This window comes from Mycobacterium kiyosense (genome assembly GCA_021654635.1).
GTDB classification, from domain to species: Bacteria; Actinomycetota; Actinomycetes; order Mycobacteriales; family Mycobacteriaceae; genus Mycobacterium; species Mycobacterium kiyosense.
Window position 1 is genome coordinate 173,015 of sequence record AP025179.1, and the last position, 56,821, is coordinate 229,835.

Annotated in this window: 50 protein-coding genes, 1 tRNA gene and 4 pseudogenes (2 of these 55 cut by a window edge); 24 read left to right on the top strand and 31 right to left on the bottom strand. The window is 67.4% G+C overall.

What is annotated here, in order from left to right; translation table 11 throughout:
- The 3 genes from L6444_RS00845 to L6444_RS00855 form a co-directional block, all read left to right on the top strand.
- Window positions 1-441, top strand: the final stretch of a protein-coding gene (locus L6444_RS00845; protein WP_236979629.1) for a 2-hydroxyacid dehydrogenase. It extends 525 nt beyond the left edge of the window; only the last 441 of its 966 coding nucleotides appear in the window; its start codon lies off the left edge, out of view; it ends in the stop codon at window positions 439-441.
- A 64-nt stretch (window positions 442-505) separates the two neighbouring features.
- Window positions 506-1,495 carry a methylenetetrahydrofolate reductase C-terminal domain-containing protein gene (locus L6444_RS00850; protein ID WP_255731132.1) on the top strand — a complete coding sequence of 330 codons (990 nt, stop codon included), beginning with the start codon at window positions 506-508 and terminating at the stop codon, window positions 1,493-1,495.
- Window positions 1,492-2,247: a class I SAM-dependent methyltransferase gene (locus L6444_RS00855; protein ID WP_236979638.1), complete on the top strand. Its 756-nt coding sequence runs from the start codon at window positions 1,492-1,494 to the stop codon at window positions 2,245-2,247. The genes L6444_RS00850 and L6444_RS00855 overlap by 4 nt, the downstream gene beginning before the upstream one ends.
- 3 nt (window positions 2,248-2,250) lie before the next feature.
- Here L6444_RS00855 and L6444_RS00860 read toward each other — a convergent pair whose 3' ends face one another.
- The gene (locus tag L6444_RS00860) at window positions 2,251-2,454 is read right to left on the bottom strand and encodes an SHOCT domain-containing protein (RefSeq protein ID WP_236979640.1); all 204 of its coding nucleotides are present in this window, start codon (window positions 2,452-2,454) and stop codon (window positions 2,251-2,253) included.
- Window positions 2,455-2,660: 206 nt separating this feature from the next.
- Here L6444_RS00860 and L6444_RS00865 point away from each other — a divergent pair, with 206 nt between their 5' ends.
- The gene (locus tag L6444_RS00865) at window positions 2,661-3,119 is read left to right on the top strand and encodes a hypothetical protein (protein WP_236979642.1); all 459 of its coding nucleotides are present in this window, start codon (window positions 2,661-2,663) and stop codon (window positions 3,117-3,119) included.
- A 41-nt stretch (window positions 3,120-3,160) separates the two neighbouring features.
- On the opposite strand, the gene L6444_RS00870 is transcribed toward L6444_RS00865, so the two are convergent.
- Window positions 3,161-4,372 carry a thiolase family protein gene (locus tag L6444_RS00870; protein WP_236979644.1) on the bottom strand — a complete coding sequence of 404 codons (1,212 nt, stop codon included), beginning with the start codon at window positions 4,370-4,372 and terminating at the stop codon, window positions 3,161-3,163.
- 27 nt (window positions 4,373-4,399) lie between these two features.
- Window positions 4,400-4,795: a Zn-ribbon domain-containing OB-fold protein gene (locus tag L6444_RS00875; protein WP_236979652.1), complete on the bottom strand. Its 396-nt coding sequence runs from the start codon at window positions 4,793-4,795 to the stop codon at window positions 4,400-4,402.
- 233 nt (window positions 4,796-5,028) lie between these two features.
- On the opposite strand from L6444_RS00875, the gene L6444_RS00880 reads away from it, so the two are divergent.
- Window positions 5,029-5,730, top strand: a complete 702-nt coding sequence (locus tag L6444_RS00880; RefSeq protein WP_236979654.1) for a Crp/Fnr family transcriptional regulator — start codon at window positions 5,029-5,031, stop codon at window positions 5,728-5,730.
- Between the two features lie 20 nt (window positions 5,731-5,750).
- Here the strand turns inward: L6444_RS00880 and L6444_RS00885 are convergent, their stop codons facing one another.
- Complete coding sequence (locus tag L6444_RS00885; protein WP_236979656.1) at window positions 5,751-6,650, bottom strand: class I SAM-dependent methyltransferase; 900 nt, start codon at window positions 6,648-6,650, stop codon at window positions 5,751-5,753.
- Window positions 6,651-6,785: 135 nt separating this feature from the next.
- On the opposite strand from L6444_RS00885, the gene L6444_RS00890 reads away from it, so the two are divergent.
- From L6444_RS00890 to L6444_RS00900, 3 genes and pseudogenes are all read left to right on the top strand, one after another.
- Window positions 6,786-8,582 (top strand): acyl-CoA dehydrogenase, encoded by a 1,797-nt coding sequence (locus tag L6444_RS00890; RefSeq protein ID WP_236979657.1) that lies wholly within the window; start codon window positions 6,786-6,788, stop codon window positions 8,580-8,582.
- A 25-nt stretch (window positions 8,583-8,607) separates the two neighbouring features.
- Window positions 8,608-9,852: pseudogene (locus L6444_RS00895) on the top strand (DNA polymerase); the annotation flags it as partial.
- Between the two features lie 109 nt (window positions 9,853-9,961).
- Window positions 9,962-11,448 (top strand): annotated as a pseudogene (locus L6444_RS00900) (FAD-dependent monooxygenase).
- Here the strand turns inward: L6444_RS00900 and L6444_RS00905 are convergent.
- From L6444_RS00905 to L6444_RS00935, 7 genes are all read right to left on the bottom strand, one after another.
- Window positions 11,445-13,640 carry a molybdopterin-containing oxidoreductase family protein gene (locus L6444_RS00905; protein ID WP_236979661.1) on the bottom strand — a complete coding sequence of 732 codons (2,196 nt, stop codon included), beginning with the start codon at window positions 13,638-13,640 and terminating at the stop codon, window positions 11,445-11,447. The pseudogene L6444_RS00900 and the gene L6444_RS00905 overlap by 4 nt on opposite strands.
- Before the next feature lie 22 nt (window positions 13,641-13,662).
- The gene (locus L6444_RS00910) at window positions 13,663-14,163 is read right to left on the bottom strand and encodes a MarR family winged helix-turn-helix transcriptional regulator (protein ID WP_236979663.1); all 501 of its coding nucleotides are present in this window, start codon (window positions 14,161-14,163) and stop codon (window positions 13,663-13,665) included.
- Between the two features lie 20 nt (window positions 14,164-14,183).
- Entirely contained in the window at window positions 14,184-14,600 is a 417-nt protein-coding gene (locus L6444_RS00915; protein ID WP_236979665.1) for a DUF5313 domain-containing protein, read from the bottom strand.
- An 86-nt stretch (window positions 14,601-14,686) separates the two neighbouring features.
- The gene (locus L6444_RS00920; protein ID WP_236979666.1) at window positions 14,687-16,309 is read right to left on the bottom strand and encodes a diflavin oxidoreductase; all 1,623 of its coding nucleotides are present in this window, start codon (window positions 16,307-16,309) and stop codon (window positions 14,687-14,689) included.
- A 44-nt stretch (window positions 16,310-16,353) separates the two neighbouring features.
- Window positions 16,354-17,211, bottom strand: a complete 858-nt coding sequence (locus L6444_RS00925; RefSeq protein ID WP_236979668.1) for an LLM class F420-dependent oxidoreductase — start codon at window positions 17,209-17,211, stop codon at window positions 16,354-16,356.
- A gap of 64 nt (window positions 17,212-17,275) precedes the next feature.
- A complete protein-coding gene (locus tag L6444_RS00930) occupies window positions 17,276-18,511 on the bottom strand; it encodes an FAD-dependent oxidoreductase (RefSeq protein WP_236979675.1) in 1,236 nt (411 codons plus the stop codon).
- On the bottom strand, window positions 18,508-19,305 hold the full coding sequence (locus L6444_RS00935; protein WP_370653135.1) for a TetR/AcrR family transcriptional regulator: 798 nt from the start codon (window positions 19,303-19,305) through the stop codon (window positions 18,508-18,510). Before L6444_RS00935 ends, L6444_RS00930 begins: the two co-directional genes overlap by 4 nt.
- 137 nt (window positions 19,306-19,442) lie before the next feature.
- Between L6444_RS00935 and L6444_RS00940 the strand changes: the two genes are divergently transcribed.
- On the top strand, window positions 19,443-20,159 hold the full coding sequence (locus L6444_RS00940; RefSeq protein WP_236979679.1) for an NUDIX hydrolase: 717 nt from the start codon (window positions 19,443-19,445) through the stop codon (window positions 20,157-20,159).
- Between the two features lie 212 nt (window positions 20,160-20,371).
- Here the strand turns inward: L6444_RS00940 and L6444_RS30960 are convergent.
- A pseudogene (locus tag L6444_RS30960) lies at window positions 20,372-20,533 on the bottom strand (hypothetical protein); the annotation flags it as partial.
- A gap of 366 nt (window positions 20,534-20,899) precedes the next feature.
- Between L6444_RS30960 and L6444_RS00950 the strand changes: the two are divergent.
- Window positions 20,900-21,649 (top strand): thioesterase family protein, encoded by a 750-nt coding sequence (locus tag L6444_RS00950; protein WP_236984548.1) that lies wholly within the window; start codon window positions 20,900-20,902, stop codon window positions 21,647-21,649.
- Window positions 21,650-21,676: 27 nt separating this feature from the next.
- Here L6444_RS00950 and L6444_RS00955 read toward each other — a convergent pair whose 3' ends face one another.
- From L6444_RS00955 to L6444_RS00965, 3 genes are all read right to left on the bottom strand, one after another.
- Complete coding sequence (locus L6444_RS00955) at window positions 21,677-22,801, bottom strand: MFS transporter (protein WP_236979681.1); 1,125 nt, start codon at window positions 22,799-22,801, stop codon at window positions 21,677-21,679.
- Between the two features lie 189 nt (window positions 22,802-22,990).
- Window positions 22,991-23,557 (bottom strand): DUF998 domain-containing protein, encoded by a 567-nt coding sequence (locus tag L6444_RS00960; RefSeq protein WP_236979683.1) that lies wholly within the window; start codon window positions 23,555-23,557, stop codon window positions 22,991-22,993.
- A gap of 50 nt (window positions 23,558-23,607) precedes the next feature.
- Entirely contained in the window at window positions 23,608-24,027 is a 420-nt protein-coding gene (locus tag L6444_RS00965; protein ID WP_236979685.1) for a hypothetical protein, read from the bottom strand.
- A gap of 122 nt (window positions 24,028-24,149) precedes the next feature.
- Here L6444_RS00965 and L6444_RS00970 point away from each other — a divergent pair, with 122 nt between their 5' ends.
- Complete coding sequence (locus L6444_RS00970; RefSeq protein WP_236979687.1) at window positions 24,150-24,902, top strand: hypothetical protein; 753 nt, start codon at window positions 24,150-24,152, stop codon at window positions 24,900-24,902.
- Between the two features lie 6 nt (window positions 24,903-24,908).
- Here L6444_RS00970 and L6444_RS00975 read toward each other — a convergent pair whose 3' ends face one another.
- From L6444_RS00975 to L6444_RS00990, 4 genes are all read right to left on the bottom strand, one after another.
- Window positions 24,909-26,117: an acyl-CoA dehydrogenase family protein gene (locus L6444_RS00975; RefSeq protein ID WP_236979689.1), complete on the bottom strand. Its 1,209-nt coding sequence runs from the start codon at window positions 26,115-26,117 to the stop codon at window positions 24,909-24,911.
- Window positions 26,114-26,764 carry a TetR/AcrR family transcriptional regulator gene (locus L6444_RS00980; protein WP_236979691.1) on the bottom strand — a complete coding sequence of 217 codons (651 nt, stop codon included), beginning with the start codon at window positions 26,762-26,764 and terminating at the stop codon, window positions 26,114-26,116. Before L6444_RS00980 ends, L6444_RS00975 begins: the two co-directional genes overlap by 4 nt.
- Before the next feature lie 104 nt (window positions 26,765-26,868).
- Window positions 26,869-27,816 carry an NAD(P)/FAD-dependent oxidoreductase gene (locus L6444_RS00985; protein WP_236979693.1) on the bottom strand — a complete coding sequence of 316 codons (948 nt, stop codon included), beginning with the start codon at window positions 27,814-27,816 and terminating at the stop codon, window positions 26,869-26,871.
- 2 nt (window positions 27,817-27,818) lie between these two features.
- On the bottom strand, window positions 27,819-29,033 hold the full coding sequence (locus tag L6444_RS00990) for a GNAT family N-acetyltransferase (protein WP_236979694.1): 1,215 nt from the start codon (window positions 29,031-29,033) through the stop codon (window positions 27,819-27,821).
- Window positions 29,034-29,199: 166 nt separating this feature from the next.
- Between L6444_RS00990 and L6444_RS00995 the strand changes: the two genes are divergently transcribed.
- A complete protein-coding gene (locus L6444_RS00995) occupies window positions 29,200-30,600 on the top strand; it encodes an MFS transporter (RefSeq protein WP_236984549.1) in 1,401 nt (466 codons plus the stop codon).
- Between the two features lie 187 nt (window positions 30,601-30,787).
- On the opposite strand, the gene L6444_RS01000 is transcribed toward L6444_RS00995, so the two are convergent.
- Together L6444_RS01000 and L6444_RS01005 are read right to left on the bottom strand one after the other, a co-directional pair.
- Window positions 30,788-32,242, bottom strand: a complete 1,455-nt coding sequence (locus L6444_RS01000; RefSeq protein WP_236979696.1) for a flavin-containing monooxygenase — start codon at window positions 32,240-32,242, stop codon at window positions 30,788-30,790.
- Window positions 32,239-32,805, bottom strand: coding sequence for a PadR family transcriptional regulator (locus L6444_RS01005; protein WP_236979698.1), 567 nt, complete (start codon window positions 32,803-32,805; stop codon window positions 32,239-32,241). Before L6444_RS01005 ends, L6444_RS01000 begins: the two co-directional genes overlap by 4 nt.
- A 120-nt stretch (window positions 32,806-32,925) precedes the next feature.
- On the opposite strand from L6444_RS01005, the gene L6444_RS01010 reads away from it, so the two are divergent.
- Entirely contained in the window at window positions 32,926-33,354 is a 429-nt protein-coding gene (locus tag L6444_RS01010) for a nuclear transport factor 2 family protein (RefSeq protein WP_236979700.1), read from the top strand.
- Between the two features lie 2 nt (window positions 33,355-33,356).
- Window positions 33,357-34,397, top strand: a complete 1,041-nt coding sequence (locus tag L6444_RS01015; RefSeq protein ID WP_236979702.1) for an LLM class F420-dependent oxidoreductase — start codon at window positions 33,357-33,359, stop codon at window positions 34,395-34,397.
- A 13-nt stretch (window positions 34,398-34,410) separates the two neighbouring features.
- Here L6444_RS01015 and L6444_RS01020 read toward each other — a convergent pair whose 3' ends face one another.
- Window positions 34,411-34,962 (bottom strand): TetR/AcrR family transcriptional regulator, encoded by a 552-nt coding sequence (locus L6444_RS01020; RefSeq protein WP_236984550.1) that lies wholly within the window; start codon window positions 34,960-34,962, stop codon window positions 34,411-34,413.
- Between the two features lie 202 nt (window positions 34,963-35,164).
- Here L6444_RS01020 and L6444_RS01025 point away from each other — a divergent pair, with 202 nt between their 5' ends.
- Entirely contained in the window at window positions 35,165-36,379 is a 1,215-nt protein-coding gene (locus L6444_RS01025) for a cytochrome P450 (protein ID WP_236979704.1), read from the top strand.
- A 2-nt stretch (window positions 36,380-36,381) separates the two neighbouring features.
- On the opposite strand, the gene L6444_RS01030 is transcribed toward L6444_RS01025, so the two are convergent.
- The 3 genes from L6444_RS01030 to L6444_RS01040 are packed head-to-tail and all read right to left on the bottom strand — an operon-like array spanning window position 36,382 to window position 39,658.
- Entirely contained in the window at window positions 36,382-37,596 is a 1,215-nt protein-coding gene (locus L6444_RS01030) for a sulfotransferase family protein (RefSeq protein WP_236979706.1), read from the bottom strand.
- A complete protein-coding gene (locus tag L6444_RS01035) occupies window positions 37,593-38,666 on the bottom strand; it encodes a DUF1214 domain-containing protein (RefSeq protein ID WP_236979708.1) in 1,074 nt (357 codons plus the stop codon). Before L6444_RS01035 ends, L6444_RS01030 begins: the two co-directional genes overlap by 4 nt.
- Window positions 38,663-39,658 (bottom strand): hypothetical protein, encoded by a 996-nt coding sequence (locus tag L6444_RS01040; protein WP_236979710.1) that lies wholly within the window; start codon window positions 39,656-39,658, stop codon window positions 38,663-38,665. The genes L6444_RS01035 and L6444_RS01040 overlap by 4 nt, the downstream gene beginning before the upstream one ends.
- An 89-nt stretch (window positions 39,659-39,747) precedes the next feature.
- On the opposite strand from L6444_RS01040, the gene fdh reads away from it, so the two are divergent.
- The 3 genes from fdh to nrfD all read left to right on the top strand — a co-directional run bounded on the left by fdh (window position 39,748) and on the right by nrfD (window position 45,062).
- Window positions 39,748-43,017 carry a formate dehydrogenase gene (fdh, locus tag L6444_RS01045; RefSeq protein ID WP_236979712.1) on the top strand — a complete coding sequence of 1,090 codons (3,270 nt, stop codon included), beginning with the start codon at window positions 39,748-39,750 and terminating at the stop codon, window positions 43,015-43,017.
- Entirely contained in the window at window positions 43,017-43,994 is a 978-nt protein-coding gene (locus tag L6444_RS01050) for a 4Fe-4S dicluster domain-containing protein (protein WP_236979714.1), read from the top strand. The genes fdh and L6444_RS01050 overlap by 1 nt, the downstream gene beginning before the upstream one ends.
- A 96-nt stretch (window positions 43,995-44,090) precedes the next feature.
- Window positions 44,091-45,062 carry an NrfD/PsrC family molybdoenzyme membrane anchor subunit gene (gene nrfD, locus L6444_RS01055; protein WP_459561268.1) on the top strand — a complete coding sequence of 324 codons (972 nt, stop codon included), beginning with the start codon at window positions 44,091-44,093 and terminating at the stop codon, window positions 45,060-45,062.
- Window positions 45,063-45,079: 17 nt separating this feature from the next.
- On the opposite strand, the pseudogene selD reads toward nrfD, so the two are convergent.
- Window positions 45,080-46,052, bottom strand: a pseudogene (gene selD, locus L6444_RS01060) (selenide, water dikinase SelD).
- 116 nt (window positions 46,053-46,168) lie between these two features.
- On the opposite strand from selD, the gene L6444_RS01065 reads away from it, so the two are divergent.
- The 3 genes from L6444_RS01065 to selB all read left to right on the top strand — a co-directional run bounded on the left by L6444_RS01065 (window position 46,169) and on the right by selB (window position 49,387).
- Window positions 46,169-46,261 (top strand) — tRNA-Sec (locus L6444_RS01065).
- Between the two features lie 31 nt (window positions 46,262-46,292).
- Window positions 46,293-47,600, top strand: a complete 1,308-nt coding sequence (gene selA / locus L6444_RS01070) for an L-seryl-tRNA(Sec) selenium transferase (protein ID WP_236979716.1) — start codon at window positions 46,293-46,295, stop codon at window positions 47,598-47,600.
- A gap of 8 nt (window positions 47,601-47,608) precedes the next feature.
- Window positions 47,609-49,387, top strand: a complete 1,779-nt coding sequence (gene selB, locus L6444_RS01075; protein ID WP_236979718.1) for a selenocysteine-specific translation elongation factor — start codon at window positions 47,609-47,611, stop codon at window positions 49,385-49,387.
- A gap of 197 nt (window positions 49,388-49,584) precedes the next feature.
- On the opposite strand, the gene L6444_RS01080 is transcribed toward selB, so the two are convergent.
- The 3 genes from L6444_RS01080 to L6444_RS01090 form a co-directional block, all read right to left on the bottom strand.
- Window positions 49,585-50,625: a phosphotransferase family protein gene (locus L6444_RS01080; protein ID WP_236979720.1), complete on the bottom strand. Its 1,041-nt coding sequence runs from the start codon at window positions 50,623-50,625 to the stop codon at window positions 49,585-49,587.
- A complete protein-coding gene (locus tag L6444_RS01085) occupies window positions 50,618-51,835 on the bottom strand; it encodes an acyl-CoA dehydrogenase family protein (RefSeq protein WP_236984551.1) in 1,218 nt (405 codons plus the stop codon). The genes L6444_RS01080 and L6444_RS01085 overlap by 8 nt, the downstream gene beginning before the upstream one ends.
- Before the next feature lie 142 nt (window positions 51,836-51,977).
- Complete coding sequence (locus L6444_RS01090; protein WP_236979722.1) at window positions 51,978-53,084, bottom strand: NDMA-dependent alcohol dehydrogenase; 1,107 nt, start codon at window positions 53,082-53,084, stop codon at window positions 51,978-51,980.
- A 306-nt stretch (window positions 53,085-53,390) separates the two neighbouring features.
- Here L6444_RS01090 and L6444_RS01095 point away from each other — a divergent pair, with 306 nt between their 5' ends.
- Window positions 53,391-53,831 (top strand): RidA family protein, encoded by a 441-nt coding sequence (locus tag L6444_RS01095; RefSeq protein WP_236979724.1) that lies wholly within the window; start codon window positions 53,391-53,393, stop codon window positions 53,829-53,831.
- Between the two features lie 11 nt (window positions 53,832-53,842).
- Here the strand turns inward: L6444_RS01095 and L6444_RS01100 are convergent, their stop codons facing one another.
- Window positions 53,843-54,493, bottom strand: a complete 651-nt coding sequence (locus L6444_RS01100) for a TetR/AcrR family transcriptional regulator (RefSeq protein WP_236979726.1) — start codon at window positions 54,491-54,493, stop codon at window positions 53,843-53,845.
- A 53-nt stretch (window positions 54,494-54,546) separates the two neighbouring features.
- On the opposite strand from L6444_RS01100, the gene L6444_RS01105 reads away from it, so the two are divergent.
- A complete protein-coding gene (locus L6444_RS01105) occupies window positions 54,547-55,236 on the top strand; it encodes a DUF998 domain-containing protein (protein ID WP_236979728.1) in 690 nt (229 codons plus the stop codon).
- A complete protein-coding gene (locus tag L6444_RS01110) occupies window positions 55,233-56,708 on the top strand; it encodes a PPE domain-containing protein (RefSeq protein WP_236979730.1) in 1,476 nt (491 codons plus the stop codon). Before L6444_RS01105 ends, L6444_RS01110 begins: the two co-directional genes overlap by 4 nt.
- 36 nt (window positions 56,709-56,744) lie before the next feature.
- Here the strand turns inward: L6444_RS01110 and dmpG are convergent, their stop codons facing one another.
- On the bottom strand, window positions 56,745-56,821 hold the 3' portion of the coding sequence (gene dmpG / locus L6444_RS01115) for a 4-hydroxy-2-oxovalerate aldolase (RefSeq protein ID WP_236979736.1). The gene runs 931 nt beyond the window's last position; the window shows 77 of its 1,008 coding nt (coding positions 932-1,008); its start codon lies beyond the right edge, outside the window — the gene reads right to left on this strand; the stop codon is at window positions 56,745-56,747.

Genomic DNA, 56,821 nt, shown 5'->3' on the forward strand with positions numbered 1-56,821 from the left:
TATCACAATCGCCATCGGATCGACGGGTCGGCGTACCGGTATGCCGATTCCCCGGCGCAGTTGGCGCAGTGGGCCGACGTGCTGGTGGTTGCCACCACCGGCGGTCACGGCAACCGCAACCTGGTGGACCGCGCCGTCCTGGACGCGTTGGGCCCCGAGGGCTACCTGGTCAACATCGCCCGCGGCAGCGTCGTCGACGAGGACGCGTTGGTGGAACGGCTGACCAGCGGCCGACTGGCCGGCGCCGGACTCGACGTCTTCGCCGACGAACCCAACGTGCCGCCCGAATTGCTCGACTTGGACAACGTGGTGCTGTTTCCGCACATCGGTAGCGCCACCGCAGAGACCCGGAAAGCGATGGCACTGCTGGCAATCCGCAACCTGGACAGCTACCTGGAAACCGGTGAGCTGGTGACGCCGGTGCTACCGCCACGTCGGTGAGCACGCTTGCCCGAGCCCATCTATGGGTACCCGCCGGGCGAGAACGGATTCGCGGAGGGACGAGATGTCGATATCGGCGGACTGTCCGAAGCGAATGACATTCGGACCCTGCGGCGGCGTGCGACCCGACGGCCAATGCGAAATGCGGGCTGGCGACTGCGCATTCGAGGACGTGGTGCCGTGGACGGGCCCGGTGCCGCGCGCCCGACGCCGTGCGGACGCGGTGCGTGCCCCGTTGATTCTCACCGATTTCAGTTGCACCCCGTTCGATCGCGACGACATCGCCGCGACCGCCGCGCTGCTGGCGCCCGCGTGCGACGCGGTGCTGGTCGGGGAGCATCAGAACAAACCGGATTTTCCGCCGACCCTGATGGGCTCTTTGCTGCTCGACGCCGGCGTGTCTCCGTGGATCACTTTGTCCTGCCGCGATCGCAACCGAGTGGTCCTCGAGCAGGAGCTGAAAGGGTTGCGCAGCATCGGGGTTGACACGGTGCTGTGCGTGACCGGCGACGGACGCGGCTACGACGTACGACCGGACGTCACCCAGACATTCGATCTCGACGGGCCGCGGTTGGTTGCGCTGGCCGCCTCGGTCGGCATGATCGCCGCGGTGCCCGAGACGCCGACGGCTCCGCCCGTTCCGCAGCGACCGGCCCGGCTGGTGCACAAGCAGCGGGCCGGAGCCGACGTGGCGGTGCTCAACCATGTTCCGTACCCGGACATGATCGCCGAGTTCATGAAGTCGGCCCGCTCGGCGGGGCTGTCGATTCCAGTGATCGCGGCCGTGGCGGTGTTCACCGACAGCGTTTCAGCGGCCGTGTTGGAAGGCCTGCCCGGCCTGCGGCTCGACCAATCGGTGACCAGGCAGGTGCTCAACGCCGCCGATCCGGTGGCCGCGGGAATCGCCGCCGCGGTCGAGGAGGCGCGGGCACTGTTGGCCATCGAGGGTGTCGAGGGCGTCAACGTTTCCGGGTTGGCGTCGTCGTCGGGTGCCCGGGTGGGCGCCGAGATCAAGGCGGAGGTCGGCAGGCGAATCAGGGAGGAGGTGGCGTGACCGAGGCGATGGCGGCCGAGTTCGACACGGTCGCGGAATGGACAGCGCAGGTGGCGGTGGATCTCGGACCCGACCACTACGTGCCCGCGGGTTGCCGGGGAAGCGGGAGTCCCGCCGCACTAAATTGGCTGCTCGAGCACATGCGGCTGCCTGCGGACGGGATGCTGCTGGACTCCGGCGCGGGGGTGGGAGGACCCGCGGCCTACGCCGCGCGTGCCCGCTCGCTGCGCCCCGTGCTCGTCGAACCGGAAGCCGGAGCCTGCCGCGCGGCCAAGCGGCTGTTCGGCTACCCGGTGGTGCGCGCCTCCGGATCGGCGCTGCCGATGGCCGACTCGAGCGTGGATGCCGCCTGGTCGCTGGGGGTGCTGTGTACGACGGCCGATCAACTCGATTTCCTCGTCGAGTTGCGCCGCGTGGTCCGGCCGGCCGGGCCGATTGGATTGCTCACCTTCGTCGCCCGCCGGGAATTGCCGGATGGGCAACTCGACGGCAACTACTTTCCGACCGCAGACCGGCTGCGCGAACTCGCCGACAACGCTTCGCTGCGCATCGAGCAATGGCTGACCACGGCGGACCTGCCCGCCATTCCCGACGGCTGGAACGACCGCGTCGACACCGTCACCAGTGTGCTCGGCGAGCGGTACGGGCATACCGAAGCGTGGCAGCTCGCCGAGCGGCAGAGCTCGGCGATCGGCGGGCTGCTCGAAGACGGGTCCCTGACCGGCGAACTGCTGGTGCTGCGTCGCCGGTGAGTGTCACAGCCGACCGAGCAGTTCGGCTTTCTTCGCGGCGAACTCCTCGTCGGACAGGATTCCCCGTTGGTGCAGCCCGGCGAGGGATTCGATCGCCGCGACGATGGCGCCGGGATCGGTGCCCGACGCGGTCGCGGGGACTGCTGCGGTGGCGCGGTTTGGGGCGCCGGGGCGGGGGGGCGTGCCGGGGAGCCGCCGGGGCGGCATGGGCCGCCTGGGCGGCGGGGGCAGCGGGGGCAGCCGTCGGCGTCTCGGCCACCTGCTGCGCACCGAGTTCACGCAGACTCGACACGTCGAAGGTGCCGAATTGGCTGGTGAACTGCACCGTGCCGGTGCCACGCCCCTGCTGTTGTTGCACACCGGTGATCTGGTGGTCACCAGTGTCGAAAACCCTTACCGCGCCGTTGATTTGGATGGCCAGACGCCTGGTGTTCGGGAACACCGCGTACCTGGTGTCGTTCTGCCCGCCGGCCGAACTGGGCACGCCCAGGTCCGCCGGCCACCAGTTCGACGAGGTGAACCCGGCCTGGGCGCCCGTGGCTGAGCCACGAAACACGGTGGTGGTGGCGATCAGCTGGGACAGCTCGTTGCACAGCGCGTCGACGCGCGCTTTGAGCGCGTTGTCGAACATGTTGCCCACCATCGTCATCCCGCCCCGCATCCACTGCCCGGTCCCGCCGAGCTCGGGGATGGAGAACTGTGCCATGGTGCCGCCGCCGGTGTGGATGGCGAACAGCATGGCCAGCACCGCTTCGCGGGACAGTCCGTGGCGCTGGGCGATCTCGGTGATGGCGCTTTCGGCTTCCGGGGTGACCGTTGCCTGCATAATCGTGAATCTTTCGTCTTCGTGCGTGGTCGGGGATTCGCTGTGAAGCCTAGATACCCATTTCGCTGACCGCACACGCCACCGAACTCAGACGGCTGATTTCTCCAGCACATGGACGCCGCAGGCCGAGCCGAGGCCGATCACGTGGGCCAGTCCGACCTTGGCGTTCTCGATCTGGCGGTCGCCGGCCTCACCACGCAGGTGGTGACAAACCTCCCAGATGTTGGCGATACCGGTAGCCGCGATCGGGTGACCTTTGGACTGCAGACCACCGGAGACGTTCACCGGCGTCGAGCCGTCGCGCCAGGTGGCGCCGGACTCGAAAAACGCTGCGGCGCCACCCTCTTCGCACAACATCAGGTTGTCGTAGTGCACCAGCTCGGCGGTGGCGAAGCAGTCGTGCAACTCCACCAGGTCCAAGTCCTCGGGGCCGATACCGGCCTGTTCGTAGGCGGTTTTGGCGGCGTTGCGGGTCAGCGTGTTGACGTTGGGCAGCACCTGGCAGCCCGGTTCGTAGGGGTCGGTGGTCAGCACCGACGCGGACACCTTCACCGCGCGGCGGCGCTGTTCGAGCGACAGCGACTTCAGCGTCTCCCCGTTGCACACGATCGCGGCCGCGGCGCCGTCGCAGTTGGCCGAGCACATCGCCCGGGTGTTCGGATAGGCGATCATCACGTCGTTCATGATCTGCTCGAGGGTGAACCGTTTCTGGTATGCCGCAAGCGGATTCAGCGTCGAGTGGGCGTGGTTCTTCTCGCTGATCCTGGCGAACAGTTCGAAACTGGTGCCGCCGTACTTGTGGCCGTACTCGGTGCCGATCTGGGCGAACACCCCGGGCATCGCCTCGGTGCCGATCCGCCCGTCCACGGGTGCGACCGCGCCATAACGGCCCTTGGGCGCCCAAACGTCGGAGTCTGCCTTTTTCGCCCCGCCCGCGCCGAGCAGGCCGGCGCCGGAGAGCTTCTCCACGCCGACGGCCATGCCGTAGGTGACCTCGCCGGCTTTGACGGCCATGATGGCGGTCCGCAGCGCGGTCGCCCCCGTCGCGCACGCGTTGGCCACGTTGTACACCGGGATGCCGGTCTGGCCTATCTGTTTCTGCAGCTGTTGACCGATCCCGGCGTTGGCCGCCATCAGGTTGCCGGCCGCCAGCACGCCGATGTCGGCCATGGTCAGGCCGGCATCGGCGAGCGCCCCGGTGGCGGCCTGTGCCGCAAGGTCGACGGTGTCCAGATCCGGGTGCTTTCCGAACTTGGTCATCGTGATTCCGAGGATCCAGATTTCGTCGCTGGCGCCCATCATCGCTCCTTCGTCAGATGTCGAGATCTATGCGGGCTCGAACCCGAAGCCGATCGCCTCGGTGCCCGCGGAATCGGTGCCGACCGGATAGGTGGTCAGGCGCACCTTCATCCCGTCGCGGACATGCTGGGGATCGGGTTCGACGTTCACCAGGTTGGCGCGGACCTGCGTCCCGTCGCAGTCCACGACGGACGCGACGAAGGGCGTGGGGATCCCCGGGGCGGCGAAGGTGACGATGGTGAAAGTCCGTACCGTGCCCTCGGTTGCGACCGGGACGGTCTTGAACTCGTTCTTGAAGCAGCCGGCGCAGGCATTGCGGCGGTCGAAGTACCGGGCGCCACAGCCGGCGCATTCCTGTGCGACGAGATGAGGCTCGCCCTCGTCGAGCACCAGATAGTCGACCAGCGGGATTTGTGTAGCCATGAAAACCTCCGTCAACGTCCCGGGTCGACCGTGCCGGTCATTCGCCCGAATGCAGCGTACAAATCGTTGCGACCAGCGATACCGGCGCCCCGGGACGCCACTCCGACGCGACTGGACGAATTGCATAAAGCGTCTAGTCATGCTGTATAATCAGCGGGAATCGCGTGTGTGGCGCGGACCAGTCGCGACGATCCGTGGGATCCGAACGCTTACCGGAACGCGAGAGGCTGGGGATGGATGACAACGTGGCACGGGCCGGCGTCTTCCACGGGATCGACCGTGATGTCCTGGCTGAACTCGACAAATCGCTGCCGTGGGTGACGTTCGCCCGGCGACAGACGATCTTCGTGGAAGGTCAGGCGGGCGACTGCCTGTACATCATCGCCGAGGGCAAGGTGAAGATCGGCTGCAAGGGCCGCGACGGCCGTCAGACCCTCATCACCCTGCTGGGCCCGTCGGACATGCTCGGTGAACTGTCGATCTTCGACCCGGCGCCGCGATCCTCCACCGCCGTAGCCCTGACCCGGGTGCGCGCCGTCGTCATGGCGGGCGACACGCTACGGGCGTGGGTCGGGGAGCGTCCGGAGATCGCCGACCAACTGCTGCGACTGCTGGCCCGCCGGATACGGCGAACCAACGATATCGTCTCGGATCTGGTCTTCAACGACGTACCGGGGCGGGTGGCGCAGCAATTGCTGTTGCTGACAAAGCGATTCGGTGTCCGCGCCGGAACTTCCTGGCGGGTCGACCACGGGCTGTCCCAGGAGGAGATCGCCCAGCTGGCCGGCACATCACGCGAGACGGCGAACAAGGCCCTGACGGATTTCGTCGAGTCGGGTTGGATCACGATCGAGAGCAAGTCCGTCCTGATCCACGATTTCGAGCAACTGGCCGCCCGGGCGAGCAGCACCGTCTCGCCGGTGCGCGGTGCTTGAGGCGAACCGGGCGAGCGCCGTTAAGTCTTGACCGCCGTCAGGTAGCCCGAAGCCTCGCCGAATGACGCAAGATCGTCGTCGGGAACCGTGAAACCCTCTGCGGCATAAGCCTGTTCGGTGGTTTTGACAGTCACCCGCCAGCCGTGCCCGGTGAGGTAGTCGGCGGCCGTGTTGCGGTCACCGGTGTAGAACAGCGAGGCCAGATCGATGTTCGAGCCGATCCGCCGCGAGCGCTCGGTGAGCTTATCGGCCCAGTTCGGCGCGATCCGGCTGAAGTCCATGTGCTCGGTTGCCAGCCGGCTGCCGGGCGCCGACAACGCGGAAACGTTGTCGAACAAGCGATCCTGCGCCTCGGCGGGCAGATAGACCAGCAGGCCCTCGGCGATCCAAGCCGTCGGCCGGCCGGTGTCGAATCCCGCTTCCCGCAAGGCCGACGGCCAGTCTTCGCGCAGATCGATCGCCACCGTGGTGCGCAGCGCGGCGGGTTCCGCACCGAGGTCGGCCAGCGTGCGGGTCTTGAATTCGACGACCTCGGGCTGGTCGATCTCGTACACGGCGGTGCCGGCCGGCCACGGCAGTCGATAGGCTCGCGTATCCAGGCCGGAGGCCAGGATCACCACCTGCCGGACTCCGGCCTGGGTCGCCTCGATGAAGAAGTCGTCGAAAAACCGGGTGCGGACGGTGATCTGTTCGGTTATCGCCGTCCGATTCAGCAGCGGATCGTCGGCGCCGTCGATCTCTCCGTCGACAAGCTTGACGAACGTGTCGACGCCTACCGCGCGCACCAGCGGGGCAGCCCACGGGTCGTTCAGCAGTGGCTGTGGGCCCTGCGATGCGATGGCACGCGATGCGGCGACCGCCGTCGCGGTGGCGCCCACGCTCGATGCCAGATCCCAGGTGTCGTTGTCAGTTCGGGCCATGATCCCACCCCTCTCGCGGACAGTACCGCTTAGTTAGCTCATTTAACTTCTCTTTCCACCCTACGCCGGTGTGCGCCGGCGCGTGGTCTGGTGCCAAGGTGGTCAGGTAGACAAGGCACACAGGGAAGGCTTGCAGTGACGTCCAATCTGTTGTCCCGGCGCGATCTCGAGTTCCTGCTCTTCGAATGGCTGGCAGTGGAGAACCTGACCACCCGGGACCGCTTCACCGAGCATTCCCCGCAGACGTTCGACGCGCTGCTCGACCTCTGCGAAGACCTGGCGACCCGCTACTTCGCGCCGCACAACAAGAAGAACGACGCCAACGAGCCCACGTTCGACGGCGAACGGGTCACCGTCATACCCGAGGTGCAGCAGGCGCTGGAGGCCTTCGCCAAGGCCGACCTGCTGGCCATGAGCATGGATCATGCGCTGGACGGATGGCAGCTGCCGACGGTCGTCGCCGGGGCCGGGCTGGCGTTCTTTCACGCGGCGAACGTGGCGACGGCCGGGTACGTGCTGCTCAGCCTGGCCAACGCGAACCTGTTGGCGCACTACGGCACCGCGGACCAGATCGAGCGGTTCGTCAAGCCGACGCTGACCGGCCGCTTCACCGGAACCATGTGTCTGTCCGAGCCGCAGGCGGGTTCGTCGCTGGCCGACATCACCACCCGCGCCGAACCGCAGGACGACGGCAGCTATCGCCTGTTCGGCGCCAAGATGTGGATCTCCGGTGGAGATCACGAACTCTCGGAGAACATCGTGCATCTGGTGTTGGCCAAGATTGCCGGTGCACCACCCGGGACCCGAGGAATCTCGTTGTTCATCGTTCCGAAATTCCTTGTCGGCGAAGATGGTTCGGTCGGTGAGCGCAACGACGTCGTACTCGCCGGACTGAACCACAAGATGGGCTTTCGCGGCATCACCAACACCGCGCTGAACTTCGGCGAGGGCCGTCATCAACCCGGCGGTCGACCGGGAGCAGTGGGTTACCTTGTCGGGCAAGAACATCGCGGCTTGACCTACATGTTCCACATGATGAACGAGGCACGGCTCGGCGTCGGGCTGGGTGCGATCGCCCTGGGTTACACCGGGTATCTGAAGGCGCTGCGGTACGCGCGGGAGCGTCCACAGGGCCGGCCGGTGACCGCGAAGGACCCGGCACTGCCGCAGGTGCCGATCATCGATCATCCCGATGTCAAACGAATGTTGTTGGCGCAGAAGTCTTATGTGGAAGGGGCGCTCGCGCTGGCACTCTACTGTGCCCGCCTGGTAGACGTGCAGGCCAGCCCGGAATCGGGGGCCGAGTCCGAAGCTGCGGGGCTGCTGCTGGACATCCTGACCCCGGTGGCCAAGAGTTGGCCCTCACAGTGGTGCCTGGAAGCCAACAACCTGGCGATCCAGGTACACGGCGGGTACGGATACACCCGCGAGTACGACGTAGAGCAGCACTACCGGGACAACCGCCTCAACCCGATCCACGAAGGCACCCACGGCATTCAGAGCCTGGACCTACTGGGCCGCAAGGTAACTCAGCACGGCGGCGCCAGTCTGGTGGAGCTGACGAAGGTCGTTTCCGCGACGGTGGCCAGCGCGGCCGCGCTGGCCGGCGAGGCGGCCGACCTGGCGACGCAACTCGACCGGGCCTGGCAGCGCCTGGTGGACGTCACCGCGTCGATGTTCGCAGCGGGCGATGTGGAAGCGGCCCTGGCCAACAGTGCGGTCTACCTCGAAGCCTTCGGGCATCTCGTCATCGCCTGGACCTGGCTCGAACAGCTGGTTGCCGCGCACGGTCGTGACGGCGACTTCTACGAAGGCAAGCGGCAGGCGGCCCGCTACTTCTTCCGCTACGAATTGCCCAGAACCGGGCCGCAACTGGACCTGCTGGCCAGTCTGGATCGCACCACGCTGGAGATGCGGGACGCCTGGTTCTGAGGTCAGGATGAGCAGCATGTCGAACGGATTCGACGTACGCGGCCGCGAGCTGCGCGCCGGCGAACTCGCCGCTTGGCTGTCCGAACACAGTCTGGGTAATCGATTCGGCCTGGATGTGCTGGGCAGCACGCCGAACCACGACTCTGAAGCCGTCGCGCTGGCGATCGTCGCCGCCGACGGCGAGGGCCGCTACATCGAGGTCAGCACGCTGACCCCCGATGACGAGGCAGCGCTGTCGTCGTGGCTGGCCGATCTGGGGCCACCGAAGGCCGTGCACGACGTCAAGGCGGCGATGCACGCGCTGGCCGGCCGCGGGTGGACGCTGCGCGGTGTCACCTCGGACACCATGCTGGCGGCGCACCTGCTCCATCCGGAGCGCCGTGGCCCGGCGCTCAACGACCTGCTGATGCGCCACATGCGCTGCGCCTTGCCCGCCGCGGCGGCCGAACCGGACCGTTCGGATGCCGGCCCGCCCGAGGCGTTGATCCTGCGGACCTGCGCCGTGCTCGACCTCGCCGACGTGCTGGACGAGGAGTTGGCGCGTATCGACTCGTCCGCACTGCTGGGCCGGGTCGCACTGCCGGTACAGCGGGTACTGGCCGGTATGGAGCGCACCGGCATCGCGGTGGATCACGCCTCGCTGGCCCGCGGCGCAGCGGCCATGCCGCCGAATTCGGTTGCCCCCGATGGTCGTATCCATGCCACGTTCGATCAGACCGGCACGGTCACCGGCGCCGTCACGTCGACCGACCCCGACCTGCGCGCCGTCACCCGCGAGGCGTTGGTACCCGGACCCGGGTATGCCGAACTGATGAGCGCCGGCTACCGCGAACTCGAGAGCCGCATCATCGGCCAGCTGAGCGGGGGTGCGGACGATCAGGCCGACCAGGCGCGCGAGGCGGGTTACGCCGCCACGCTACTGGGCCGCAGGCGCTACCTGCCCGACCTAAACAGCCGCGACCCCGCGGCACGGCAGGCCGCCGAACGCGACGCGCTGGCGATGGTCGTCCAGGGCAGCGCGGCCGACATCGTCAACACCGCGATGGTCGACATCGACGAGGCGCTCACCGCCATGGGCCTGAGTTCCCGCCTGCTGCTGCAGGTGGACCAAACACTGGTCTTCGAGGTCGCCGACGGCGAGCGTGACGCACTGACCGAGCATGTCCGCGAATGTCTGGCCGGGTCGTACTCTTTCGATGCGCCGCTTGATGTTTCGATCGGATGCGGATTGACCTGGGCCGCCGCTGATTCCGGCAGGTTGGCGAGGTAATCCCCCGCACTTTCAACCTATACCGCAGGTGGGGGCTTGCGGCAAGACCCGGTTGATAATGCAAACTCGCTGGCCGAGAGCAGAACTGAAGCAACCGGGGGGTTGAAGAATGCGAGTTTGGCAGCACCGGGGTCGAGCGTGCGACCACGCGGTGATCATTGTCGGAGCGGGTCCGACCGGGCTGATGCTGGCCGGTGAACTGGCATTGGCCGGTGTGGATGTCGCCGTTGTCGAACGACGTGCAAACCAGGAGTTGGTTGAATCGCGGGCGGGCGGCTTGCATTCGCGCAGCTTGGAGATCCTGGATCAGCGCGGCATCGTCGACCGGTTTCTCAGCGTCGGCCAGGTATCCCAACTGGCTGGGTACGCGCAGATTCGCCTGGAAATCGGCGATTTACCAACTCCGCATCCGTATGGGCTTGCATTGTGGCAGCGGGAGATCGAGCGCATCCTCGCCGAATGGGTGGATGAGCTCGCGGTACCGATCCGGCGTGGCAGCGACGTGACCGGTGTCGCCCAGCACGGCACCGGGGTCGACGTTCGACTATGCGATGGAACCATGCTGCGTGCGCAGTACGTCGTAGGGTGCGATGGCGGTCGCAGTGCGATTCGCCGCGCCGCCGGAATCGAGTTTCCGGGTTGGGACCCGACGACGAGCTACCTGATCGCCGAGGCCGAGCTGGCCCCTGGTGCCCAACCGCCGTGGGGTATCCACCGCGACGCGCTGGGCATCCACGCGTTGAGCCGCACCGGCGACGCGGGACCCGCGCGGATCATGGTGACGGAGCCCAGGATCGGTGCTTCCTCCGGGCCGACCCTTGCTGACCTGCGCGAGGGCCTGGTGGCGGTGTTCGGCTCAGATTACGGAATCCACAGCATCCGTTGGATTTCCAGATTCAGCGACCTGGCCCGGCAGGCTGCGGCATACCGCGACGAGCGAATTCTGTTGGCCGGAGACGCCGCGCACGTGCACCATCCGATCGGCGGGCAGGGCCTCAACACTGGTCTGCAGGACGCCGTGAACCTGGGCTGGAAGCTGGCCCAGGTGGTCAACGGGGGTGGCCTCCGATACGCTGCTGGATACCTATCACAGCGAACGGCATCCGGTAGCGGCGCGGGTGCTGCGCAACGCGGTGGCGCAGATGGCATTGCTACGCCAAGACGACCGCACCCGCGCCGTGTACGACACCGTGTCCGACCTGCTCTCAATCGACCAGGCCCGCAAACAATTCGGCGCGATGATGTCAGGACTCGACATACGCTACGACCTCGGCGAGGGGGCACCCGCTGCTGGGCCGGCGCATGCCCGACCTCGAATTGCGCACCGGCGGCGGCCGAACGCGGCTCTTCACGCTGCTACACGACGCGCGGCCGGTCCTGCTCAACCTGGGCGACCCGGGCGAGGTCGGCCAAGCGTCGCATCGCGTGCGGCTGGTACACGCGAAAAGCGATGTAAATTGCGAACTTCCGGTGCTCGGCAGGGTCGAGTCACCCACCGCCGTACTGATCCGTCCCGACGGACACGTCGCCTGGGTGGGTATGGGCTCCGATCGCGGTCTGGTGGCCGCAGTCAGCCGTTGGTTCGGGACGGGCTAACCGGCGCCCATCTGATCGAGCACCGCGACCTCGACGGGCACCCCGGTCAGCCAGGACATGCCGGCCAGTGCCTCGAGGTCCGCGGGGTTGCTGGACGTCAGTTGGTTGACGTTGGCACCGCCGGCCCGGTTGGCCAATTGCCAGCTGCCGGTGCCCTTGTGGCCCCAGCCGTGGGGCACGGCGACGGTGCCGGGGACGAGGTCGGTGGTCACGGTGACCGCGATGGCGATCTGCCCGAAAGGCGAACGCACCGTCACGGTGTCGCCCTCGCCGATCCCCCGCCGCGCCGCGTCGTCGGCGTGCATGAGCGCCCGCTGAGACCGGTTGCCGCGCATCAGCAGTGGCGAGTTGTGCAGCCACGAATTCTCCGAGCGGGATTCGCGCATCCCGATGAGCCGCAGCGGGTAGTCCGGCGACCAGGTACGCCGCGACATCGCGACCAGCTCGGATTCGACGTCGTTGTGGTGCAGACGTATTCGGCCGTTACCGTATGCCACCACCTCGTTGAGCACGCCGGTGCGCAGGTGCGGTGCCACGACCACCCCGTGGGGATGCCGCTCGGCGAGGCGCCGGAAAGTCAGGCCACTGCGGCGAAGGCCGAACCTGTTCCCGCCTTCGGACATCCGAATCATCATGTCGACAACCGGTCGTGGCTGCATCTGCCTGCCCACGGCGGCCAGCGTGCGCCGCAGCGTGGACAGTGCGGCGAAGGCGGGGGTGCGGGCCGGTATCCGGCTGATCAGGTCGGTGATGATGTCCCATTCGGTACGGGCCTGACCCACCGGTTCGACTACCGCCTCGGTGACTTGGCGAAACGGTGTGGCCTGGAACGTCTGGAAGGTGAGGGCGAAGTCGTCGCGCTCGTACATGGTGGTGACGGGCAGAACGTAGTCACAGTGTGCGGTCGTCTCGTTGACGTACAAATCGAGGCCGACCATCAAATCCAGCTCGTCGACCGCGCGCTCCAGTTCGTCGCCGTTGGGCACCGACAACACCGGGTTACCCGCTCCGACGAACAGCGCGCGGATCTGCCGCGTGCCGGGAGTAGTAATTTCCTTGGCCATCAGCGCAGCCGGTTCCGCCCCGATTGCAGTGCCGAACCCGCCGACACGGGTGCGGTTGCGCTGGTAGGAACGCCGCAGCGACCAGCCCATCAGCTTCAGGCCCCACTTTTGTCCCGGCATGCCCAGGGTGCCGAAGACGCTGCCGCCGGGACGGTCGAGGTTGCCGGCGATCAGGTTGACCGCATCGATGAGGTAGGTAGTGAGCGTGCCCTGCCGGCCCACGCAGGTGCCCAGGCGCCCGTACAACGCAGCCCGCGGTGTGTTCGCCAGTGTCCTGGCCAGGTTTCGCACCGTCGCGGGAGGGATTCCGGTGCGGGACTCAGTTTGTTCGGGGGTGAACGGCGCAGCTTGCGCCCGCAACCAGTCGACGCCGTCGGCCCGAGTGGCGACGTCGTCGGCCAGTCCTTCGGTGAACATCACCTGCAGCAGGGACAGCAACAGGTACGCGTCGGAATCCGGAACGATCCCCAACCATTCGAACTGCGCCGCGGTCTCCGAGCGGCGAGGGTCGACCACGATCACCCGACCACCGCGCTTGACGATGTCGTGCAAGCGGTCATTGATGCGCGGCGCGGTCAGGAAACTACCATGCGACACAATGGGATTCGCGCCCATCAGGACCAGCAGATCGGTGCGCGTCAAGTCGGGGATCGGCACCGACATCGGCGATCCGTAGAGCAACTGGCTGGCGATGAGCCGGCTGCTGGTGTCCTGCGACGACGAGGTGAAGAAGTGGCTGTGCCGGCCGATGCCCTTGATGAACGACATCGCCCCGAACAGATGCGAGTAGCTGAACGCGGCCGGATTGCCCAGGTACCACCCGAACGCCCCGGAACCATGCCGGCGGTGGATCGCTGCCACCCGGGCGGCGATGTCGTCCAGCGCGGTCTCCCATGTCACCGGCTCGAAGCCGGAAGCGGTGCGGCGTAACGGGGTCTGCACGCGGTCGGGGTCGTTGACGACTTCGGTAAAGGCGATGCCCTTCTGGCAGGCGAAGCCGGCGGACAACGGATGCTGTTTGTCGGGTCGCAGCGACACCAGCTTGCCGTCCTCGACCGTGGCCACCATGCCGCACAAGGGTTCGCAGATGCGGCAGAACGTGGGTTTGTGGACGCCCTGGCCAGCCATCCTCGGAATCGTACTGTATGTATTACAGTATTTCCGCTGGTCCCGCCGGGTCCAGCGCCCCGGCGGCCAGCGCGGCCGCGTTGATCTCGACGAGAACCTCACGCAGGTGGTCGAGTTCGGTGAGTTCGACGCCGAGGCGTTCGACGACGGCCGCCGGAACGTGCAGCGCCTGCCGGCGCAGCTCGCGGCCCTGACGGGTCAGCTCCACCTGGGTGGCCCGTTCGTCGGTAGCGCTGCGGGTGCGAGTGATCAGGCCTTGGGCCTGCAGTCGTTTGAGCATCGGCGACAAGGTGGCCGAGTCCATCTGCAGCAGCGCCGCGATGTCTTTGACGGACAGCGGGTTTCCGTCGGACTTGGCGTTGTCCCACAGCGTGAGCATCACCAGGTACTGCGGATGCGTCAGGCCGAGCGGCTCGAGCAGCGGTCGGTACACCGCCAGGACGGCGCGGTTGGTGACCGCCAGCGCAAAGCAGACCTGACGTTCCAGCGACAGCGGGTCGATGTCGGCGACTTTCGCAGCCATGTGGGTGGCCCTTCTCACTGTCAGAACGGGCTGCTGTTCGCCTGCCACTCGGCCGACTCCGGTCGGGGTCCGTAGCGTCGCACGTAGTCCTCGTGAATACGAGCGTCCTTCTCGCGCTTGAGCACATCGACCAGGTTGGGGTCGAGTCCGTGCTGGAGCAACCGGTGCCGCCGCCACACCTTGTTCAACGCGAATGCGATCAGCAGGGCCCAGATGTAGATCGGGACCGTCATCTCCGTGTGTACGTACAGCGACGCCGGCAGGAGCCAGAACGGGGCGAGCACGAAGAGCGGCGGAATCGCCATCCGGATCATGTGACGGCGAACGGCACCCTTGCCGGACAGGTCATTTGCCACCCAATCCCCCATGGAGTCGGGCAGCACCCGCCCGTATGAATACCCGAGGTATTGCCAGAAATTGGGGCGGGCGGAGGCCATGATCGCTCCTGCGGCTCGGTGACGGTGGATACCACTCATTGTATGCCATTAGTTAGGGCACTAACTATATTGCTCGCGTCACATGCCTAGTAGACGTCGCGCAGGTAGCGGTGATCCTTGATCAATTGGTTGACATACGCATGGGCCGCGTCGGTGTCGAGATTGCCGCACCGAGCCACGATGCCGTGCAGCGCCGCGTCGACGTCCTTGGCCATCCGCTCGGCATCGCCGCACACGTAAACATGTGCGCCGTCTTGCAACCAATCGAAGAGTTCAATGGCGTTCTCCCACATACGTTGCTGCACATACATTTTCGGGCAGCCGGCACGGCCCTCGCGGGAGAACGCCAGGTCCAGGCGGGTCAGCGTGCCCGAGTCGCGGAACCCCTCCAGTTCCTCGCCGTAGAGAAAGCTGGTGGCGCGTCGACGATCCCCGAAGAACAGCCACGACCGTCCCGTCGCGCCTGCTGCTTGGCGCTCTTGCAGAAACGCGCGGAATGGGGCGACGCCCGTGCCGGGACCGATCATGATGATCGGCACGTCGCCGGCGGGCAGTCGGAATGTGTGGTTGGGGCGTAGGTGGACTTGCACCTCGCCGCCGCGGTCCGATAGAAACGTCGACGCCACCCCGCCGTACTCGCGATCGGCTAGGTGATAGCGCACGGTGGCCACCGTCAGGTGGATGTGGTCGGGGTGGACCAGTGGGCTGGAAGCGATGGAGTAGTCGCGGAATTGCAGCGGACGCAGGGTGTCGAGGACGTCGTCCACCGACAGCCCGCCGAGCCGGATCAAGTCGAGCACATCCTTGCCGTACCACCACGAACCGGGGATGGGGACGGCATCAGCGCTGAGCGCGACCGCCGCGTCGAGGTCCGGTATGCGCGCGGCCGCCAGCGTGCGCAGCGCCCGCGACGGTGTCCGGATTTCCAGCGCCCCGCCGAGCAGCGCACCGAGCGGTTGGTCGCCGTCGAGAACCGGGTAATCGGCACCGACCCCGAGTTCGGCGAGAATCGCTTTGACCAGGCTGGGATCGTTGGTGGCGTGCACGGCCAGCGAATCGCCTGCGGTGTAAGCGATCTCAGATCCGGTCAGGTCCAGCTCATAGTGGCGGACTTCCTTGTCCGAACCCGGCGCGGTGAGTACCCGGTTGACAACCAGGCGCGCGCTGACGGGTGCATGGCTGCGGTCGCGTCGGCTCGTCTCGACGGCTTCCGAGACTGGCGGCTCGGGTCCGGACACCACCGTGCCGGCGTCCTCGGAGGCCAGCAATTTGACCAGGTCGGCGGTCCACGCGGCGGCGGGTTGCTCGTAGGGACCGTCGATGTCGACGCGTTCGGCCAGTCGGCTTCCGCCCAGGGTCGCGAGGCGCTCGTCGAGCAATCGGCCGGCGTTGCAGAACAATTCGTAGCCGCTGTCGCCCAACGCCAGCACCGCGAACTTCAGATGCTCGAGCCGGTCGGCGTCATCGGCGCTGATGGCCTCCCAGAATAGTGTTGCGTTGTCCGGGAATTCGCCTTCCCCGAAGGTCGAGGTGACCACCACGAAATGGGTGGCGGACTGCAGGTCGCCCACCTCGATCTGGTTGAGTTCGATCGCGGTGACGCCGGTGCCGACTGCGTCCTCGAGCGCCTCGGCGAACGACAGGGCGGCGTCCTCGGCGTTGCCCATGTCGCTGCCGTACCCGATGACGATCGTGAAGTCTGCGGCCATGCCCGGTAGCCTATATTAGGTAAGGCTAACCACACTAGGCCGGGTTACGCCAGGTCGGCGGCTACCTGCTCCAGGGCCTTCAGATGGGCGTCGACGCCGACCAAGCCGGCGCGCATGGTGTTCACCGAGACGTGCGTGGCACCCGCGGCCTGCCACGCGGCGAGGTCGGTGGCCGCCTTATCGCGGTCGCCGGACCAGCTGACCCGGCCCTCCATCCCCAGGTCCGCGGCGGTCCGGCCGGCCGCCGCTGCGGCACGCTCCACCCGTTCCCGCGCCTGGTCGAGCGATGGCCCGGGCTCCAGCATCGGGAACCAGCCGTCCGCGAGCCGCCCGGCGCGCTCGTAGGCGCGATCGCTGGCCGCACCGAACCACACCGGGATGGGTTGCTGGGTGGGCAGCGGCGCCAAGCCGGCGCCGGTGACCGTGTGATACTGACCTTCGAATGTGACCGTTCGTTGCGTCCAGAGCTGTCGCATCAATTCGACCTGCTCCTCCGAGCGCCTGCCGCGGTTGGTGAAACGCTCGCCGAGGGCCTCGTATTCTACTGTATTCCAACCTAATCCGACGCCCAGCCGAAACCTGCCGCCGGTCAGCAAGTCAACCTCGGCCGCCTGCTTGGCCACCAGCGCCGTCTGCCGCTGCGGCAGGATTATGACGCCGGTGACGAGCTCCAGCGAAGTGATCGCGGCCAGATAACCGAAGACGACGAACGGCTCGTGAAATGTCGAGTCGATGTCGTACGGGCCCTGCCAGCCCTGGTGCACCGTTGGGTCGGCGCCCAGCACATGGTCGTAGGCGAGGATGTGGGTGAACCCCAGTTCCTCGACGCGTTGACCATAGGCACGGATAGCGGCCGGATCTCCGCCGAGTTCGGTTTGCGGTAAGACGACTCCAATACGCATTCCGCGTGCAACCTCGTCGCACCGCATATCCTTCCCGCGCAACCCAAGTACCCCCCGCGCAACCTCACTGGGGCGGCCTGCGCGCGAATTGCGGCGCACGTTCGGACCGTAGACCAACCCCGACGGCGTAGGCGGGCACCGCCGACAGCGCCGGAAACCGGCCGAACACCGCGGCGACCGCACGCTGCGCCCGCGGAGATAACTCCGGCACCTCGCCCTTGAGCACGATATTGCTCAGCGCCCGGTGCGCCAGGAGCTGGATGGACTGGGTGACGACCGCCGGCAGGTTGCGCCGGCGCTGCACGGCGGCCAAGTCGGATTCGCGTACCCGATGGGCGGCCAGCGGCGCGGCCAGAATGCCGGCGGCGGCCACCGCGTCGGCCACGGCGAGATTGATGCCGACCCCGCCGGCCGGCGACATGGCGTGGGCTGCGTCTCCGATGCACAGCAATCCGGGCCGGTGCCAACGACGCAGCCGGTTGACCCGGACGTCGAGGATCTTGACGTCGTCCCAGGACTTCAGGGAGTCCGCCGACGCTTCGGGCACGAGCTCGGCGACCTCGGAACGGAAGGTATCCAGTCCGCGGGCGTGCAGCTGCTGCTCCCCGCCTTTAGGTAGGAAGCAGCCCGCCTGGAAGTATCCTTCGCGCGGGATGAGGATCAATGCCCGGCCCGGCGAAACACGCGGTGTCAGTTGGTAATTGATCTCGGCGACGGCGTCGAGCCGAAACCAGCCCACATCGAACGGTACGGCGAATTCCCGGGGAACCAGGCCGGCTTCGCGGCGCACGTCGGAGGTACGGCCATCGCACGCGACCGTCAGATCGGCCCGAAGTTCGCCGTCGCCGTCGGGACCCCGGTAGCGCACACCGGTGACCGTGTTCCCGTCTTTGAGCAGTCCGGTCACCTCGGTGCTCATCCGCAGCGTGAACGACGGCTCGGCTCGACCTGCGTCGGCCAGCAAATTGAGCAGGTCCCACTGCGGAACCAGTGCGATGTATGGATGCGGTTGCCGCAGCCGGCGGAAGTCGACGACCGTGACGGTGCGGCCACCGAAGTCGAAGGCCGCCTTTTCCAGTTTGCTGTGGCGCAGTGCGTCGAATCGGGGAAACAAGCCGAGGTCGTCGAGCAGGCGCAGGGTGACCGGGTGGACGGTGTCGCCACGGAAGTCGCGCAGGAAGTCGGCGTGCTTCTCGAACACGGTGACCTCGATGCCGGCCCGGGCCAGCAGCAGTCCCAGCACCATGCCGGCTGGTCCGCCGCCGGCGATCGCGCAGGTCGTCGTTGCAGTTGGCGTCATGGCTCGTTCCATTTCTCTCGGGTTGCGGCGGCACGGACGAACGCGTCGGCGAATACCTCGCACACCACGTCCAGGTTGGGCAGGTCGATGAGGTCGGTGCGCTCGGCCAGTGGGCGCATGAACAGGTGAATCATCATCGGGGCCATGAGTTGCTGAATCAGCAGCGGCAGCGGCAGATCACGAAGGCGCCCCGCGGCGACTTCGGCGGACAGCCATCCGCCGAGTAGTCCCAGCATGCGCGGAAAGGCATGGCTGGTAAGGGCTTTGACGGCGGGGCTGGACGGGCGTGCGAAGACTTCGGCGAACATGGCGGGCACCACGCGCGGGCGCCGGGCCAGCGCACGGGCCAGCACGGTGTAGAGGCCCAGTACCCTATCGCGCAGGCCGCCTTCGGCCGGCCGGGCGAAGAATTCCTCGAGGTCCGCGACGGGACTGTGCCGCTCGAAGACCGCACGCAGCAGGCCGTCGCGGGTGCCGAAGTTGGCGTAAAGGCTGGGCACTGAGCAATGTGCGCGCAGTGCGATAGCTTCCAAAGTGGCTGCCGCCAAGCCGTTTTCCTCGATGAGCGCCGCGGCTGCGTCCGTGGCGCGAATGCGGATCGGAACGCCGCCGGGGTCCACGCCGCGGCTACGGACGGCCTCGTCCAGTGTGGCGCGCGAACCACCCAACCGGCGCAGCAAGGTGCTGCGCGACATCCCGGCGTGCCGGGCGATTACCGCGACCGGAATGTCGGCGACGCCTTTGCCGAGCTCCTCGGATGCGCGCAGCGCGGCTTCGATCGCGGCCCTGGGAATCGGCGCGGTCGGTTCGGGTTCGCCGCGCATCGTTGCACCCACTCCATCGAATGAAACACAAATATATTGTGCTCTTATTAGAGTATCAGACTTATCTGGTCGGAGGCGCGGGCGTCCGTCGGGCCTATGGTCGGATGGTGACGATCAGCTACGACGATGCGCTGCGCGTGCAGATCCGAGCGCGGTTGGCTCAGCACGACCGGCGCGTGGTGACCGATCCCACCAAGCGGCATGCGGCTGTGGCGGTGGTGCTCGTCGACTCCGAGTTGGGTGAGGACCGGGTGGATCCGGCGCCGGTGGATGATTGGATCGCCGATCGGCCGATGCCCGGCGGGCTGGACGGCCATATGGTCGACGTGGCAGGAGGCGCCTCTTTTCTGTTGTGCCGCCGAACATCTCGGCTGTCGTCGCACGCGGCGCAGTGGGCTCTACCGGGCGGCCGGCTCGATCCCGGTGAGACCGCGATCGATGCGGCGTTGCGCGAATTGGACGAGGAGCTTGGAGTCAGGCTTTCCGAATCGTCGGTATTGGGCCTGCTCGACGACTACCCGACGCGGTCAGGTTACGTGATCACCCCGGTGGTGCTGTGGGGTGGCGGCCGGGTCGAACTGCATCCCGCTCCCGACGAGGTGGTGGCGGTCTACCGGGTGGGTTTGCACCAGTTGCTGCGTGAGGATTCCCCGCGTTTCATCACGATCCCGGAGAGCCCGCGGCCTGTCGTCCAAATCCCGCTCGGCAACGACTTGATCCACGCCCCCACGGGTGCGGTGCTGCTGCAGCTGCGGTGGTTGGGTCTGGAGGGTCGGCACGACCCGGTCGACGAGCTCGAGCAGCCGTTGTTCGCCTGGAAATAGGCGGCGACACCTAGTTTGTCGCTGGTGGTGGTTGGGGTTGGAAGGGTGGGTACCACCACCGGCTGGCGCGTTCGCCGGTGGTTCCGATGCAGGGTTTCACCACAGGTGGTGGAGTGGTGGGGGTCCGGGCCAGCGATCCTGCGGGCAGGGTCGGTGTGGGCGGGGCCGGTCAGGGTGATGACGCCGTGGTGGTGCAGCCGGTGGTGGTACGGGACAGACCACAGCTCCTCACGCTCGATCTCAGCCACGATCTGCACCACCCGCCCATCGATGGCATTGCGCTGCCCGGTCAGCTCCGCCAACTCCTCAAACAACCCCTCCAAACGCTGCGCAGGAGTGACCGCCACAGGCTCAACAAGGGTCGACGAAGACATAACCCCATCAAAACAGGGGGCACCGACAACCAAGGCTGAGCTGCATCTGAGCCGCGCACCAGGTACGTGCCGTGGCCCTCGACGACCAGATCGCCGCTGAACCGCAGGACTTCGCTGACCAGACCGTCGTCCTGGTTCCGGTCTGGTGGCGCAACCCGGTGAGCAATGTGTGCGGTGGGATCTTGACGAACGACCCGAGCTCCCGCGCGGTCCGCCCGGGACGCCTGACCGGGTTGCGGCGGCCCGCGGCAGCACCGCCGACCGGGTGCTGTAGAAACACTTTGTGCAGGCCAACCCGCAGGACGGCGCCTCGACGCGGCGTCGCCGTACTTCGTTCGCGACGAAAACAGTTATGTACCAACGGCAATCGCACGAGGCGGCTGGGGTCCCTCGCTCAGTGGCCACGTCGTCGGTGGACTGCTCGGCTGGGCGGCCGAACGCGCCGTCGACGATCCGCAGTTCCACCCCGCGCGCTTGACCGTCGACCTGCCCCGGCCCACCGTGTTCCAGCCGATCGAGGTGCACACCCGGGTGCTGCAGGATCGCCGCCGGCTGAGACTCATCGAGGCGGTGCTCACCCAGGACGGCAACACTGTGGCACAGGCGAGCGCGCTGTTCTTGAGGCGTGGCCCACAACCGGATGGCGAGGTGTGGTCGATGCCGGTGCAAATGCCGGCGCTGCCTGCCGGAAGAGACGACGTCCAGTCGTTGTTCATCCGCACCTACGGCTGGGGTAGCGAGATTCAGAATCCCGATCCCGGCTGGACGGACGAACTGGGGCCGAAATACACCTGGCTGCAGGAAACCCGACCGCTGCTCGACGCCGAACCGATGACCGCCTTCACACGGGCGGCGATGGCCGGCGACATCACCGCCTCGATCGCCAACTGGGGCAGCAGGGGTTTGCAGTTCATCAACGTCGACTACACCCTCACCTTGAGTCGGCTGCCGCGAGGATCCGAGCTCGGGCTGGCCTCGGTTACGCATTACAGCGAAGACGGCGTAGCCACCGGGTCGACGGTACTCGTCGACCGCGATGGCCCGATCGGCAACGGCGTTTCGATCGCCATCGCCCAGTCCGGCTTTCGCCCAAGCTCCGGACCGGTCGTAGCTTGACGACGATCTTGGCAGGTAACGTCCAAATCAGCTTTGGCGGTGCTGGTTTCGGCGTAGCCGCAGCGCCCGGCCGGCCGCGACGACCGTCGCCAGCACTGCCAGGACGGCAAGCACGGCCGACGCAGCAGACAACCCGATCTCGGTCAGTAGTAGCGGCAATCCGAAGCCAATGTAGGTCACCGCGTAGAAAGCGCCCGTCAGCGCGCCCCGATTGTGTTGTGGCGCTGCGGCTTCCAAGTCGATGAGACCTTCGCGAAGACACAGTCCTGATGCACAGCCGAGCAGCACCAGCAGCGACAATCCCAGAGCCACGGGAATATTCGGCGGTGCCGCGGCCAGAGTGGCGTAGCCGAGCGCGGCAAGCAACGCACCGGCGGTCCCGGCTTGCGGACCCCACCGCCGCCCCCGGGCGACCAACTGACTGATACCGCTCACTCCGTTGGTGATCAAAGCGGCAATCCCGGCCACCATGGTGGCGGCCAGCCCGGTGTGAATCCGAGTGGGAATCGTGACGAAAGCGAGTGTCGCCGAGGCGAACACCCACGGTGCCAGCGGCATCGCCCAGCTCAGCGCCAGGCCGGTGCTCTGGCCTTCGCCCGGTCCGGCGGGGCGGCCGCGCACCGGTCCGGGCGATGCGGAACGACGCAGCGCCAGCGCGACGACGACGATCGCCGTCCCAACCAGGCCGGCGGCCGTTGCGAACGAGACCCCGATCGCGGAGGGGCAAACAGCGGTGATGACACCGGAGACGAAAGGCCCCACCGCGAATCCGGCAATCAACACCGCTCCGGCAACGGCCGCGCCTGGCGGACCGTTCAGATCCGAAGCCCACGCCGTGCACGAGCTCATGGCGAGGCCCACTCCGACACCGACGACGAGGCGTCCCGCCAGCAGCACGTCGGACTGCTGTGACAAGAGCATCGGGATCGTTCCGGCCAGGACGGTTGCCGCCCCCGTCAGCGCGATCGACGGGCGGCCGAACGCATCCGAGGCGCGCCCACCGAGCAGCAAGCCAGGCAGCAGACCTACCGCGTAAATCCCGAATATCGCGTCCAGCAGGGACGCACTGAGGTGTTGCGCGTCGCTGATCGCCGGAATCAAGGCCGCAAAGTGGTTGGCGGCCCAGCCGGTTGCCAGCAGAATAGCCAGCACACCGGCGAATACCTCCGGCTTCCCGCGGGACTGCCTAGGCTGTTCGCCTTCCGGTGCTGATCGAAGCGGAGGCGCGTCGGTGCACACCCCGTTCGATTTCATCGGTCCGTTCCCTCCCTGGTGGCCCTCCGGCGTCCGCCGGTGGAAAGACAGTGCAACTCCAACCGATATTCCCGGTCGAGACCTATCTCACTCAGGCCGGTTGGATTGCAGGCACAACACGGTCCATAGCTGCCACAGGAAGATCGCATATACCGACCCGCGTTCCCAGACGCCGATTGCGGATATGTGCATCGATCCGCCCGCTGCGCCGACCGCGAATACCGATAAGCAGATAAACCCGAGTACGGCAATCACTTTCGATACGACGCGGTAGCCGCCGCGCCGGCGGGCCGGGGCTATCGCGGAGGAACCTGCCAACGTGGCGGCGTTACCGGCGGTCAGGGCCAGCGCCGCGCCTATGCCATGTAAGCCTCCACCGGGGAACGCACCCACCAGGGTGTTGCCGACGGCGTTCGCCGCGGCCAGCGCCAGGAATACGCGAGTCGTGCTGCGACGGAAAGACCCCGAAACGAGTACCGCCCCCAGCAGATAGGCCACGCCCTGCAGATAGAACCCCAGGTGCATCAGGTACGTGAGCGGCCCGTGGGCGCCGAGTTCGCTGATGTAGTTGTCGGCGTAGCTGTAGTGGGGTTGGTACCCGCGCGCGGCGGCCGCTTCGAGTAGCAGGAACCCGGCCACCCCGATCAGCCACACAGCGCCGCCGCAGATCCGCCTCCCGGCGGACAGTTGCGGCGCGGGCCGGCTCAGTTGGCTATCTCCACATGGATGTTCCTGGCCCCCACCACATTTCGCAGTCCGGAGCAGTTCACGCACCCGATACATCCAACACAGTCGGTGCAGCGCACGCACGCAATGCATCCGACACACCGGAGGCACGCGATGCAGCCCAGGCACGCCACGCAGTCGCGGACGGCCACACATATCAAGGCGAGCAGACTGGTGATCACCCCGACGCTTCCCGCGGTGGCCGCCGATGCCGCGACCGCGATACTGCCGGCGGTCGCGACCGAGCCGGCGACCGCGATCGACCCGGCCGCAGTCGTCGAGCCGGCGACCGCGACGCTTCCCCCGACGGCCGCGGACCCGGCGACGGCCGCGCTGTCCTGCACGGCGATCGATCCGACAATGGAATCAGTGTCGTGCGAATCCCAAGGCAGTGCCATGGAAGTCATCATGGCAGTTCGGCAACCGAAGCTGAAGCCCGCGCCGGCCGGTCGCTGCGATATCGACCGTCGGAGTGGGATCATGGGTGCCGGCCCAGGACCTGCCCGGAAAGGTTAGCCACGTGGACCTCGATCGCATCACCCACCCGCTGCGACTGGCGCGCGGCTCGCATCAGCCGGGATCGGCTAAAGGCTGTGCCATGAACGTCATTTCGTTCATCAACGGTGACGAGCAGATCACCGATTTCCCGGCGACCTCGGCCCGCCCGCTGGCCGCGTTCGTACACTTGTGCAACGACCAGCTCGCCGGGCCGGATGGCTACCTGGCGCCGGACGACGCCGTCATAGCCCTGGATCTGGGCTGGCTGACCGTGGGAACCGCGTGTGACGGAGCCGTCGCCGACCGCGTCGTCCGTGCCTGGGTGTCCAAGCTGTTGATGAGCCCGCCTTGGGGCGTGATCCGCTACGCCGGAGGTGCCGCAGCCGAGGTGATCTCCGGGATCGGGGAGTTGCATCGCACGCTGGCGCCGGGTGAGCTGCCCGACATCGCCGTCTGGGACGGCGCCGCCCGCGCCGCGCGCGAGATCAGCGCGTCGATGGCCCCGGGGGCGCAGCGCTACGCCGTTCGGGCCGCATACCAGTCGACGGCGTTGGCCGACACCGACAAGTGGGAGACGCTGGATGCGGTGACCGGTAACGCCTTACGCGCCCACCGGTTGGCCAACCTGGACGGGGGAGCGGACCGGATCGTGGCGGTGACCCGGCACGCCATCCGGTCCTGGCGGCGCCTCGCCGGACTCAGCGTCGTCGGCAACGGCTCCGTCCCGGTTGCGACGGCGGCACGCCGCAAGGGTGCCGCGTGGCAGGTGGCATGACCGCGGTCAGCGGATGGCCAGCCCCGTCAGCGCCCGCGAGATCACCAGACGCTGAATCTCGCTGGTGCCCTCGAAGATGGTGAAAATCTTTGCGTCGCGGTGCATCCGCTCCACGGGGTAGTCCCGGGTGTAGCCGTTGCCGCCGAGAATCTGGATGGCTTCGTCGGTGACGTAGACCGCCGTCTCACTGGCCACCAGTTTGGCCATCGAGCCCTCGGCGGAGTCGAAGTTCTGGTTGTTGCGCGCCATCCATCCTGCCCGCCACACCAGCAGCCGGGCCGCGTCGATGCGGCTCTTCATGTCGGCCAGCTTGAACGCCACGGCCTGGAACTCACCGATCTTGCGGCCGAATTGCTCACGCTGGCAGGCATAGTCGAGCGCGTACTCGTAGGCGGCGCGGGCCACGCCGACGGCCATGGCGCCGACGGTGGGCCGGGTGCGCTCGAAGGTCTTCATGGCCGCCTGACCGCCCGCCGAGGCGCCGGATTTCACTCGCGCGATCCGCTTTTCGAACTTCTCGCGGCCACCGAGAATCGCGTCCTCGGGCAGGCGCACGTTGTCGAGCACGACCTCGGCGGTGTGCGACGGATGCCGTGCTTTTTTGAACTTCTGCCCCTGAGCCAGGCCTTTGGTGTCCGGTCCGATGACGAAGCTGGCCTGGCCGCGGGTGCCGAGCTCCGGATAGACCGAAGCGACCACGATGTGCACGTTGGCGATGCCGCCGTTGGTGGCCCAGGTCTTGGTGCCGTTGAGCACCCACTCGTTGCTGGCCTCGTCGAAGCGGGCACGGGTGCGGATGCCGCCGACGTCGGAGCCGGCGTCAGGCTCCGACGAGCAGAATGCACCGAGCTTGGGTTCGGCCGCGGTACCGAACATCTCGGGCAGCCACTGGCCGAGTTGTTCGGGTGTCCCGTTGCCCGCCAGCGCCGCCGCCGCCAGTCCGGTGCCCATGATGGACAGCGCGATTCCGGCGTCGCCCCAGAACATCTCCTCGAACGCGGTGAGCATGCCCAGTCCGGTCTCTTCGGCGGCCTGCTGGGCGAAGAAGTCCGGGGAATACAGCCCTACCTTGGCGGCCTCCTGGATGACCGGCCACGGCGTTTCCTCGCGCTCGTCCCACTCGGCGGCCGCCGGGCGGATGACGTCGGCGGCGAACTTGTGCACCCAGTCGCGCACCTCGATTACATCGTCGGAGAGCTGCATCGAGAATGTCATCTGTTATCTCCTGAAATAGGTTGGCGTGACGTCGTTTTCGGAGTTCTATATTGTGTGAGCACACTGAGCGTCTGATTGACCCAGGCTTCGAAATAGCGGTCTTCGTCGATGTTGCCGGGTAGTCGCCCGGTGAGCGCTTGCAGCGTCGACGCATAGGACAATGACCCGATGGCGGCGGCCGCGGCCGCTTCGGGATCGGGGATGCAGGTGCGACCGGAGCGATTGGACGCGGCCAGTTCGTCGGCGAACCGCTGGTAGGCGTTGTCGGTGATCACCTGCCAGGTTTTCTCGTCGAGATCGCCGAGCTCCTCAGGTTCGCGCAGCATGACCTTGAGCAGGTCTTCGCTCTGTTTGAGGTTGCTCCAGATCAGCTCTCCTGCGGTGCGCACCGCGTGTTCTACGCTTTCGGGTTCTCTTGCGTCGTACTGCTCGCGTGCGGCAACGACGCTGCTGATGCGGTGCTCGACCGCGGCTTCCAGCAGTTCGCGCTTGGAGCCGAAGTGCTTGTAGAGCGCGCCCGAACCCGGTGCCAGGCCGGCAGCACGTTGAATGTCGGCGACCGACGTCGCCGCATAGCCCTTGGCAGCGAACAACTTCAACGCCTCTGCCAACAGCCGGTCGCGTCCGCGGGCAGCTTCGGCAGGCATGGTGAGAGAGTAATCACTCACCAACGCAGGAGGCAAATTTCGCCGATGTGGGTTGGCACACACTGCCGCGGCCGGCTGCCTACACCGTGCTGGACCGGACACCGCTAGATGTTCACCAGATCACTCGATGGTTCGTCGTTCAACACCGATTGGGCTAGCAGTTCGCCCAGCAGGGGGCCGAACTTCATCAGGTTGCTGCCGACGAACGCGGTCACGGCGCCACGGCGCGTGAGCCGCCAACCGTCACCGCCGGCGTCGAGCCATGATGCGCTCGCGGTGACGCAGTCGACCCGGCTCACCGGGGTCAACGAGGGGAACAATGTTTGCACCACCGCCGGATCCGGCACATCCTGGCCGAAGGCCCAGAGTCCAGTGCTGCCGACCGGCAGTCCGTAACCCTCGGGTGCCGAAAGGCAGGCGGCGCCAACGGCATCGGCGCCTTGATAAGTGAAACGAGTGTGGGGCGCGAACTCGATGCCGAGCGAGCCGAACAGGGCCGTCGTCTGTACCCCGGCGCAGATCAGGATGTGATCGGCACGAAGGAAAGTCCCGTCCGACAACGCCGCTGAGCCGTCGTCGGCGACCGACATGACCTCGTCGCGCCGGATGGTCACCCGCCGCGACAAGGCCACCAAGGCCCGACGGATCCAAAGGCTGCCGCCTAGAGGGTCGAAAATCCCGGTCTGCCAGGGTGCTTGAAGGAACGGTATGCGCGCGGTGATGCCGTCCCGATCGAGCCGGGAAAACGTGGCTCCGGCGGCGGTCATCGCTGCCGCGGTGTCGTCGCAGTCGCCCGCCGCGACGAATCCCTCGGTCCCCAACAAGCGGCCGATGCCGAACTCGGATTCCCATCGCCGCCAGCCGACACGGGCTTCGAGGGCGAGCCGGCACAACGTCGGGCGCCGGTGGGCGATCCGGAAGATCCGGGCCAGCCCCGCCGACTGCTCGGCGAACGGTTCGCCGCGCTCCAACACCACTACATCGACGCCACGTTGGGATAGCGCGTAAGCCGTTGCAAGCCCGCATATTCCGGCACCGACGATAACGATCATCGTTAGAAGAAAAACCCGGCATGCGGTGCGCGGGGCACCGCGAAGAGCCGATCGGCGGCCACCAGTGCCGCGGGTTCGCCGACGTGGGCCAGCCCGGCGACGGCGAGCGCCTGCCAGGGCGTGCCGCCCAGTAGCACCGCGGCGAGCCCGGCCGCGTCGACGTGCAGCTGGGGGCGCTGGTCGGTCGGTTCCGCGCCGTCGGGCGTGACGGCGTAGGTCGCCGAATTATGCTGCAAGATCGGGTCATTGACCGCGATGGTGATCCGGTCGCCGTCGGCGTACCGGCGAGCGGCCAGTGCCGCACGGACATCGACCACGCGCAGCCAGGTTTCGTCGTAGACTGCGGTCACCTTCGCGGCGCGCCGATCGAGCAGCAGCAAGGGCAGCGGATCGTCGAGCGGCAGCATCCAGAACACCACTCGGTCAATAAGATCCAGGCCGAACAGAAACCGCAGCAGGCCCAGGTACGCATCGGCGGTGGGGGCAAAGAAGTCCTCGACCACGATGGTGCGCTGGTCGCTGACGAACCACCTCTCGGTGTTGATCGGGCGGTACCGGGCGAAGCCGGATTCGGCCCCGGGTTCGCCGTGCACCGCCACATACGCAGGCCCCGGAGCCGCCTGGTGGCGCAGGCGCAGGCTGCGCCACCACACGGGTGACCGGTCGACGGTGCCGGGCCGCGACGGACGATTCTGAGAGTAGATGCGCGGCAACACTTCCCAAGCCTCGGCGGGATCGAGCAGTCGCACCGGTCCGCCGGATCCGACGCCGGCACGCAGCGCCGCCCGTGCCGTCACCACCTCCACGCTCTGGGTCGAACTGGCCACGCCGTAGCCGTAGCGCTCGTAGATCGTCGCTTCCGAGGCCCGTAGCGACGCGACCACCTCACCGCGGGCGGCGAAGTCCCGCAGTTGATGCTGCACCAGCTCGGAGGCGATGCCCTGGCGGGTGAACGACGGCAACACCCCGATGTGGGTCACCGCGGCGTGCTCTACGACGGCGCCACCGGGCAGGGTCAGCCCTCCGGAAACGGCGTCGGCGGTGCCGACGAGCCGTCCGTCGACGAACGCGCCGATGGTACGGCCGGGTTCGAGCAGGGTGGTGATCTGGCCGGGCTGCAGGCTCAGCGGCGGGAAGCCGATCATGGCGGTGCGAAACACGTTCGACGCGGCGATCAGATCTTCCTCGGCGTCGAGCACGCGGATGTCGGTGGTCACCCCGCCATCATGACCTGCGTTGCCGGCGGCGCCGGGTCGCGGGGGGACCGCGGTCCGGGCGATTCCGGGCGGGCCTTACGTTGGGAAAGTGGTCGACGGTGTTGATGCTCGCGCGGATCCGGTGTCGGCCGGACGTGTGGGTCGTCCGGCGCCGCTGATCGCCGCGATGTGCCTGGCGGTGCTCACCGTCGCGGTGCTGCAGACCGCGGTGGTTCCCGTGCTCGGCGTGATCGCCCACCAACTGCAGGCCACGCCGACGGCGGTGAGCTGGGTTGTCACCGCCAATCTGCTCAGCGCCGCCGCCGCCACCCCGCTGGTGGGCCGGTTGGCGGACCGCTACAGCAAGAGAGCCGTGCTGCTGGCGGTTCTGGGCGTCGTTCTGGCCGGGTCGTTGCTGGCCGCGGCGACGACCTCGCTTGCGCTGCTGGTGGCCGGCCGGGTGTTGCAGGGCGCCTCGTTTGCGCTCTACCCGGTTGGTGTAGCGATTCTGCGCGCCGAGTTCCCCGAGCCGGTGGTGGTGCGAGCGCTCGCGGTGCTTTCGGCGACGCTCGGGTTCGGCGGCGGGATGGGGCTGGTGGTGACGGGGCTGCTGATGTCCGGCAACGCGGGCTACCACCGGGTGTTCTGGCTGGCAACGGTGTTCGTCGTGGTGGTCATCGGTGCGGTGGCCGCATTGGTTCCCGGCCGGCCGGGTGCGGGGGACGGCTCCATCGACTGGCTGGGCGCGGCGGGCCTGGCCGCTGGACTCACCGGCGTGATCCTGGTGGTGACACAGGGCAGTCACTGGGGGTGGTTCGCCCCGCGCACGATCGTGGTGGCATCGGCGGGACTCGCCATCCTGGTGGCGTGGTGGCAGTGGGAACGCCGTCGGCGCCACCCGCTGGTGTCCACCGCGATGCTGACCCGACGGACGATGCTGCTGACGAACTTGTCGACCGTTCTTGTCGGAGTCGGCCTGTACATTTCGTTCCTGGGCTTGACGCAGTTCGTTCAGATGTCGCGCGCGGCGGCGGGTTACGGCTTCTCGGCGACGGTGCTGTACTCCAGCGTCGTGTTCCTGCTGCCCGGAGCGCTGGCCGGGATGGTGATGGCCACCGCCAGCGGCCGCTTCATCGACCGCTTCGGTGCGCAGTCGGTCCTGGTCGCGGGGGCGGTGGTCGGTGCGCTCGGGTTCGCGTTGCTGGCCATTGCCCACGACGCGAGGTGGCAGGTGATCGTGGCGGGGGTGTGTATGAACGTCTACGTCAGCCTGGCCTACGGTGCGTTGCCTGCCGTCGTCGTCAGCGAGGCAGGACCCGACGAGACCGGGGTTGCCACCGGCATCAACGCGATCGCCCGCACGATCGGCAGTTCGATTGCGGCGGCAATGGTCGCGGGGGTGCTCGCGGCGTCTCACGGACGGCAAGGAATGCCCACCGAGTCGGCGTTCGTGTCGCTGTTCGTCCTGGGGGCGGTGACGGCCGCGGCGGTGGCCGTGCTGATCGCGGTGTCGGGGGTGCGAAGCCGTACGGGTGGGTCTTCGGCCGGTCGCGTGGACGCCCAGGCGCTCAATCACGAGTGGGGCTGATGGCGCGCCTGGTGAGCTTGGTGCCCGGCCTGTACCGATCCGGTCCACCGGGTGAGCGCGGCCGCCCATCCGGGTCACGCGGGTCGCCGGCCGATGCGATGTAGCCGTCCGGCCGGATCGAGATGGACGACGCGACGCTGACCGAATGGTTGCGGCCGGTGCTCGCGCACTACCTGGCCGGCAGCATTCAGCGGAGCTCGAAGTGGGCCGGCTCCGGTTCGGCCAGCATGGCCGTCAGCGTCTTGCGGTCATACGGCCAGAGGTCGACGGTGTTGTTCTCGGTCAGGTACCACGAGTTGCAGCCGGTGCTCCAGACGGTCGGCGTCATCGCTTCTGCCACAGCGGCATTGAACTCGTCGGTGGCATCCTCGGTCACCTCGATCGAGGTCGCCGCGCCGTCGCGCAGCATCTCCAGGAACTGCGCGATGTAGTGGGCGGTTCGTTCCGCCGAATACTGCAGCGAGATCGATCCGGTGGGAGAGTTGGGACCCAGTACCGTGAACAGGTTGGGAAAGCCCGGAATCGCCGTCATCCGGTAGGCCCGCGGGCCGCCGGACCAGGCCTTGTCGATGGTGAGGCCGTCGCGGCCGGTGATTTGAATCGGCCGCATGTAGTTGTGCGTCTGGAATCCGGTGGCCAGTACGATGACGTCGGCCGGCCGCTGACGTCCGTCCGCGGTGCGGATCCCGCTGGGGGTCACCTCGACGATGCGGTCGGTCACCAGCTCGGCATTCTCGGATTGGATTGCACGGTAATAGGTTCCGGACACCACCTGCCGCTTGCACAGTGGCTGGTAGTCGGGGGTTAGCTTGTCCCGCAGCTGCCGGTCGCGGACCTGCAGCCGCAGGGACAGCCGGGCGTAGGCCTGCACCGCGCGGCGCCGCCAGGACGGACGGGTGGTGACGTCGGCGAGGATTCCCGAAACCCAGAGCAGCGCCTGATACATCCGGTCGTGCGCAGTGGGATGACGTTTGAGTGCGGCAGCCAGTAATGCGCTCTGCCGCAACGTCATCGGCGCCCAGAGGATCCATTGTGGCGACCGGACGTAATGCGCGATGGACCGCGCGTCGGGCTGCAGAGCGGACACGATCTGTACGCCGGTGGATCCGGTTCCGATGACGGCGATGCGCTTGCCGTCGGTGTCGATCTCGGGGTCCCACCGTGCGGTGTGCACCACCGGCCCGGCGAATTCGTCGAGACCGGGGATGTCGGGCAAGGCGGGATGGTGCAGCACACCGGTCGCACACACCACGACGTGGGCGTCGATCTGCTCACCGCCAGCCGTGGTCAGGACCCATTGGGCGGTGGGCTCGTTCCATTGCGCGGCAACGACTTCGGTATTCAGCCGGATCCGGTCACCCAGCCCGAGGGTGTCCACCACGTCGCGGTGGTAACGCTGGATGTCGGCGCCGTCCGCCCAGATGTGAGACCAGTCCGGCTTGGGGGCGAAACCGAATTGGTAGATCTGGGAAGGTACGTCGCAGGTCAGGCCCGGGTATCGGTTCCAGTGCCAGACGCCCCCGACGTCGGAGGCCTTCTCCAGCACCGTGACGTCGGTGAAGCTGCGTTGGGTGAACACGTGCAGCGCGGTGATGCCGGCGAGCCCGGCGCCGATGATCACCACCCGCGGCATGTTTGTCATTGTCGCAGTGTTGACACGCGCCGATCCAAGATGGTCAACGCGCGCTCGGCCCAGCGCACGTTTTCCTGCTCGAACGATATTCCGCGCAGCAACGTCAGATAGGGGCCGATTCGCTCGGCGTGCTGCAGGTGGTCCTCTTCGGTGCGGTCGCCCAAGATGCGGGTGCGTAACCGCTCGTAGCGTTCGAGCTTGGCGGTGGACCACGCCAGGCGTTCGGCGATGAACTCGCGCACGGCCATGGTGCTGCCCGCGTCGGCGGCCTGCACCTTGACCAGCAGCTCGTCACGCATCACCAGGGGTTTGGGCGGGCGCGCGGTGAACTCGTCGATTGCGCGGTGGCCGGCGTCGGTCAGGGAGTACATCCGCTTGTTCGGGCGACGATCCTGCTGGACGAGGCGGGCTCGGATCAAACCCTGCTCGGCGAGCCGATCGAGCTCGCGGTAGAGCTGCTGCGGAGTGGCCATCCAGAAGTTGGCGACCGAGGCACCGAAGTCCTTGGCCAGGTCGTATCCCGAGGACTCACCCTCCAGGAGTGCGGCCAGCACGGCATCGCGCAACGACATCCAGGGATCGTACAACGAAGCACCTATTCAAAAAAGTGATTATTACCGCATGGACATATGGACCGTCGGCCTCTAGCGTCTGAGCTTGTTATTCATTGAGTTGACTACGCGAGGTTTCTTGTGACTTCTGAGCACCCATTCCGCAAGGCGGTCGAGTCCGGCGAATCGGCGGCCATCGAGGCGTTGCTGGCCGACGACATCGTTTTCACCAGCCCCGTGGCTTTCAAGCCGTATGTCGGCAAGCCGATCACTGCGGCGCTGCTGCGCGGCGTGGTGCGGGTCTTCGAGGACTTCCACTACGTGCGTGAAATCGGCGACGGCAACGGACGCGACCACGCCCTGATCTTCGAGACCGGGTTGGTTGGAGTGCCGGGCGTGCGCGTCACCGGCTGCGACTTCCTGCACTTCAACGACGACGGCCTCATCGACGACCTGATGGTGATGGTTCGCCCGCTGTCCGGCGCGAAGGCGCTTGCCGAAGCGATGGGCGCGCAGTTCGGACGGATCGAGCAGGAGGCGATCGAGATCGCCGCCACCCTGGGAGCCTGATCATGCGAATCGGACTGGCCATCAACTACGCGGGTGGCTTCAAGGAGGTGGCCGCCGAAGTGGCCGACCTCGAGCGGGCCGGCCTGGACATCGTATTCGTCCCGGAGGCCTATTCGTTCGACGCGGTGAGCGCGCTCGGTTACCTCGCCGCAAGTACCGAACGGGTCGGCTTGGCGTCGGGCATCTTGCAGCTCTTCACCCGCACGCCCACCCTGACCGCCATGACTGCGGCGGGCATCGACTACGTCTCCGGTGGCCGATTCACCCTGGGGCTGGGCGCTTCCGGGCCGCAGGTCATCGAGGGCTTCCACGGCGTGCCGTACGACGCGCCGATCGCCCGGACTCGCGAGGTCGTCGAGATCTGCCGTCAGGTCTGGCGGCGCGACACCGTGCAATATCAGGGCGACCACTACACGATTCCGCTACCCGCCGAGCGGGGAACCGGCCTCGGAAAGCCGCTCAAGTTGATCAATCACCCTGTCCGGGAACGTATTCCGGTGCTGATCGCCGCGCTGGAACCCAAGAACGTCGAGCTGGCCGCCGAGATTGCCGAGGGCTGGCAACCGATCTTCTTCCTGCCGGAGAAGGCGCAAGACGTGTGGGGCGACGCGCTCGCCGCCGGTCAAGCCAAGCGTGACCCCGCCCTGGGCCAGCTTGAGGTGTTCGCCGGGCCGGCGCTGGCGATCGGCGAAAACGTCGAGTCGCTACGCGAATTCGTCAAGCCACACCTGGCCCTCTATATCGGGGGCATGGGCGCCAAGGGCAAGAACTTCTATCACACCCTGGCCACCAGGTACGGCTACGCGGCGCAGGCCGACCGGATCCAGGAGCTGTACCTGGCCGGTGACAAGGAGGCTGCTGCCAAGGCGGTGCCAGACGAGCTGGTGCGCGACGTGAACCTGATCGGCACAAGGGAATTCGTCAAGGATCGGGTGGCGGCGTACCGCGCGGCCGGCGTGACCACGCTCAACGTCATGCCGATGGCCGCAACCTCGGGTGAGCGGGTGAAGCTGATCGAGACGTTGCGCGAGTTGGTCGACTGACCGACCGCGGCGGCTAACCCAGCTCGTTGTAGGACTGCCCGAGAAAACGTTCCACCATCGCGCGTTCGGCCGCCGGATCCTTCAGCGGCCAGTACCACAGCGACATGAAGACGTGGATGAGCCACTGGGTGGCCAGCGGGTCGGGGTCCTGTTCGCCGAGCATCTCGGCGGCGAACGCAGCGATCACCGGCGACGTGGTGATCCATTCACTGCCGACCGGCAGCTGGGTCGAGGGAAGCTGCACCAGCGGATAGGACCTCAGCCGTTGCAGCGCAACAATAGTGGCGGTTACCACGCGATCGCGGCCGGTGCGGCCGTCGATGGCTTCGCGCACGGTCTCCAGGACGCGGTTGGCTTGCATGCTGATGACGCCCTCGCGAATCGCCGCCTTACCGCCGGCCCGGCGGTAGATCGTTGCCGGTGAGCAATGGACCTTGGCAGCCAACGCCTCGATGGTGAACGCTTCATAACCCATCCGGCCGATGAGGTCAGCGGCCGCGGCGAGAATCCGTTCGGAACCCGCGTCGTGCCGGTTGCGTCCCAGCAGCCAATCCGCACCCGCCATCACGGACACTCGGCGGCGGTTGGGCGGGGCAACAGAAAGCGTCCAATTTTTCGCACCATGAGAATTTTATACGAGCTTTTCTCGCCGAAACGGCTGTTGGGGATGATCGGGTGAGGAGCCGTATCCGGACCGTCCTGCCGGTCAGTTTTCAACTTCGCGCGCCACTATTGCTGCCGGCGCCGACCTCACTCAACCTGTACGGATGACTGTTCTGGCTGACCCGGGCGCGTTCTTCGGCCCGGCGGCGTTGCAGAATCCCTACCCCCTCTACGAGCGGATGCGCGCCGAAGCCCCGGTGCACCAAATCGGTGACTCCGCCTTCTACGCGGTGTGCGGCTGGGAGGCACTGATCGATGCGGTCAATCGCGTCGAGGACTTCTCCTCCAACCTCTCCGCCACCATGGTGTTCCAAAAAGACGGAACCGTGACCCCGTTTCCGATGATCGAGGCGGGTAGCCCCAGCCACGCGCTGGCCACCGCCGACGATCCGGCGCACGCGATGCACCGCAAAATCCTGCTGCCACACTTGACCGCCAAACGCGTCCGCGTCATCGAGGGATTCACCGACCAGCTTGCCGATCGCTTGTGGGACCGGAATTTTCACGACGGGCGTATCGAATGGATGAGCGCGATGGCCAATCGGCTTCCCATGTTCGTGGTCGCCAACCTGCTCGGCCTGCCCGATGCCGATGTCGACGACCTCATCCGGCTGGGCTTCGCCACCACCACGCTGCTGGATGGTGTCGTGACGCAGGAGCAGCTTGCCGCGGCCGGCGCCGCGGCCTTCGAGCTCTCCCGCTACGTGATGGACCACTTCGAAAAAGCCTGCGACACAAATGAACCCGGTCTGATCCCGGATCTGGCGGCACGTCACGCCGCCGGCGAGCTGGACCAGACGGTGGCGATGGGCATCATGCTCACCCTGTTCAGCGCGGCAGGCGAGTCCACCGCTGCCTTGCTCGGCAGCGCGGTGTGGATTCTCGCCGAACGCCCTGACATCCAGCGGCAGGTCCGCGAGCACCCAGAGCTGCTGAACGCCTTCATCGAGGAGGTGTTGCGCTACGAGCCACCGTTCCGGGGCCACTACCGGCACGTGTGGCGCGACACGACCCTCGGCGGTGTGGCCGTGCCGGCAAACTCACACCTGCTGCTGATGTGGGGTGCGGCCAACCGGGACGCCGCGCAGTTCGATGCGCCGGACGAATTCCGGCTCGACCGCGCCGGCGGCAAGGGCCATGTGTCGTTCGGCAGAGGGACGCACTTTTGCGTCGGCGCGGCACTGGCGCGGATGGAGGCTCGGGTTGTGCTGCGAATGCTGTTGAGTCGCACCGAATTCTTAAACGCAATCGATGTCGGAAACTGGTTGCCCAGCATCCTGGCCCGGCGGCTGGATCGGTTGGAGCTCGCTGTCCGCTGACGTCAGCGACCGGCCAGCTCGGACAGGAATGCGAATCGCTCCCGTAATTCGTTCTCGTCGATCCCGAAGTCGGCCGGTTCGTAGCGGTGGCGGGCCACCTCGGCGCGGTCTGCCGCACGATAGGCGTTGACGAACCCGGCCAGGTCGGCCGGCGGTTCCATGCCGGCGGCGTGATAGATCACTCTGAGGGCTGCCGCCGGATCGCCGATGAACGCGCGGTAGTCGAAGTCGACGAACGTTGCCGCCCGGGCATCGGGGGAGGCGCGGAAATCCGTGGCCCGGCGGAACCACAGTTCGCTCTGGTCGATCTGCTGACGGGCGACGTCGACGGCATCGACATCGTCGCTGTAGGTCGAGCGGTACACCGCGAACAAGCTCGATCCGGACGTCAGCGTCTCGACGATGTCGCGGTGTACCTGCACCACCACCGCCCCCGGGAATGCGGCCACCAGGTGCCGCAGTTCGGCGGTGTGCGCCGGCGCTTTGAGGACGAAGCGACGACTGTCGTGGGTCGCGTTGAGCTGCAGCACTTCCCGATAACGCAGGTAGCTCTGCCCGAGGTTCTGTCCGGCCAGCCAAGCCGCGTAGCTCGGCAGCCGCAACATCGAGGTGAAACCCCAGTTGCGCAGGTCGGTGCCCATTCCCAGCACGCACTCCTCCGGCAGGTCAGGACCCGACGGATGCACGAACGCCATGTCCGGGTTGAGCGTGTGCAGCAGCTGGCTGGCCCCGGCGGTGGGGTAGGGATCGGCGGGCCGTTCGGCGCCGGCGAACAACCACGGCGAGACGAGTTCGGCGGGCAGCGGCGCATGCAGGCGGGGGTCGCTGCCCAGCAGCCGGAACAGAAACGTCGTCCCGGTTCGCCAGCCGCCGACGATGACGATCGGCGGAAGAAGTTGCGTGGCAACCACTTCGGGGTGATCTGCGCGGTACCGGGCGATCGTGGCGCCCGCCACCAGCCGTCCGACGGCCATCTGCTGCACCATGCGGACGCCGACCGCATTGAGACGGGCTTCGTGCTCGGCCGATCCCAGCAACGTCTCCAATCCTGCCTGCCATCCGTCGGCGAACGCGTTGGCATCGCAACGTCGACTGGCCTTTTCGACCACCGTTGCCACCTCGAGGCGGTACCGCTCGGGCTGCGCCGCCCGGTCCTGTTCGGCGGCGGCGTAGATGGCGAGTGCCTCCGGCGTCCGCGGCGTCGGCCGCCAGGTCATTGCCCGGCTCCGAGCTCGTCGATCCGCACCCGGCGGAGCGTGGGAAGCCCCGGCTCGGCGTCGGGCTGCAGGAATCGCAGGACGAACAAACCGAATCGTCGACCTCCGGTGTCGAGCCAGTCATAACCGGCGGCGCGTGGGTCACGGCCGGCGATCGCAAAGCGATACGTGCCGCCGGTGACCGAGCTGGTGGCCGCGGTGCGGGTCACCACCGAGTGGCGGTAGTCCAGCGAATTCAGGAAACGGTTGTACAGCACGATGTTCCAGTGCCGGCAGGTCACCAACGGGCCCTCCGCCACCAGTGCCTCATCCGGCTCCAACTGCCAGGCCCCGCGCAGGTAGTGAATGCCCGGTTCGGTGAACGCCGCCCCGCCCGCCATCGCCGACCAGTGCCGCACACTGTTGGGCTCCTTGAGGTCGGCGTCGACCGCGAAACCGAGCAGCTGTGGTAGTTGGGTGACAAACGCACCGAGCCGCGACAGATCGCGGCCTAAACGGTCTGAAGCAGGTTGCGGCCCTGCCGGTCCGGATCCCAGGGCGGAGATCCGGCACCATCCCGGGTGCACCGGGTCCACGCGATCGTGGATGTAACGCACCCACACCGACGTCGAGCCCTCCGGCAGTGCCAGCCACGCACCGGCCCCGGTGTCGTTGCGGCACAAGGTGATATCGAAGTTGCCGTCCGGGTCCACTTCCAGACCGTCGGTGTCCACCCGCGCTACCGCGGTCGTCTTAGCGATGTCAGTTCCGGCGTAGACGGTGATCGACTGGTACACCGAGTCCGCGACGTTGCCGGTGATCCGGTAGCGACCGTCGTCGCGGAGATCGGTGATCCAGTAGCGGTAGTCCGGGTTGTCCATGAAGAACTTCTGGCGCCAACCGTTGAACGGCATGAGTTCGGGTGCGTCGCGATCGGATTCGATGCGGCCCAGCAGATTGTTCGCCGCCCGCAGCAACGCAAGCCGGGCGTCGGTGCGATCGATGTCGTCGAGCCCGGCGGTGGCCTCGTCGAGTGCCCGCCCCGCCGCGGCCAGCCCGGCCGCCAGGTCTTGCCAGCCGTCGTCGGTCACGAGCGGCCCCGGGCCAGTGCGAAGCGCTTCATCATGAAGTCGAGGAGCTCCGGGGAGAGCAGGTCACCGGCATTCTCGACCCAGCACCAGCTACGTGCCACCTGCTTGCCCGACGAGCTTGCGGTCAGGCGCCCGAAGAAGTGGATGTAGCTGCCCGCGGTGTCGAAGGTGAACGTGTAGGAGTCCGAGCCGATCGAGGCCGCCAATACGGTCAACTTGCCGTCGGCGGTGAAGGACGGTGTTGCGACGATGTCGTCGTGGACCGTCGTCACATCGGCCTTGAATTGATAGCCGGGCCCGAATGCCCGCCCGCTGCGACCTTGCCAGAAGCAGCCCCCACCCCACTCGCCGTCGTCGTACTCATGTAGCCACGACACCCACATGCCCTGCAGCTTTCGCGCGATCGGCAGTTCCGGATACACCAAACCCGTTGGGCCGTAAGCGTAGTCCTGGTGCAGGTAGCCCGATACCTCGACACCGTCGACGATCCCGTCGGCGACCAGCAGCTCGTGGCGATACCAGGCCTGGTGTTCGATGCCGTCCTGGGACGGCACCCCAACGGTGAAGATGTCGGACACCGGTCGACCGTGCATCTCCCAGCGCCCGCTGGCGTCATACCAGTGAAAGCCGTTGCTATCACGCTCGATTCGGCCGCTGTAGAAGCCCAGGGTCGTCTTGTCTCCGCTGTCCTGGTACTCCAGCGGCTCGAACCAGTCGATCGTCGAGTACTCATCGAACAGGTGCGGCGGATCCCCCTCGAACGACGTCACCAGCTTCTTGAAGCCGGTGATGGGCGACACCACGTGGGTCATCCCGGCCAGAAAGTCGTCGGTGCCGCGCAGACCCCAGTACTGCTGTCCGGACGCGTCGCTGACCACCGCCCCGATCCACATCCCGGCCAAGCCCACGTCGGGGGCCGGCACCCACCCACGCCGGTAATGGTCCAGGGTGGGCGCTTGGGCGCGCACAGTGAAGTCGATTGGATCAGCCATGCGAATCGTCCTTTAGGTGCCCGGTCCCGCTGGATTCACGTCACGGCGACACTAGCGCCGAAGCCGGGCGGGCGCACTAGTCTTCTCATATGGCTCCCAAGAACCGCGTCTCGCGTCTATTTCTGGAATGGCCCGTCGTCCGGCAGTTTCGCTCGGGGGATGTGTTCGGCCGCGGCCCGGCGGTGACCTCCAAGGACACCCGTTCCATCACCCCGCGCACCAGCACCGCCGATCGGGTAGTGCAGAGCGTCTGCCCGTACTGCGCGGTCGGCTGCGGGCAGCGGGTGTACGTCAAGGACGAGCGGGTGGTGCAGATCGAGGGTGACCCCGATTCGCCGATCTCGCGGGGCCGGCTGTGCCCGAAGGGGTCGGCCAGCGAACAGCTGGTCAACTCGCCGGGCCGGCAGATCAAGATGCTCTACCGGGCGCCGCGCGCCACCGAATGGCAGTCGCTGGATGTCGACACCGCCATCGACATGGTGGCCGACCGCTTCGTCGAAGCCCGCCGGCACGCCTGGCAGGACATCGACAAAAAGGGGCACCCGTTGCGGCGCACCATGAAGATCGCCGCACTCGGCGGGGCAACGCTGGACAACGAAGAGAACTACGTCATCAAGAAGCTGTTCACCGCCGCCGGCGCCATCCAGATCGAGAACCAAGCCCGTATTTGACACTCCGCCACAGTTCCCGGTCTGGGAACTTCCTTCGGGCGCGGCGGCGCCACCCAGTCACTGCAGGACATGGCCAATGCGGACTGCATCGTCATCCAGGGCTCGAACATGGCCGAATGCCACCCGGTGGGCTTCCAATGGGTGGAGGAGGCCAAAGCCCGCGGCTGCAAGCTGATTCATGTCGACCCGCGCTTCACCCGGACGTCGGCGTTGTCCGACAAGCACATCCCGATCCGGGCCGGCTCCGACGTGGTGTTGCTGGGCGCCCTGATCAACCATGTGATCAGCAACGACCTGTGGTTCCGGGAGTACGTGCTGGCCTACACCAACGCATCCACACTGATCAACGAAAACTACCGGGACACCGAGGATCTGGGCGGCCTGTTCTCCGGCTTCGACCCCGAGACCGGGCAGTATGACCAGTCCTCCTGGGCCTATGCCAAGCACGAGGACGCCGACCACGAGCACGGCGCCAGCGCCTCCGATCGGGCCGCCGGAGACGCCTACGGCATGGGCGGGCCGCCACTGGCACACGCGCGGGTGATACGCGACGAGACACTGCAGCACCCGCGCACGGTGTTCCAGATTCTCAAACGGCACTACGCCCGCTACACCCCCGAGATGGTGCGCGACGTCTGCGGCATCGGCATCGAGGACTTCGGTTACCTCGCGCGAGCCATCACCGAAAACTCCGGACGTGAGCGCACCACCTGTTTCGCCTACGCCGTGGGCTGGACCCAGCACACGCTCGGAGCCCAATTCATCCGCACCGCAACGATTCTGCAGTTGCTACTGGGTAACGTGGGACGGCCCGGCGGCGGCATCATGGCGTTGCGCGGGCACGCCACCATCCAGGGCTCGACCGACATCCCGACGCTGTTCAACCTGCTGCCGGGCTACCTGCCGATGCCAAAAGCCGGTATTCACAACACGTTGCGCGACTACATCGAGGCCACCGGACCGAAGACGCAGAAGGGCTACTGGGCCAACGCCGACACCTATATCGTGAGCCTGCTCAAGGCGTGGTGGGGCGATGCCGCCACCGAAGACAACGACTGGGCGTTCGACTACCTGCCCCGCCTCGATGGCCCGCACGGCACCTATCAGACGGTCATGTCGATGCTCGAGGACGAGGTGGACGGCTACTTCATCCTGGGCCAGAATCCGGCCGTCGGGTCGGCGCACGGCCGGATGCAGCGCCTGGGCATGTCACACCTCAAGTGGCTGGTGGTGCGCGACCTCAACCTCATCGAATCCGCCACCTGGTGGAAGGACGGACCGGAGATCGCCTCCGGGGAACTGAAGACCGAGGACATCGAGACCGAGGTGTTCTTCTTCCCCGCCGCCACCCATGTCGAGAAGTCCGGGACATTCACCCAGACCCAGCGGGTGGTGCAGTGGCGCCACCAGGCGGTCGAACCGCCCGGCGACTGCCAGAGCGAACTGCAGTTCTTCGTCGAACTCGGAAACCGGATCCGGCAGCGCCTGGCCGGGTCCACCGACGAACGCGACCGCCCGCTGCTAGACCTGACCTGGAACTACCCCGTCGACGAGCACGGCGAACCCGACCCCGAGTCGGTGCTCGCCGAGATCAACGGGTTTCGCGCGGACGGTACCCCGCTGTCGGGATTCACCGAATTGCGTGCCGACGGATCGACGGCCTGCGGCTGCTGGATCTACTCCGGGGTCTATGCCGGCGGCGTCAACAAGGCCGCCCGCCGGGTGCCGCTCGGCGGCCCGAGCCCGATGCAATCCGAATGGGGTTGGGCCTGGCCGGCCGATCGGCGCATCCTCTACAACCGCGCCTCGGCCGACCCGGACGGCAAACCGTGGAGCGAACGCAAGAAGCTGGTGTGGTGGGACGCCGAGCACAGCCGGTGGGTCGGACACGACGTCCCGGACTTCCCCGTCGACCGCGCTCCCGGTTCGCGGCCCGATCCCGACGTCGGCGGACCCGACGGGCTGGCCGGCGACGACCCGTTCATCATGCAAGCCGACGGCAAGGGTTGGCTGTTCGCCCCGAAGGGCATGGTCGACGGCCCGCTGCCCACCCACTACGAACCGCAGGAATCGCCGATCGCCAACGCGCTCTATCCCCAGCAGCAGAGCCCGTCACGAATCCTGTTCCCGCGCAAGGACAATCTGTGGGCTCCGAGTGGCGGCGAACCAGGCTCGCAGGTGTATCCGTACGTGTTCACCACCTACCGGCTCACCGAACATCACACCGCGGGCGGCATGAGCCGCTGGCTGCCCTACCTGTCCGAGCTGCAACCCGAGATGTTCTGCGAGGTCTCCCCGGAGCTGGCCGCCGACCGCGGTTTGCAGCCCTACGGCTGGGCCACCATCATCTCACCGCGCGGCGCGATCGAGGCCAAAGTTCTTGTGACAGAACGAATGACACCCCTGACGATCGGCGGACGCACCATCCACCAGATCGGGTTGCCGTATCACTGGGGCGTGGGCAGCGACGCCGTGGTGAGTGGCGACGGGGCGAACGACCTGCTGGGCGTGACGCTGGATCCGAACGTGCAGATCCAGGAGTCCAAGGCCGGATCCTGCGACATCCGTCCGGGCCGCCGACCCCAGGGCGAGGAACTGCTGCGCCTGATCGAGGAGTACCAGTCGCGTGCGGGCGTGACCGTGGAGACCGATAACGTTCGACTCACCGAGCGCAACCGGGAGGGCTGATGGGTCAACTGGCCGGACCAACCGACCCCACCGGCGATGCTCGATGGCCGGATCCCAAGCCGCGCAAAGGATTCTTCACCGACACCTCGATCTGCATCGGCTGCAAGGCGTGCGAGGTGGCCTGCAAGGAGTGGAATCGCAACCCCCTCGACGGCGACCTGGAGCTGCTCGGCTCCTCCTACGACAACACCGGCCAACTGGGCGCCAGCACCTGGCGGCACGTCGCGTTCATCGAGCAGGGCCGCGAGCGCATCGAGCAGGCGCGCGAATCCGGCCGGGCCCTGGTGGGTCTGGGTATGCCGGCCATGCCGGGCAAGCCGGACCTCACGCCGCCGGACACCCCGGAGTTCCGCTGGCTGATGGCCTCCGACGTCTGTAAGCACTGCACCCATGCCGGGTGTTTGGACGTCTGCCCGACCGGCGCGTTGTTCCGCACCGAGTTCGGCACCGTCGTCGTGCAGCACGACGTCTGCAACGGATGCGGAACGTGCGTGGCAGGGTGCCCGTTCGGGGTGGTCGAGCGCCGCAGCGACGGCACCTACCGAACCCCTGCGCAACGGTCCGGGCAACGCTCGGATCGACCGGCGGAGGAGTTCGTCACGGGCGTCGCGCAGAAATGCACCCTGTGCTACGACCGGCTCCTCGACGATCAGGAACCCGCCTGCGCCAAGACCTGCCCGACGACGTCGATCAAGTTCGGTGACCACGACGGCCTGGTGCAGCAGGCCCGGGAGCGGGTCGCGGCGCTGCACGCCCGCGGGATGACCGAAGCCCGGTTGTACGGCGCCAACGAAAACGACGGCGTCGGCGGCACCGGATCGGTGTTCCTGCTGCTCGACGAGCCCGAGGTGTACGGCCTGCCGCCGGACCCGAGGGTGTGCACCGCCGATCTGCCGCGCATGTTCAACCGGGCCGGTCTGGCCGGGGTCGGGATGGTTGCCGCGGCGGTGCTGCTTGCGTTCTGGAGGGCCCGGTGAGTACGTCTGAGTTCGACAGTCTGCGGCCTCCGGAACCGACCGGCGGGAAACGGCGCCGGCGGGGGCAGGGGAAAGCGGCGCCGCGACGAGTCGCTGATGGTCCCCGAGGCAGAGTTCACCTCGTACTACGGGCGCCCGGTGGTCAAGCCCGCGCCGTGGGAACACGAGGTCGCGGCGTACCTGTTCCTGGGCGGAGTGGCCGGTGGGTCCGGCCTGCTGGCGGCCGGCGCCCAACTGACCGGGCGCGCTACGCTGCGCCGCAACGCCCGGCTGTCGGCGCTGGCGGCGGCGGGAATCGGGGCGGCTGCGCTGGTCAAGGACCTCGGCCGGCCCGAACGGTTCGTCAACATGATGCGCACCATCAAGCTCACCTCGCCGATGAGCGTCGGCTCCTGGATTCTGGCTGCCTTCAGTGCCGGCGCCGGTGTGGCCGCCGCCGCCGAGATCGACCGCCTGACGGGCGAGCGCCTGCCGCTGGGTCCGCTGCGGCCAGTGCTGCGGGCGGTCGAAGGCCCTGCCGGGTTGGAAGCAGGATTGTTCGCGCCACCGCTGGCGGCCTACACCGCGGTGTTGCTCGCCGACACCGCGACTCCGACCTGGAACGCCATGCACGAGGACTTGGCGTTTGTGTTCGTCAGCTCGGCCAGCCTGGCCGCGTCCGGACTGGCGATGATCACCACCCCGGTCGCCGAGACCGGCCCGGTGCGCCGGTTGGCCGTGCTCGGCGTGCTCGGCGATGTGGTGGCGATGAGACTGATGGAACGCCGGATGGACCCGGTGGCCGCCGAACCGCTACATCACGGTGGCCCGGGGGCGATGCTGCGGTGGAGCGAGCGCCTAGCCGTTGCGGGTGCCGCGGGCACCCTGCTCGGCGGCCGGAATCGCCTACTCGCGGCTATGTCCGGCGCGGCGCTGATGGCGGCGTCGGCGCTCACCAGATTTGGTGTGTTCGAAGCGGGCAAAGAGTCGGCCCGCGATCCCCGCTACACGATCGAGCCGCAGAAGCGCAGGCTCGCGGCCCGCCGCGCGGCCGGCATCACCGGCGACTCGATCACCACCTCCGGCTGAGTTCCCGAGCGCGGCGGCTAGCGGATCTCGATGCCCTGTCCGCTCGCCGTGTGGCCGATGACCGGATGTCCCGGTAACTCGCCGACCACCAGCAGCCCGCCCGAGGTCTGGGCGTCGGCCAGCAACAGCAGATCGTCCTCGGTGACGCCGGGCGCCGCGCGCAGGTGCGGCCGCACCCAGTCCAGGTTGCGCCTAGTCCCTCCCGAGACGAAGCCGTCGCGCAGCGCGTCGGTGGCGCTGTCGAGCACCGGAACCGCGGCGCGCTCGATGACCGCCCCGACCCGGGAGGCCCGGCACAGCTTGTGCAGATGCCCCAGCAGGCCGAAGCCGGTCACGTCGGTGGCGGCTTTCAACCCCGCCGCCACCGCTGCCTCGGCTGCGTCGCGGTTGAGCCGGGTCATGGTCGCGATGGCTTCGGCGAAGGCTTCGCCGGTTTGCTTGTGCCGGTTGTTGAGCAGCCCGACGCCGATCGGCTTGGTGAGAGTAAGCGGCAGTCCCGGCTCGGCGGCATCGTTGCGCAGCAGCTTGCCGGGATCGGCGACGCCGGTGACGGCCATGCCGTACTTGGGTTCCGGATCCGTCGATGGAATGTCCGCCGATCACCGGGCAGCCGGCCTCGGATGCCACCGCCAGTCCGCCGCGCAGCACCTCGGTCATCAGCTGCAGCGGCAGCAGGTCCCGCGGCCAGCCGACCAGGTTGATCGCGACCACCGGGCGGCCGCCCATCGCATAGATGTCCGACAGCGCGTTGGCCGCGGCGATCCTGCCCCAGTCGTAGGCGTCGTCGACGACGGGCGTGAAGAAGTCGGCGGTGGACAGCACGGCAAGATCGCCAACCAGGACGGCGGCCGCGTCGTCTCCGTCGTCCAGCCCGACGAGCACGTCGGGGCCGGCCTGACCGGTCAGGCCCCGGACCGCCTCTTCGAGTTCGCCCGGAGGGATCTTGCAGGCGCAGCCGCCGCCGTGCGCGTAGCCGGTGAGTCGCCTCATCAGCCCGACATTACGGCCACGCCGGCCGGCAGTTGACTCTGCGTCTGCGGCACAAAAGTGCGAGAAGAACCCGCCTTGAGCGCTGAGTCGACGGCGGCCCGGCTAGGTTGGACCCTGGAGGCGTTTGGGTTCCTGGTGGTCCCCCCGGTCTTCAAAACCGGTGAGGCCGAGTATCTCGGTCTGGCGGGTTCGATTCCCGTCCGCCTCCGCGACATTGCCCCGAGGAGGTCGAGACATCAAGTGACACAGCTCGACCCGCGCCGCCTGATTCCCCGCACGGATCAGCTGATGGAACTACCAGCGGTGCAACAAGCGCGAAAACGGCTGGGCGACACCGTCGTACGAACACTTATCCGAGACATCCAGGACCGCGCCCGCCGCGGTGACCTGCCACCGGACCGGGTGCAGGACGCGGTGCTGCAGTCCCTGACCACGCGGGCCACCACCTCGTTGACGCCCGTCCTGAACGCCACCGGCGTCATCGTGCACACCAACCTGGGCCGGGCCCCACTGTCCGTCGGCGCCCTCGAGGCACTCGTCGCGGCCAGCGCCTACGTCGACGTCGAACTCGACCTCGCCACCGGCGCCCGGTCCAAACGCGGCACCGCGACCCGCGAGGCATTGCTCGTCGCCTGCCCGGCCGCCGAGGACGCACTGGTGGTCAACAACGGTGCGGCCGCGCTGGTGCTGGCAACCACCGCCCTGGCTGCGGGTAAAGAGGTGGTGGTCAGTCGCGGGGAGCTGATCGAGATCGGCGCCGGCTTCCGATTGCCCGACCTGATCGCCTCGACCGGGGCCCGGCTGCGCGAAGTCGGTACCACCAATCGCACGCACCTCCCGGACTATGCCGACGCGATCGGCCCGCAGACCGGATGCGTACTCAAGGTGCACCAGAGCAACTTTCGCGTGGCGGGGTTCACCGCCGCAGTGTCCCTCGCTGAACTCCGCACCGTGACCACCGCCCGCCAGGTTCCGTTGATCAGCGACCTGGGCAGCGGTCTGTTGGCGCCGGACCCGGTGCTGCCCGACGAGCCCGACGCCGCCACGGCACTGACCGACGGCGCCGACATCGTCACTGCCAGCGGCGACAAGCTGCTGGGCGGCCCGCAGGCCGGCATCCTGCTGGGCCGGGCCGACGTGGTGGCCCGCCTGGCCCGTCACCCACTGGCCCGGGCCGTCCGCGCCGACAAACTCACCCTGGCCGCGCTCGAGGCGACGGTAAGAGCCGGCACTTCGCCGGTGACCCAGGCTTTGCATGCCGACCCCGCGGCCCTGCGCGCCCGCGCCGAACGATTGGCCGCGGCGGTCGCAGCCCCGGTGGTTCCGCACGACGGCCGGGTCGGCGGCGGCGGCGCGCCGGGTGTGCCGCTGCCGGGCTGGGCGGTCCGGCTGCCCGAGTCGGCGGCCGCAGCGCTGCGCACGGGTCGCCCAGCGGTATTGCCGCGGGTGCACGACGGCGCGTGCCTGCTCGACCTGCGCTGCATACCGGAGTCCGACGACGATCGCCTGTTGGCCGCCGTCCGCGCAGCCCTGGGTGCGGCCCCCTGACCGCGCACGTGGTTGCCACCGCCGGCCATGTGGATCACGGCAAGAGCACCCTGATCCGCGCCCTGACCGGCATGGAACCGGACCGCTGGGAAGAGGAGCGGCGTCGCGGGCTGACCATCGACCTCGGCTTCGCCTGGACCACCCTGCCGTCCGGCCGGGAGGTCGCTTTCGTCGACGTGCCGGGCCACCAGCGATTCCTGGCCAATACGCTGGCTGGCCTCGGGCCGGCACCGGTGGTGTGTTTCGTCGTTGCCGCCGACGAGGGCTGGCAGCAGCAGTCCAGCGACCATCGCGACGCCATCGCTGCCCTGGACATCCGCTACGGCCTGATCGTGGTCACTCGTGCCGACCGGGCGCCCGAGCGCGCCGACGGGGTGCTGGCCCGGACCCGCGAGGAGCTGGCCGAGACAGGATTGCGCGACGCTTCGGGCGTCGTGGTGTCGGCAGTGGACGGTACCGGCCTGGCGGACCTGCGCGTCGCGCTCGACCGGGTGCTCAGCGAAGTCCCTCCACCGGATGCCGCGGCGCGGGTGCGACTGTGGGTGGACCGGGCCTTCACCATCGCCGGTGCCGGAACCGTTGTCACCGGAACGCTCGCCGCCGGGACGCTCACCAGCGGTGAGCGACTGGAAATGCTTGGGATACAACGGAAAACGAGTGTCGCCGTGCGGGGATTGCAGAGCTGCGGGAAACCGTACCCGGTGCTGGAACCGGTGTCCCGGGCCGCCGTGAACCTACGCGGCGTTCCCCGCGACGTGGTTCGGCGCGGGGACGTGCTGCTCACCTCGGATGCCTGGCCGATCACCCGCGCCGTGGACGCGCGACGCACCACCGGCTGCCCGTGGACCGAAGCCCCGACGCAACTCGTGGTCCACGTCGGCACCGCGGCGGTGCCGGGCCGGCTGCGCCCGTTCGGCGACGACCACGGCCGGCTCGCCCTCGACCGGCGACTGCCACTGGTCCTGGGCGACCGGCTGGTATTGCGCGACCCCGGTACCCGTCGGGTACTCGGCGGGGCTTTGGTGCTCGACGCCGATCCGCCGGCACTGCGGCGTCGCGGTGACAGCGCGCGCCGGCAGCAGGCGCTGGCCTTGATGAGCGACAGTGGGGATCTCGCCGCCGAGGTGGCCCGCCGTGGTGTGGTGGCCGTAGCCCATCTGAGCCGGCTGGGACTGCGGACCGATGCGGTGCCGGACGGGGTGACGGTACTGGACGGCTGGTGGGTGGACACCGGCACGTACCAGGCTTGGCAGCAGCGACTGGCTGTCGCCGTCAAGGCGTTGCATGCACGGGATCCGTTGGCGGACGGTCTTTCTCGTGGCGCTGCTCGTGTTTCGCTCGGCCTGCCGGATGAGGCGCTGCTCGACGCGCTGGTACGCGACGCGGGACTCGAACAACGGGCGGGCCACATCCGGGTGCCCGGCGCCGGGGCGGATCTCGGCAACGCCGAGGCGGCGGTGCGCGAGCTGGAGACTCGGCTGCGGGCCGAGCCGTTCCGGGCGCCCGAGGCCTACGAATTGCGGGCGCTCGGCCTGGGTGCCCGTGCGCTGGCCGTCGCCGAGCGAACCGGTCGGATATTACGGTTGCGAGATGGCGTGGTGCTGTTGCCGACGGCGCCCGCGCTGGCGATGCGCGAACTGGCCCGCCTCGAGCAGCCGTTCACCACCAGCCAGGCGCGCCAAGCGTTGGGCACCACCCGTCGGGTGGCGATACCGCTGCTGGAACACCTCGACGCCCGCGGCTGGACACGTCGCCTCGACGCCGGACATCGCGAGGTGGTGCGATAGCCGCGTGCGGGTTTCACCGCAAGGATTATGGTTGGCCTCATGTGTTATGCGGTGCGGTGCCGTGTCTGCGGCAAAACGACGTGGGAAGGCTGCGGCGAGCACGTCGCTGAGGTGCGACGCTCGGTGCCGGCCGACCAGTGGTGCGACGGGCACCCCCCGGCCGAAGATCAGCGGGTGGCTGGCGGCAACACCGCGCGCTAAGAATCGGAAATCCCTGCACTGTCCGCGATTTTGCAGGCCATCCGCACGATGGCATCGATTCGCGTGGTAGTGGGCGTCCCAGCGGCGGCCTTGTTCAGCGGTTCGTCCATGGCGCGACGCATCACACCCTCGGCGATGATCGCCAGCTTCCACAGCCCCAGGACGTGCCAGAACTGTACAGCGGCCGGATCGCGGCCGGTCTCGTCCAGGTACCGGCGGGTCATCTCGGCGCGGTCCGGAAAACCGGGCAGCGTGGTCGGCTCGTAGTCGGCGCTCGTCGTCTCGCCGGGCTCCAACCAGTAGGTGAGCAGGCTGCCCATGTCGGCCAGCGGGTCGCCCAGGGTGGACAGTTCCCAGTCCAGCGTCGCCACCACCTCCCCGGCCACCCGGGAGGTGATCAGATTGCGCAGGTGAAAGTCGCCGTGCACCAGGCTGATTTCACGCTGCTGGGGAACACAGGCCCGTAGCCGGCGGGTGAGATCGTCGAGTTCGGGAACCTCCCGGGTCTTGGAGAGCTCCCACTGACCGGCCCACCGTTTGAGCTGACGCAGGGCGTAGGGCTTGTGGCTGGCCAGATCCTGCAGACCGACCGCCGCGAGGTCCACGGCGTGGATCTTGGCCAGGGTGTGCGGCAGCGACAGCGCGGTCCGCCGCCGCTGCTCGGGGGTCAGCGCTTCGGCGATCTCCTGGGTGTCGATCACCAGCCCGTCGACGAATTCCATCAGCACCAGTGGCACGTCGGTGAACTCCGAATCCGTTGTGACACCGAGTATCCGGGGAACCGGGACGTCCGTCCCGGCCAGTGCGGCGATGATGCGTGCCTCCCGGACCACGTCGTGGGCCGAGGCCAACAGCTGCCCCAGCGGCGGGCGCCGCAACACCCACGACTGACTGGCGTCGTCACTCACCCGGTACGTCAGATTGGACTGGCCCAGTCCGATCCGTTGGAAAGAGAGTCCGCCGGTGACATCGAGATCTAGGGTGTCCAGCCACCGCCGCAGGGCCTCGGCGTCGACACCGGGAACCTGCTCAGGCATGCGGCGTGCGGTACTTGCGTAACTCCTGGCTGGCGATGGTCCGTTTGTGCACCTCGTCGGGGCCGTCCGCGAGCCGCAACGTGCGCAGGTGCGCCCACGCCATCGCCAGCGGGAAGTCGTCGGTGACGCCACCGCCGCCATGCACCTGGATGGCACGGTCGACGATCTTGAGCGCGATGTTCGGGGCAGCCACCTTGATCGCCGCGATCTCGGTGCGGGCCTCCTTGTTGCCGACGGTGTCCATGAGGTACGCGGCTTTGAGGGTGAGTAGCCGGATCATTTCGATGTCGATGCGCGCCTCGGCGATCCAGTCGCGGATGTTGGCGTTGTCGGCGATCGGCTTTCCGAACGTGACTCGCGACTGGGCCCGCCGGCACATCAGTTCCAGTGCGCGTTCGGCCAATCCGATTGCACGCATGCAGTGATGTATGCGTCCCGGACCCAGCCGGGCCTGGCTTATCGCGAAGCCCTCGCCCTCGCCTTTGAGCACGTCCTTGCTGGGCACGCGGACGTCTTCGAAGTCGATTTCGGCGTGCCCCTCGCGGTCCTGGTACCCGAAGACCGACAGGTTGCGCCGCACCGTGACACCGGGTGCGTCGATCGGCACCACCAGCATCGATTGTTGTCGGTGCGGTGCGGCGTCCGGATCGGTCTTGCCCATCACGATAAGCACCTTGCAATTGCGATGCATACCGTTGGACGCGAACCATTTTCGCCCGTTCAGCACAAAGTCGTCACCGTCTCGGACCATCGACATCTCGACGTTGGTGGCGTCCGAACTCGCCACGGCGGGCTCGGTCATGGCGAACGCCGAGCGGATCGTGCCGTCCAGTAACGGCTTGAGGTACTTCTCCTTGTGCTCGTCGCTGCCGAACAGCGTGAACACCTCCATGTTGCCGGTGTCCGGTGCGCTGCAATTGCACGCCTCCGAAGCCAGGTGGCTGCGCCCCATGATCTCGGCCAGCGGGGCGTACTCGAGGTTCGTCAGTCCCGGCCCCCACTCGGGATGTGGGTGAAACAGGTTCCACAGCCCCCGCTTTCGCGCCTCGGCCTTCAATTTCTCCAAAATCGGCGGGTGGTAGTGCGGGTCGCCCGCATCCCGCATCTGCTCGTCGTACACGGCTTCGGCCGGGTACACATGCGAGTCCATGAACTCGCGCAGATCCGACTGATACTTCTGGGCCCGATCGGAGATGTCGAACAGTGACATGAGAACCTCTGCCATCGATAGAAGGTGTCCAGCGCCGCCGGGGTGCAAAGCCGGGTGATCCCTTCCTACACCGACGCGATAATGCGGATACGGGGACCCTGGTGCGCTCAAGTGGTGCCAATGCACACCTGGTACCTCGGCCCTAGTGGATGATCACCCCACGGATGTTCTTGCCGTCACGCAGATCCTGGTAGCCCTGGTTGACATCCTCGAGGGTGTACTTGGTGGTGACGAGCTCGTCGAGCTTGAGCTGCCCGGCATCGTAGAGCCGCAGCAGCCGGACGATGTCGTACTGCGGATTGGCCGATCCGAAAAGCGTTCCCTTGATTGTCTTTTCGGTGAGCGTCAGCATGGCGCCGGAGACGTGAATGGTCGCCTTGGCGGGATCGGCGAGTCCGGTGACGACCACCGCGCCGCCCTTGCCCACCACGTCGAACGCCGCGGAGACGACGTCTTCGTCGACCGTTCCGACCGTGACGATCGCCTGGTCCGCGCCCTGCCCCCAGGACAGTTCGACGACCTTCTCGGCCGCGGCGGCCGCGCTGTCGAAGGCATGGGTGGCACCGAACTTCAGTGCGGTCTCGCGTTTGAAGGCGACCGGGTCGACGACGACGATGTACTTGGCCCCGGCGTGCACCGCACCTTGCACCGCGTTGATGCCGATGCCGCCGATACCGTAGATGACGGTGATGTCGCCGGGGCGAACGTTGCCGGCGTAGGTGGCGCTACCCCAGCCGGTCGGCACCCCGCAGCCCACCAGCACGGCGGTCTCCAAGGGCAGCCAGTCATCGATTTTGACCACCGAGTGCTGCGAGATCGTGGCCTTCTTGGCGAATGTCCCGAGCATGCACATGGCGCCGAATTCCGTTCCACCACTGCGGAATCGGAAGCTGCCGTCCGGCATGCTGCCGTGCAGGATGGTGGCGCCCAGGTCGCAGAGGCTCTGCCTGCCGGTCGAACAGTACCGGCAGGTCCCGCAGCTGGGGATGAAGCTGCACACCACATGATCGCCCGGCTTCACCTTGGTGACGCCCGGGCCGACGTCCTCGATGATGCCGGCTCCTTCGTGCCCACCGACGATGGGGAAACGAGGTGGCAGGTCACCGTCGGTCAGATGCAGGTCCGAATGACACAGTCCGGCCGCGGTGTAGTTGATGAGTACCTCGCCGTCGCGTGGCCCCGCCAAGTCGAGTTCGACGATCTCGAAGGGCTTGCCTGCCTCGAAAAGCACTGCGGCGGTGGTCTTCACTGGAGCCTCCTGCGGCAAGCCGACACAATCAAGTCGACCTGGAGTCGAGTCTGATGCTAGGGCGGCTGGTCGGCCGCTGTCAACGCTTTTGCCGTGTCCGACCCAGTGGACCTACCTCGACCGGCGGGCCGCCCCGACGACGCCCAATCGCGTTGCAAGGCCGTACCTTCCAGGTCGATGCCGGATGAGCATTGACAGTCGCACGCCGCCACGCCTAACTTCGAACGCGAATCGTATTCGAAGCAACAGGAATTCGGCGGTGCGGGTCGCCGAACGGGTGAGGCGCGAGGTGGCTACCCGTCGCCGATGGCAGACGAACCATGGTGTTACTGCGCCGATGGCGGTGGGTGGGAGCAGACGATGAGAGAAGTCATTCCGGCGTGGATGCAGCCGATCTACGACGAGTACCACTTCGCCCCCGCGGTGATCGACGGCGGGCTGCTGCGCTGCTCGGGGATGATCGGCTTCCACCCCGATCTGAGCGTTCCGGACGATCCGACAGTGCAATTCACCCTGGCCTTCGAGAATCTGCGCGGCCTGCTGGCCGAGGCGGGGCTGACGCTTGCCGACGTGACGGAGATGACGACCTACCACGTCGGTCTGCGGGCGCACCTGCATGCTTTCGCCGCGGTCAAGGACACGTTCGTATCCGCACCGTATTCGGCGTGGACAGCGGTCGGCGTCACCGAACTCGCCTCCCCGGGGGCTCTGGTCGAAATTCAGGTCACTGCACGGATGCGCCGCTGACGCAGGCGAAGTCAGCGCTGCGCGTAGTCCTGCAGGTAATTCGTCAGCGCCCGTTCGCCTTCGGCGAGCACAGCGCGGTCGCGACCCGGCCCGGCACGATGTGACAACTCCAGGACGTGGTCCCCGAGTTCGACGGCGATCGTCGTGACCAGCGGATCGGTGCCGGGTTGCAGCAGGCCCCACTCGATCAACGCCGCGTGCAACGCCGACGCGAATTGAGCCCGGCGCTGTTGCGGATCGGCGATCAGGCCGCTGGACCGACTAAGGTAGAACAGCCTGGCCAGCTGCGGATGGGTCTCCAAATACTCGCGGTGGAACTCGAACAGCGCGTGGATCACCTCGCCCAGGCTGCGCGGTGCCAGCGTGGCCAGCACCAGGGCGCCCTCGGCGTCCCGGCGATCGAGTAAGTCGGCCAGGATCTCTTGCAGCATGGCGTCCCGGTTCGGGAAGAACTGGTAGACGGTGGCGACCGGGATACCGGCGCGCTCGGCGATCGCGCGGGTGGTCACCGCCTCCTCACCGCCGGTCTCGAGCAACTCCAAGGCGGCCGACAGCATCCGCGCCACCCGCTGTCGGCTGCGTTCCTGCACCGGCTGGCGGCGGCGGAGGTCGTTGTGGGTCGCCACCAGCTCATCGTCGCATACGTCGAACATGAACATCATTCATGTTAATGTTCCGTTAGGTTTGGCTAACCAATCCGGAAGGGCGTCCGATCATGCTGACCGTCGACCCGCGGCACCGGCACATGACGACGGCCGCAATGCTGGGCGCGGGCGTGCCGGCCGGCATCCTGGTGACGGCCACCTCGTGTCTGTTGGCCGCGCTACGCCCCGGCTTCGATGTCAGGCACCATGCGAACAGCCTTCTGGTGCTTGGTGATTGGGGCTGGGTGCAAACGCTGGACTTCATCGTCTACGGCGTCTTGCTGGTGGCGTTCGGTATAGGTATCGGACGAGCGGTGTGGCCGCAGCGCTCCGGCATCATCGCCGCCGCCGGAATCGCCGTTTACGGCCTGGGTGCCGGTGTCGTCGTCGGATTCAACGCGCCCACGCCCGCTTTCGGGTTCCCACCGGGAAGTACGACCGGCTACCCGGGCTACGACACGGTCGACACGTCCACCAAGATCCACGGCATCGGCGGGATGATCGGATTCCTCGCGGTGACGGTCGCCTGCTTCGCGTTCGCCCGCTACTTCGCCCGAACCGGCCGGCCCGGTTGGTCGGTGTTGTCAGGGTTGGTTGCAACCGCGGTGCTGGCCGTCTGCGCTTACCTCGGCGCCAGTGCGTCCGCAGCTACCGACACGTTCAACTATCTACCGACCTGGGTGGTCAGCGTCATGCTGTGGCTCTACGTGTCGGCGGTTGCGGGCAGATTACTCGCCGACTTCCGCGGTGGTAGGCGATGACAGCGCCGGTCTGGATGGCCTCGCCGCCGGAGGTCCATTCGGCGTTGCTGTACAGCGGGCCCGGGGCCGGTGCGCTGCTCGCCGCGGCGAGCGCATGGACGATGCTCGCTGAGGAATACGCCGGTGCCGCAGCCGACTTGGGTGCGCTACTGGGTTCCGTGCCGGGCTCGGTGTGGCAGGGTTCGACCGCCGAACGGTATCTGGCCGCTCATGTGCCGTATCTGGTCTGGTTGACCGCCCAGAGCCGCGACAGCGCCGAGACCGCCCTCCAGCATGAGGTTGCCGCCGGTGCGTACACGATGGCGTTGGCCGCGATGCCGACTCTGGCCGAGCTGGCCGCCAACCACGTAGTGCACGGAATTCTCTTGGCCACCAACTTCTTCGGCGTCAACACCATTCCGATCGCGCTCAACGAGGCCGACTATGCGCGGATGTGGATTCAGGCCGCGACCGTGATGAGCACGTACCAGGCGGTCACCGAGTCCGCGCTGGCGTCGGTACCGGCCCGGACTCCGGCACCGCAGGTGCTCAGCAACCCAGCGGCCGCGACCAACCCGCTGGCACAGATCTGGAACACCATCGTCGACTTGCTCGAACCCACCTTCCTGACTTTCCCGGCGGGACAGGAGACGATCGAGTTCCTGCGCAACCCGGCCCTGTTCCTTCAGGGGTTCCTGCTCGACTTCGCCGCCAATCCCGTTGTCGCGCTGACCACCTGGGGTCCGACGCTGTTCCTGATCAGCTACAACTTCTGGGGCTGGCCGCTCTGGTGGACGCTGTACGGCATGATTCTGTCCTCGCCGTTGTGGATGGCCGCCGCCGTCGGCCTGGCCGGTCTCAGTGGGTTGGCGGGGTTGGCCGCACTGGGCACCGATCCAGTCCCGGCTGAGGCCGACATCGGCGCCTTGCCTGCAGAAGCCGCGACACAGACCTATCCCGCCGTGGTGAGTGCTGCGGCGGCCCCCGGGCCGGCAACGGGCTCGGGTACCAGCACGGCTCCAGCGTCAGGCGGTGCCGGCACCATCGCCGCCCTCGTAGCGCCCGCCCCAGCGGTGCCGTATGCCGTCGCCGGCATCGATCCCGACGACGGTGTCGGGCCGACCCTGACCGACCGCACGGGCGTGCTGGCACCGGCTCCGCAGCTGGCGGCGGTCACGCCCGCGGCGGCGTCATCGAGCGCGGCGCAGCGGCGCAAGGCCCGTCGTCGCCGCGGCGCGGACGTCAAGGACCGCGGGTACGTCTACGAATTCATGGAGTCCGACGAGCCGACGCACTCCGACCCGCCCGAAGTCGGGATTCGACCCAGCGGACAGGGGGCGGGCACTCCGTTCGGATTCACCGGCACGCAGCCCAGCACCCGAAGCGCCGCGGCAGCCGGAATGGCCTCGCTTGCCGACGACGCTTTCGGAAACGGCCCCACCGAGCCGCTGCTGCCCACGACGTGGCACGGCGAGGCCGAACCGCCGGATTAACGATCCGGTCCCATCACGCGGTGCACGATCCTGACTTCATCGTGTGGTCAGGTCCAGGGCGATGTCGACCAGCATGTCCTCCTGCCCGCCGATCATGCCGCGCCGCCCGGCTT

Excerpts from the sequence above, each read along its gene's own strand:
- L6444_RS00850 (WP_255731132.1), top strand. The coding sequence starts at position 506 with ATGTCGATATCGGCGGACTGTCCGAAGCGAATGACATTCGGACCCTGC.
- L6444_RS00860 (WP_236979640.1), bottom strand. The coding sequence starts at position 2,454 with ATGCCGCCCCGGCGGCTCCCCGGCACGCCCCCCCGCCCCGGCGCCCCA.
- L6444_RS00865 (WP_236979642.1), top strand. The coding sequence starts at position 2,661 with ATGGCCAGACGCCTGGTGTTCGGGAACACCGCGTACCTGGTGTCGTTC.
- L6444_RS00870 (WP_236979644.1), bottom strand. The coding sequence starts at position 4,372 with ATGGGCGCCAGCGACGAAATCTGGATCCTCGGAATCACGATGACCAAG.
- L6444_RS00875 (WP_236979652.1), bottom strand. The coding sequence starts at position 4,795 with ATGGCTACACAAATCCCGCTGGTCGACTATCTGGTGCTCGACGAGGGC.
- L6444_RS00880 (WP_236979654.1), top strand. The coding sequence starts at position 5,029 with ATGGATGACAACGTGGCACGGGCCGGCGTCTTCCACGGGATCGACCGT.
- L6444_RS00885 (WP_236979656.1), bottom strand. The coding sequence starts at position 6,650 with ATGGCCCGAACTGACAACGACACCTGGGATCTGGCATCGAGCGTGGGC.
- L6444_RS00905 (WP_236979661.1), bottom strand. The coding sequence starts at position 13,640 with ATGGCTGGCCAGGGCGTCCACAAACCCACGTTCTGCCGCATCTGCGAA.
- L6444_RS00910 (WP_236979663.1), bottom strand. The coding sequence starts at position 14,163 with ATGGCTGCGAAAGTCGCCGACATCGACCCGCTGTCGCTGGAACGTCAG.
- L6444_RS00915 (WP_236979665.1), bottom strand. The coding sequence starts at position 14,600 with ATGGCCTCCGCCCGCCCCAATTTCTGGCAATACCTCGGGTATTCATAC.
- L6444_RS00920 (WP_236979666.1), bottom strand. The coding sequence starts at position 16,309 with ATGGCCGCAGACTTCACGATCGTCATCGGGTACGGCAGCGACATGGGC.
- L6444_RS00925 (WP_236979668.1), bottom strand. The coding sequence starts at position 17,211 with ATGCGTATTGGAGTCGTCTTACCGCAAACCGAACTCGGCGGAGATCCG.
- L6444_RS00930 (WP_236979675.1), bottom strand. The coding sequence starts at position 18,511 with ATGACGCCAACTGCAACGACGACCTGCGCGATCGCCGGCGGCGGACCA.
- L6444_RS00965 (WP_236979685.1), bottom strand. The coding sequence starts at position 24,027 with ATGGCACTGCCTTGGGATTCGCACGACACTGATTCCATTGTCGGATCG.
- L6444_RS00975 (WP_236979689.1), bottom strand. The coding sequence starts at position 26,117 with ATGACATTCTCGATGCAGCTCTCCGACGATGTAATCGAGGTGCGCGAC.
- L6444_RS00980 (WP_236979691.1), bottom strand. The coding sequence starts at position 26,764 with ATGCCTGCCGAAGCTGCCCGCGGACGCGACCGGCTGTTGGCAGAGGCG.
- L6444_RS00985 (WP_236979693.1), bottom strand. The coding sequence starts at position 27,816 with ATGATCGTTATCGTCGGTGCCGGAATATGCGGGCTTGCAACGGCTTAC.
- L6444_RS00995 (WP_236984549.1), top strand. The coding sequence starts at position 29,200 with ATGTGCCTGGCGGTGCTCACCGTCGCGGTGCTGCAGACCGCGGTGGTT.
- L6444_RS01000 (WP_236979696.1), bottom strand. The coding sequence starts at position 32,242 with ATGACAAACATGCCGCGGGTGGTGATCATCGGCGCCGGGCTCGCCGGC.
- L6444_RS01005 (WP_236979698.1), bottom strand. The coding sequence starts at position 32,805 with ATGTCGTTGCGCGATGCCGTGCTGGCCGCACTCCTGGAGGGTGAGTCC.
- L6444_RS01015 (WP_236979702.1), top strand. The coding sequence starts at position 33,357 with ATGCGAATCGGACTGGCCATCAACTACGCGGGTGGCTTCAAGGAGGTG.
- L6444_RS01020 (WP_236984550.1), bottom strand. The coding sequence starts at position 34,962 with ATGGCGGGTGCGGATTGGCTGCTGGGACGCAACCGGCACGACGCGGGT.
- L6444_RS01025 (WP_236979704.1), top strand. The coding sequence starts at position 35,165 with ATGACTGTTCTGGCTGACCCGGGCGCGTTCTTCGGCCCGGCGGCGTTG.
- L6444_RS01030 (WP_236979706.1), bottom strand. The coding sequence starts at position 37,596 with ATGACCTGGCGGCCGACGCCGCGGACGCCGGAGGCACTCGCCATCTAC.
- L6444_RS01040 (WP_236979710.1), bottom strand. The coding sequence starts at position 39,658 with ATGGCTGATCCAATCGACTTCACTGTGCGCGCCCAAGCGCCCACCCTG.
- L6444_RS01050 (WP_236979714.1), top strand. The coding sequence starts at position 43,017 with ATGGGTCAACTGGCCGGACCAACCGACCCCACCGGCGATGCTCGATGG.
- nrfD (WP_459561268.1), top strand. The coding sequence starts at position 44,091 with ATGGTCCCCGAGGCAGAGTTCACCTCGTACTACGGGCGCCCGGTGGTC.
- L6444_RS01080 (WP_236979720.1), bottom strand. The coding sequence starts at position 50,625 with ATGCCTGAGCAGGTTCCCGGTGTCGACGCCGAGGCCCTGCGGCGGTGG.
- L6444_RS01085 (WP_236984551.1), bottom strand. The coding sequence starts at position 51,835 with ATGTCACTGTTCGACATCTCCGATCGGGCCCAGAAGTATCAGTCGGAT.
- L6444_RS01095 (WP_236979724.1), top strand. The coding sequence starts at position 53,391 with ATGGCAGACGAACCATGGTGTTACTGCGCCGATGGCGGTGGGTGGGAG.
- L6444_RS01100 (WP_236979726.1), bottom strand. The coding sequence starts at position 54,493 with ATGATGTTCATGTTCGACGTATGCGACGATGAGCTGGTGGCGACCCAC.
- L6444_RS01105 (WP_236979728.1), top strand. The coding sequence starts at position 54,547 with ATGCTGACCGTCGACCCGCGGCACCGGCACATGACGACGGCCGCAATG.
- L6444_RS01110 (WP_236979730.1), top strand. The coding sequence starts at position 55,233 with ATGACAGCGCCGGTCTGGATGGCCTCGCCGCCGGAGGTCCATTCGGCG.